At 33.3% G+C, this 57,671-nt stretch carries 62 protein-coding genes and 2 riboswitches (2 of these 64 only partly in view); of the genes, 36 read left to right on the top strand and 26 right to left on the bottom strand.

Annotated elements, in window-relative coordinates:
* The 7 genes from P3U32_RS12625 to P3U32_RS12595 form a co-directional block, all read left to right on the top strand.
* Positions 1-864, top strand: partial view of an ATP-binding protein gene (locus tag P3U32_RS12625; protein ID WP_323703512.1) — the 3' portion only. 3 nt of this gene lie to the left of the window's left edge; only the last 864 of its 867 coding nucleotides appear in the window; its start codon lies beyond the left edge, outside the window; its stop codon occupies positions 862-864.
* Positions 865-1,009: 145 nt separating this feature from the next.
* Entirely contained in the window at positions 1,010-1,210 is a 201-nt protein-coding gene (locus P3U32_RS12620; protein ID WP_323703510.1) for a hypothetical protein, read from the top strand.
* 743 nt (positions 1,211-1,953) lie between these two features.
* A complete protein-coding gene (locus P3U32_RS12615; RefSeq protein WP_323703509.1) occupies positions 1,954-2,517 on the top strand; it encodes a hypothetical protein in 564 nt (187 codons plus the stop codon).
* Between the two features lie 48 nt (positions 2,518-2,565).
* Positions 2,566-3,027, top strand: coding sequence for a hypothetical protein (locus tag P3U32_RS12610; protein ID WP_323703508.1), 462 nt, complete (start codon positions 2,566-2,568; stop codon positions 3,025-3,027).
* 10 nt (positions 3,028-3,037) lie between these two features.
* A complete protein-coding gene (locus P3U32_RS12605; protein ID WP_323703507.1) occupies positions 3,038-3,616 on the top strand; it encodes a hypothetical protein in 579 nt (192 codons plus the stop codon).
* Positions 3,616-4,071 carry a hypothetical protein gene (locus tag P3U32_RS12600; RefSeq protein WP_323703506.1) on the top strand — a complete coding sequence of 152 codons (456 nt, stop codon included), beginning with the start codon at positions 3,616-3,618 and terminating at the stop codon, positions 4,069-4,071. Before P3U32_RS12605 ends, P3U32_RS12600 begins: the two co-directional genes overlap by 1 nt.
* Before the next feature lie 10 nt (positions 4,072-4,081).
* Positions 4,082-4,516 (top strand): phage scaffolding protein, encoded by a 435-nt coding sequence (locus P3U32_RS12595; RefSeq protein ID WP_323703505.1) that lies wholly within the window; start codon positions 4,082-4,084, stop codon positions 4,514-4,516.
* Between the two features lie 229 nt (positions 4,517-4,745).
* Here P3U32_RS12595 and P3U32_RS12590 read toward each other — a convergent pair whose 3' ends face one another.
* The gene (locus tag P3U32_RS12590) at positions 4,746-5,762 is read right to left on the bottom strand and encodes a hemolysin family protein (RefSeq protein WP_323703504.1); all 1,017 of its coding nucleotides are present in this window, start codon (positions 5,760-5,762) and stop codon (positions 4,746-4,748) included.
* Between the two features lie 548 nt (positions 5,763-6,310).
* Here P3U32_RS12590 and P3U32_RS12585 point away from each other — a divergent pair.
* The 5 genes from P3U32_RS12585 to P3U32_RS12565 all read left to right on the top strand — a co-directional run bounded on the left by P3U32_RS12585 (position 6,311) and on the right by P3U32_RS12565 (position 9,310).
* Entirely contained in the window at positions 6,311-6,760 is a 450-nt protein-coding gene (locus P3U32_RS12585; protein WP_323703503.1) for a hypothetical protein, read from the top strand.
* A 100-nt stretch (positions 6,761-6,860) separates the two neighbouring features.
* On the top strand, positions 6,861-7,214 hold the full coding sequence (locus P3U32_RS12580; protein WP_323703502.1) for a hypothetical protein: 354 nt from the start codon (positions 6,861-6,863) through the stop codon (positions 7,212-7,214).
* A 372-nt stretch (positions 7,215-7,586) separates the two neighbouring features.
* Entirely contained in the window at positions 7,587-8,219 is a 633-nt protein-coding gene (locus P3U32_RS12575) for a YydI family epipeptide exporter ATP-binding subunit (RefSeq protein WP_323704896.1), read from the top strand.
* A gap of 18 nt (positions 8,220-8,237) precedes the next feature.
* A complete protein-coding gene (locus P3U32_RS12570; protein ID WP_323703501.1) occupies positions 8,238-8,960 on the top strand; it encodes a YydJ family epipeptide exporter permease subunit in 723 nt (240 codons plus the stop codon).
* Positions 8,961-9,043: 83 nt separating this feature from the next.
* On the top strand, positions 9,044-9,310 hold the full coding sequence (locus tag P3U32_RS12565; RefSeq protein ID WP_323703500.1) for a hypothetical protein: 267 nt from the start codon (positions 9,044-9,046) through the stop codon (positions 9,308-9,310).
* 149 nt (positions 9,311-9,459) lie between these two features.
* On the opposite strand, the gene P3U32_RS12560 is transcribed toward P3U32_RS12565, so the two are convergent.
* From P3U32_RS12560 to P3U32_RS12535, 6 genes are read right to left on the bottom strand one after another with little or no spacing between them, the layout of a single operon-like run.
* Positions 9,460-10,482, bottom strand: a complete 1,023-nt coding sequence (locus P3U32_RS12560) for an SMI1/KNR4 family protein (RefSeq protein WP_323703499.1) — start codon at positions 10,480-10,482, stop codon at positions 9,460-9,462.
* Positions 10,483-10,507: 25 nt separating this feature from the next.
* On the bottom strand, positions 10,508-11,530 hold the full coding sequence (locus tag P3U32_RS12555) for an SMI1/KNR4 family protein (RefSeq protein ID WP_323703498.1): 1,023 nt from the start codon (positions 11,528-11,530) through the stop codon (positions 10,508-10,510).
* Complete coding sequence (locus P3U32_RS12550) at positions 11,509-14,082, bottom strand: polymorphic toxin-type HINT domain-containing protein (RefSeq protein ID WP_323703497.1); 2,574 nt, start codon at positions 14,080-14,082, stop codon at positions 11,509-11,511. Before P3U32_RS12550 ends, P3U32_RS12555 begins: the two co-directional genes overlap by 22 nt.
* Positions 14,083-14,093: 11 nt before the next feature.
* On the bottom strand, positions 14,094-14,324 hold the full coding sequence (locus P3U32_RS12545) for a hypothetical protein (RefSeq protein WP_323703496.1): 231 nt from the start codon (positions 14,322-14,324) through the stop codon (positions 14,094-14,096).
* Positions 14,325-14,327: 3 nt separating this feature from the next.
* Entirely contained in the window at positions 14,328-14,621 is a 294-nt protein-coding gene (locus P3U32_RS12540) for a hypothetical protein (protein WP_323703495.1), read from the bottom strand.
* Positions 14,611-15,261, bottom strand: a complete 651-nt coding sequence (locus P3U32_RS12535) for a DUF4176 domain-containing protein (RefSeq protein ID WP_323703494.1) — start codon at positions 15,259-15,261, stop codon at positions 14,611-14,613. Before P3U32_RS12535 ends, P3U32_RS12540 begins: the two co-directional genes overlap by 11 nt.
* A gap of 205 nt (positions 15,262-15,466) precedes the next feature.
* On the opposite strand from P3U32_RS12535, the gene P3U32_RS12530 reads away from it, so the two are divergent.
* On the top strand, positions 15,467-15,859 hold the full coding sequence (locus P3U32_RS12530) for a hypothetical protein (protein ID WP_323703493.1): 393 nt from the start codon (positions 15,467-15,469) through the stop codon (positions 15,857-15,859).
* A gap of 19 nt (positions 15,860-15,878) precedes the next feature.
* Positions 15,879-16,169, top strand: a complete 291-nt coding sequence (locus P3U32_RS12525) for a hypothetical protein (protein WP_323703492.1) — start codon at positions 15,879-15,881, stop codon at positions 16,167-16,169.
* A gap of 103 nt (positions 16,170-16,272) precedes the next feature.
* On the opposite strand, the gene P3U32_RS12520 is transcribed toward P3U32_RS12525, so the two are convergent.
* The 4 genes from P3U32_RS12520 to P3U32_RS12505 form a co-directional block, all read right to left on the bottom strand.
* A complete protein-coding gene (locus P3U32_RS12520; RefSeq protein WP_323703491.1) occupies positions 16,273-17,064 on the bottom strand; it encodes a hypothetical protein in 792 nt (263 codons plus the stop codon).
* A gap of 23 nt (positions 17,065-17,087) precedes the next feature.
* Entirely contained in the window at positions 17,088-17,990 is a 903-nt protein-coding gene (coaA, locus tag P3U32_RS12515) for a type I pantothenate kinase (protein WP_323703490.1), read from the bottom strand.
* Positions 17,991-18,532: 542 nt separating this feature from the next.
* On the bottom strand, positions 18,533-19,354 hold the full coding sequence (locus P3U32_RS12510) for a glycosyl transferase (RefSeq protein ID WP_323703489.1): 822 nt from the start codon (positions 19,352-19,354) through the stop codon (positions 18,533-18,535).
* 160 nt (positions 19,355-19,514) lie between these two features.
* Positions 19,515-20,447, bottom strand: a complete 933-nt coding sequence (locus P3U32_RS12505) for a hypothetical protein (RefSeq protein WP_323703488.1) — start codon at positions 20,445-20,447, stop codon at positions 19,515-19,517.
* A gap of 210 nt (positions 20,448-20,657) precedes the next feature.
* On the opposite strand from P3U32_RS12505, the gene P3U32_RS12500 reads away from it, so the two are divergent.
* Positions 20,658-22,175, top strand: coding sequence for a DASS family sodium-coupled anion symporter (locus P3U32_RS12500; RefSeq protein WP_323703487.1), 1,518 nt, complete (start codon positions 20,658-20,660; stop codon positions 22,173-22,175).
* A 57-nt stretch (positions 22,176-22,232) separates the two neighbouring features.
* Here P3U32_RS12500 and P3U32_RS12495 read toward each other — a convergent pair whose 3' ends face one another.
* Together P3U32_RS12495 and P3U32_RS12490 are read right to left on the bottom strand one after the other, a co-directional pair.
* On the bottom strand, positions 22,233-23,573 hold the full coding sequence (locus tag P3U32_RS12495; protein WP_323703486.1) for a sodium-dependent transporter: 1,341 nt from the start codon (positions 23,571-23,573) through the stop codon (positions 22,233-22,235).
* A gap of 179 nt (positions 23,574-23,752) precedes the next feature.
* On the bottom strand, positions 23,753-24,412 hold the full coding sequence (locus tag P3U32_RS12490; protein ID WP_323703485.1) for a nitroreductase family protein: 660 nt from the start codon (positions 24,410-24,412) through the stop codon (positions 23,753-23,755).
* 101 nt (positions 24,413-24,513) lie between these two features.
* On the opposite strand from P3U32_RS12490, the gene P3U32_RS12485 reads away from it, so the two are divergent.
* Positions 24,514-25,542, top strand: coding sequence for an NAD(P)H-dependent flavin oxidoreductase (locus P3U32_RS12485; protein WP_323703484.1), 1,029 nt, complete (start codon positions 24,514-24,516; stop codon positions 25,540-25,542).
* 86 nt (positions 25,543-25,628) lie between these two features.
* Here the strand turns inward: P3U32_RS12485 and P3U32_RS12480 are convergent, their stop codons facing one another.
* Positions 25,629-26,285 carry a GNAT family N-acetyltransferase gene (locus tag P3U32_RS12480; RefSeq protein ID WP_323703483.1) on the bottom strand — a complete coding sequence of 219 codons (657 nt, stop codon included), beginning with the start codon at positions 26,283-26,285 and terminating at the stop codon, positions 25,629-25,631.
* 286 nt (positions 26,286-26,571) lie between these two features.
* Positions 26,572-29,439: a general stress protein gene (locus tag P3U32_RS12475; RefSeq protein ID WP_323703482.1), complete on the bottom strand. Its 2,868-nt coding sequence runs from the start codon at positions 29,437-29,439 to the stop codon at positions 26,572-26,574.
* 256 nt (positions 29,440-29,695) lie between these two features.
* Positions 29,696-29,798, top strand: a riboswitch (purine riboswitch).
* Between the two features lie 107 nt (positions 29,799-29,905).
* On the opposite strand from P3U32_RS12475, the gene xpt reads away from it, so the two are divergent.
* The 11 genes from xpt to P3U32_RS12420 all read left to right on the top strand — a co-directional run bounded on the left by xpt (position 29,906) and on the right by P3U32_RS12420 (position 41,172).
* Positions 29,906-30,481, top strand: coding sequence for a xanthine phosphoribosyltransferase (gene xpt, locus P3U32_RS12470; protein ID WP_323703481.1), 576 nt, complete (start codon positions 29,906-29,908; stop codon positions 30,479-30,481).
* A 1-nt stretch (position 30,482) separates the two neighbouring features.
* The gene (locus tag P3U32_RS12465) at positions 30,483-31,751 is read left to right on the top strand and encodes a nucleobase:cation symporter-2 family protein (protein WP_323703480.1); all 1,269 of its coding nucleotides are present in this window, start codon (positions 30,483-30,485) and stop codon (positions 31,749-31,751) included.
* A gap of 34 nt (positions 31,752-31,785) precedes the next feature.
* A complete protein-coding gene (gene guaB / locus P3U32_RS12460; protein ID WP_323703479.1) occupies positions 31,786-33,255 on the top strand; it encodes an IMP dehydrogenase in 1,470 nt (489 codons plus the stop codon).
* Between the two features lie 19 nt (positions 33,256-33,274).
* Positions 33,275-34,819, top strand: a complete 1,545-nt coding sequence (gene guaA / locus P3U32_RS12455) for a glutamine-hydrolyzing GMP synthase (protein ID WP_323703478.1) — start codon at positions 33,275-33,277, stop codon at positions 34,817-34,819.
* A 185-nt stretch (positions 34,820-35,004) separates the two neighbouring features.
* Positions 35,005-35,892, top strand: coding sequence for a LysR family transcriptional regulator (locus P3U32_RS12450; protein ID WP_323703477.1), 888 nt, complete (start codon positions 35,005-35,007; stop codon positions 35,890-35,892).
* A 112-nt stretch (positions 35,893-36,004) separates the two neighbouring features.
* Entirely contained in the window at positions 36,005-36,544 is a 540-nt protein-coding gene (locus P3U32_RS12445; protein WP_323703476.1) for an acyl-CoA thioesterase, read from the top strand.
* A 2-nt stretch (positions 36,545-36,546) separates the two neighbouring features.
* Entirely contained in the window at positions 36,547-36,912 is a 366-nt protein-coding gene (locus P3U32_RS12440) for a hypothetical protein (RefSeq protein ID WP_323703475.1), read from the top strand.
* 234 nt (positions 36,913-37,146) lie between these two features.
* Positions 37,147-37,863: a hypothetical protein gene (locus P3U32_RS12435; protein ID WP_323704895.1), complete on the top strand. Its 717-nt coding sequence runs from the start codon at positions 37,147-37,149 to the stop codon at positions 37,861-37,863.
* A 158-nt stretch (positions 37,864-38,021) separates the two neighbouring features.
* Positions 38,022-38,792 (top strand): zinc ribbon domain-containing protein, encoded by a 771-nt coding sequence (locus P3U32_RS12430; RefSeq protein WP_323703474.1) that lies wholly within the window; start codon positions 38,022-38,024, stop codon positions 38,790-38,792.
* 10 nt (positions 38,793-38,802) lie between these two features.
* The gene (locus P3U32_RS12425; RefSeq protein ID WP_323703473.1) at positions 38,803-40,149 is read left to right on the top strand and encodes a TcaA NTF2-like domain-containing protein; all 1,347 of its coding nucleotides are present in this window, start codon (positions 38,803-38,805) and stop codon (positions 40,147-40,149) included.
* Between the two features lie 231 nt (positions 40,150-40,380).
* Positions 40,381-41,172, top strand: a complete 792-nt coding sequence (locus P3U32_RS12420; protein ID WP_323703472.1) for a glucose 1-dehydrogenase — start codon at positions 40,381-40,383, stop codon at positions 41,170-41,172.
* A gap of 58 nt (positions 41,173-41,230) precedes the next feature.
* Here the strand turns inward: P3U32_RS12420 and P3U32_RS12415 are convergent, their stop codons facing one another.
* A complete protein-coding gene (locus P3U32_RS12415) occupies positions 41,231-41,821 on the bottom strand; it encodes an alpha/beta hydrolase (RefSeq protein ID WP_323703471.1) in 591 nt (196 codons plus the stop codon).
* Between the two features lie 38 nt (positions 41,822-41,859).
* Here P3U32_RS12415 and P3U32_RS12410 point away from each other — a divergent pair, with 38 nt between their 5' ends.
* The 3 genes from P3U32_RS12410 (at position 41,860) to P3U32_RS12400 (ending at position 43,991) form a co-directional block, all read left to right on the top strand.
* The gene (locus P3U32_RS12410; RefSeq protein WP_323703470.1) at positions 41,860-42,828 is read left to right on the top strand and encodes a VOC family protein; all 969 of its coding nucleotides are present in this window, start codon (positions 41,860-41,862) and stop codon (positions 42,826-42,828) included.
* A gap of 68 nt (positions 42,829-42,896) precedes the next feature.
* The gene (locus P3U32_RS12405; RefSeq protein ID WP_323703469.1) at positions 42,897-43,262 is read left to right on the top strand and encodes a hypothetical protein; all 366 of its coding nucleotides are present in this window, start codon (positions 42,897-42,899) and stop codon (positions 43,260-43,262) included.
* Positions 43,263-43,418: 156 nt separating this feature from the next.
* On the top strand, positions 43,419-43,991 hold the full coding sequence (locus tag P3U32_RS12400; protein ID WP_323703468.1) for a helix-turn-helix domain-containing protein: 573 nt from the start codon (positions 43,419-43,421) through the stop codon (positions 43,989-43,991).
* 337 nt (positions 43,992-44,328) lie between these two features.
* On the opposite strand, the gene P3U32_RS12395 is transcribed toward P3U32_RS12400, so the two are convergent.
* The 5 genes from P3U32_RS12395 to P3U32_RS12375 form a co-directional block, all read right to left on the bottom strand.
* Positions 44,329-44,679, bottom strand: coding sequence for a MerR family transcriptional regulator (locus P3U32_RS12395; protein WP_323703467.1), 351 nt, complete (start codon positions 44,677-44,679; stop codon positions 44,329-44,331).
* Between the two features lie 9 nt (positions 44,680-44,688).
* The gene (locus P3U32_RS12390; protein ID WP_323703466.1) at positions 44,689-45,012 is read right to left on the bottom strand and encodes a hypothetical protein; all 324 of its coding nucleotides are present in this window, start codon (positions 45,010-45,012) and stop codon (positions 44,689-44,691) included.
* 40 nt (positions 45,013-45,052) lie between these two features.
* Entirely contained in the window at positions 45,053-45,811 is a 759-nt protein-coding gene (locus P3U32_RS12385) for an SDR family oxidoreductase (protein ID WP_323703465.1), read from the bottom strand.
* 82 nt (positions 45,812-45,893) lie between these two features.
* Positions 45,894-46,367, bottom strand: a complete 474-nt coding sequence (locus tag P3U32_RS12380; protein ID WP_323703464.1) for an SRPBCC domain-containing protein — start codon at positions 46,365-46,367, stop codon at positions 45,894-45,896.
* A 26-nt stretch (positions 46,368-46,393) separates the two neighbouring features.
* Positions 46,394-46,735 carry a helix-turn-helix domain-containing protein gene (locus tag P3U32_RS12375; protein WP_323703463.1) on the bottom strand — a complete coding sequence of 114 codons (342 nt, stop codon included), beginning with the start codon at positions 46,733-46,735 and terminating at the stop codon, positions 46,394-46,396.
* A 128-nt stretch (positions 46,736-46,863) separates the two neighbouring features.
* A riboswitch (guanidine-I (ykkC/yxkD leader) is annotated at positions 46,864-46,962 on the top strand.
* Between the two features lie 49 nt (positions 46,963-47,011).
* Here P3U32_RS12375 and P3U32_RS12370 point away from each other — a divergent pair.
* The 4 genes from P3U32_RS12370 to rocD all read left to right on the top strand — a co-directional run bounded on the left by P3U32_RS12370 (position 47,012) and on the right by rocD (position 49,931).
* The gene (locus P3U32_RS12370) at positions 47,012-47,335 is read left to right on the top strand and encodes a DMT family transporter (RefSeq protein ID WP_323703462.1); all 324 of its coding nucleotides are present in this window, start codon (positions 47,012-47,014) and stop codon (positions 47,333-47,335) included.
* 1 nt (position 47,336) lies between these two features.
* Complete coding sequence (locus P3U32_RS12365) at positions 47,337-47,651, top strand: DMT family transporter (protein WP_323703461.1); 315 nt, start codon at positions 47,337-47,339, stop codon at positions 47,649-47,651.
* Between the two features lie 59 nt (positions 47,652-47,710).
* Positions 47,711-48,607, top strand: a complete 897-nt coding sequence (locus P3U32_RS12360; protein WP_323703460.1) for a TIGR01777 family oxidoreductase — start codon at positions 47,711-47,713, stop codon at positions 48,605-48,607.
* 121 nt (positions 48,608-48,728) lie between these two features.
* On the top strand, positions 48,729-49,931 hold the full coding sequence (rocD, locus tag P3U32_RS12355) for an ornithine--oxo-acid transaminase (RefSeq protein ID WP_323703459.1): 1,203 nt from the start codon (positions 48,729-48,731) through the stop codon (positions 49,929-49,931).
* A 1,487-nt stretch (positions 49,932-51,418) separates the two neighbouring features.
* Here the strand turns inward: rocD and P3U32_RS12350 are convergent.
* The gene (locus tag P3U32_RS12350; RefSeq protein WP_323703458.1) at positions 51,419-52,588 is read right to left on the bottom strand and encodes an MFS transporter; all 1,170 of its coding nucleotides are present in this window, start codon (positions 52,586-52,588) and stop codon (positions 51,419-51,421) included.
* 129 nt (positions 52,589-52,717) lie between these two features.
* Between P3U32_RS12350 and P3U32_RS12345 the strand changes: the two genes are divergently transcribed.
* Together P3U32_RS12345 and P3U32_RS12340 are read left to right on the top strand one after the other, a co-directional pair.
* The gene (locus P3U32_RS12345; RefSeq protein WP_323703457.1) at positions 52,718-53,476 is read left to right on the top strand and encodes a nucleotidyltransferase domain-containing protein; all 759 of its coding nucleotides are present in this window, start codon (positions 52,718-52,720) and stop codon (positions 53,474-53,476) included.
* A gap of 115 nt (positions 53,477-53,591) precedes the next feature.
* Positions 53,592-54,521: a VOC family protein gene (locus P3U32_RS12340; RefSeq protein WP_323703456.1), complete on the top strand. Its 930-nt coding sequence runs from the start codon at positions 53,592-53,594 to the stop codon at positions 54,519-54,521.
* A gap of 55 nt (positions 54,522-54,576) precedes the next feature.
* Here P3U32_RS12340 and P3U32_RS12335 read toward each other — a convergent pair whose 3' ends face one another.
* From P3U32_RS12335 to gltC, 4 genes are all read right to left on the bottom strand, one after another.
* Positions 54,577-55,365, bottom strand: coding sequence for a YibE/F family protein (locus P3U32_RS12335; protein WP_323703455.1), 789 nt, complete (start codon positions 55,363-55,365; stop codon positions 54,577-54,579).
* Entirely contained in the window at positions 55,362-56,468 is a 1,107-nt protein-coding gene (locus tag P3U32_RS12330; RefSeq protein ID WP_323703454.1) for a YibE/F family protein, read from the bottom strand. Before P3U32_RS12330 ends, P3U32_RS12335 begins: the two co-directional genes overlap by 4 nt.
* A 71-nt stretch (positions 56,469-56,539) precedes the next feature.
* Complete coding sequence (locus P3U32_RS12325) at positions 56,540-57,151, bottom strand: DNA-3-methyladenine glycosylase (protein WP_323703453.1); 612 nt, start codon at positions 57,149-57,151, stop codon at positions 56,540-56,542.
* Between the two features lie 16 nt (positions 57,152-57,167).
* Positions 57,168-57,671, bottom strand: partial view of a glutamate biosynthesis transcriptional regulator GltC gene (gene gltC, locus P3U32_RS12320; RefSeq protein ID WP_323703452.1) — the 3' portion only. The gene runs 384 nt beyond the window's last position; only the last 504 of its 888 coding nucleotides appear in the window; the start codon falls outside the window, past its right edge; its stop codon occupies positions 57,168-57,170.

Genomic DNA, 57,671 nt, shown 5'->3' with positions numbered 1-57,671 from the left:
ATACAAATGAAGTATAGAGAAGCAGAAAAAGGATCACCAGTGACATATGAATCCGAATCGTATATATGTTCTGGTTGTGGACGGATAGTGAGTGACTTGGAACATGAGAATGGGTATGAGTGGCGATATAACTGTCATTGTAATTTAAACGAATTAGCTAAAAGCAATATTAAACAATCTGAAAAAATCAATAGAGATAGATACTTTAATAAATCACTCTCTTTTATTCCTAAGAAATTCCAGAATGTTCATTTTGATGAATATGAAGCAGAAAATGAAATGAACAATAGGGCAATGAGGATATGTAAAAGGTATTCAGATAACTTTGATTTATATAATCCTCAATCATTATTTATCTATGGTGATTATGGAACAGGGAAGTCAATGTTAGCAGCTTCAATAATGAATGACACTAGAAAGAGTTTCAGAGTAATGTATCTAGATATTAATTTACTCTTAAACAATATAACCATGAGTTGGAACTCTAATACAGTATTAGCAAAGCAAAATTACCAAGAAACAATGTTAAAGCTAATTAGAACGGCAGATTTAGTTATCTTCGATGATGTTGGTGCTTCTGCTAACTACAAAGCGCAAATGTCAATACTACTAACAATCATTCAATCGAGATTAGGTAAGCACAATATTTATACGACCAATCTTACTCAAAAAGAGCTATCAAGCGATAAAGATTGGGAACGCATATTTTCAAGAATGATGGAGAATACCACACCAATCGAAATGCGAGGCACTGATAGAAGAAGAAAAGGTAAATTTAATAACACATCAAATGAAGAAAAAAAGATGGCTGAAAAAAAGAGTGATAATAATTTGCCCTATGATATTAGTAACCCACCATTTTAGGAGTAATAGTATCGAATTTGTTTAAAATTATAGGCTATTTGGAATGATTACATACTAAGTAATACAAATAACTCATAAAAGGTTAATCGTTCCAAATATAGCCTTTAAAATGCAAATAATAATATTCGCAATTGGAGGTTAATTAATGAGCTATTACGAAGAGAAATTCAAAAAGCTTAACAAAGAGTTACAGGAACTTCAAAGATATTTAAATGAAAAGATAGATCATGCAAAACATGCTGATGCTGATCCAAATTATATAAGAGAACTTGAAGCGGAAAGTTACGCATTAAAGGTCATTTGGGTACGAACTAATGAATCAATTTTGTATGAGCCTAGAAAGTGATTATTGGGAAAGCTGGGGTAACGATTCGTTCCGTCAGCTAAAAAGGGATAACAATTTGTTCAGTCCTTTCGAAGTGAGTGGGTAAATTAATCAGTTCTTTCAAAAGGGGGTCGTGAAACGCGAGGTCATTGATTAGGATTACGGCACAGGTTGAAATAAGTACTTGATGCACCAACTTGCCGTATCAAGTCAAAACGCAAAATTGCGTTCTCAAAACCCAAAATTGGTTTCTGCTATTAGAAAGTCCAGATGTGGATTCTCTAATAATAATTTTACTGTCCAGATTTGGACACATTGATTTAACCGAGCCAAATGTGGATTCGTTAATTATTTTAGCCAACGGAAATCTCCGTTCTCTGATTCAACCAACGCAAAATTGCGTTCGCTAAAGGGTAACCCTAATTTGGGACAACCATAACCAGTACCCTAATTTAAGGGGGGGTATTAACCAACTCAAAATTGAGTTCGTTAATACGCTCAAATTCGAGCCGATTAGAAGCCGCTTCATTATAAATTGACAAAATTGACACATTAAAAAGTATATAGTCAGAAATGACTATGAATACGCTCAAATTTGAGCGCATTGAAAAAGTACACGCCCAAAAATAATCGCATACTATTACTCAAAAAAGAGTAACAGCAAACTATAAATAAAATACAGATGGACTAAATTGTACAAGTGTACTTACAAGTATGGTTGTAGACAAAAAAGTCCATCACTAAACCTAAAGGAGAAATTAAAAATGAAAACAGATAAATTATACAAAGAATACTTAGAGGCAAACAAAAAGCAAGACAAAGAACTAAAGACGTTAGAACAAAAAAGAAATGAATTAGTCGCTGAATTAACAGAAGTAGAACAAGTGTATGGCTTGGCTACTAATAACGGTGAATTTGAAAAGGCACAAGAGGCATATAAAGAAGTTTTAAAAGCTAAAGAAAAATTAAAAGAACATGATGACCTAATAAAAATCAAGCAAGATACTGTACCAGCAATCAAGAGAAAGAACCTATTCAAATTATTAAGTAGTGTAAATGATTTAAGATCGTTTTATATCGATGAAGCGGAAGATATACAGGCAAGATTGAATAATGCTATAGAAGAGTATAACGGCATTATTGAAGAGTTAAGTGATTTGAATATGCTCTATAACGATGACTTATCAAAATATGATAACTTACATTACTTTTTATCCGTTCAAGATAAACATTTATTCAAAAATCAACATGGGGAATGGAAAGCCAAAACAAGAAATATGATTAATCATAAAGGCGAGCTAGATAAAGTTGAAATCAGTAAATATTAATAAAGTGGGGTCGTGCTTTACGACCTCATAACTTTAAAGGAGGTAACTATGGCAAGTATCATCAGCAATTTTAAAGAGCAATATAAAGATATGGTATTAGGATTTAGTGATGAAGCGTTACGTTGGGAATTACACCGACATGAGTGTTTTAATACTGATCCTAACGAGTGGTATAAAAATACTATGTTAGAAATGTTACTCGAAGTGTTTGAAGAACGCGGACTATCACGTGTAACACAAGATGAAGTGATTCATCAATATTATACGAAACTAAGGTTTTGCGAATACCAAATCGCTACAAAACTTAAAGGATATAAATTCTTAATTAATGTATTAGAAGATATGAAAAATCATCCTCAAATACCTGACGATTATTTGAAGTGGATAGATGAATTAATAAATGTAATTGTAGAAGAAACTAAAAAAGAGCAAAGTGAAAAGATTGATAAGACACCAGACATAGAAACGGAAAAAGAACGTGAAGCAATAGATTTTACTAACTTTCTGTGAGGTGTTTTAAGTGGCTTATTCGATTACTGATAGGGCGTTATTAACTAAATACAACAGACTATATCAACAAGCGTATATTAAACATAGACAAGAGGAAATAGAAGAACTGTATCATATGAATTGCTCGACAATGGGTATTGATGAAGCAATGGGTTTATCTACTAAAGTGTTTAATATATGCGATTTATCAATTCATATCATTGAGTGTAAGGAACGATTGCAACGGAAAATAGACGTGTTTAATCAAGCTAACGATGATGTTGAAGAAGCACTGTTATTGATAGATGACATTAAAGTATACGAAGCTATATCCTATTTCCAAAAGTATGGCGTAAGAAGAAATCGGAATAGCCAACATCCTATAAATAAGTTTAAAAAGACGTTAGCAAAGATACACGATGAAAGAATACATGATGATCCAATTGAACAAGAAGCGGTCAACGTATTGAGTGATGAGATACAAAGTTATATTGATTATGAATTTAAAGTTGAACCAGTTGTAATTAATTGGGTAGAAATCTTTAATCATTTGAAAGGTAAGCATTTAGCTGAACAGAACGATTTTAAACGACGAAAGGAGGTTATGTAATGGCTAGAGTTAATTATAAAGACTGGATAACTAAAGAGGGACTAACTAAGATAGAAGGTTGGGCTAGAGACGGTTTAATAGATGAACAGATAGCCCATAACATCGGTTGTAGTGTAAAAACATTATACAACTGGAAGAAAGCTCATTTACCTATTTTACAAGCCTTAAAAAGAGGTAAGGAAGTTGTAGATAGAGAAGTCGAAAGTTCGCTACACAAACGAGCATTAGGCTACTATGTTGAAGAAGTAACATACGAACAAGGTATTGAAGTGAAAAGAGTTAGAAAACATGTTGCACCAGATACAACGGCGATTATATTTTGGCTTAAAAATAGAAAGGTTGAATGGAGTGATAAGCACTCTATCGAACATACAGGGGATATTACGTTTATTGATGACATCATGACTGATATGACAGAAGAAGAACTACGTAATGTAGCCAAATTAGGTGATTAGGAGGTATAGAATGAACAGGGAACAGTTAAGAGATATAAAGTTATCGGCTGAACAAATAAAGCGTGTAATGGCTTTATATGGTCAATCTATTAACCAACAGTCTAACAAGATTAAAGAATTAGAAGCGGATAACGAAATGCTAACTAATAAAATTAATAATATAGATAATCAATCATCAAATGATGATAAAAGAGTATTGGAATTAGAAAGTGAACGTGACTATTTAAAACAAGAATTAGAACGTCATAAAGATTTAATCGATGAGTGTGAGTTAGATAAAGCGATATTAAAGAACGTTGCACGTGATATGCACGATCCAGAAGATATATTCAAAGTGTTGGATAAAGACCGCTTCCAAATCAATAATGATACAGGCGAAGTCATTAATCTTGATAAGGTGCTGGAAGAAGTAAGAGAACAAAAGAATTATTTATTTAAAGCATAAAAAGAAGCCTTGTACAATTAAGTACAGGGCTTACTTTTCGCATAAGAAAGTGAGATCGATGATTGATAACCAAACCGAAAATAGAATAAAAACCAAGCATTAGTATTTCATCAATAAATATGTGGATTTATATTTTGTAATTTTATTATACCACATATTAATACCTGATACTATTACTAGATGCTAAAAATATTTACAAATTCAAATTCCACCTTTTGTTATTAAAACTTTAATTATATTCATCTTCGATGTCTCCAACTATTTCTTCAAGTATGTTTTCTAAAGTAATAATACCTTTGAAATCATTGTCTTCATAAATAGCGGCAATGTGAATTTTTTTTCTTTTCATCATTTCTAATATCTTCTTTAAAGGGGTATCTATATGGACTGATATAATTGGTTTAATATGATCTATTAAATTAGTAGAATTTTGATCATTAAATAAGCGTTTAGAATGTAAAAAACCAATTATTTTATTATTGTTTATAGCTGGGTATCTTGTATAGTTTTCGATTTTTATTTTATTAATCGCTTCATCAATAGTGTTATTAACGTCAATTGTTTCTACTTCACTAGTATGAATCATGATATCTTTTGCGACTAAATTATCGAATTTAAACGCCTTATTGATATGATTTAGTTCACTTTCATTAATTTCTCCACCTTCATGACTATCATGCAATAATTGTTTTAATTCTTCTTCAGAGTGGAAAATATCACTTTCTTTAGCAGGTTTCATACCAAACATTTTTAGTATAATTCTTGATGATCCATTCAGTATAAAAATAAAAGGATACATAAGTTTATAGAAAAAGATTATAGGTCTTGAAAATAAAAGTGTGACATATTCTGCTTTTTGAATAGCAATAGTTTTAGGTGCCATTTCTCCTATAACCACATGTAAATAAGTAGCGATTACAAAAGCACCACCTATTGTAAAGGGATGTATCCATGTTTCGGGTATGCCGATAGTTGAAAATAGTGGGTGTAAAATAAATTCGAATGTAGATTCTCCGACCATTCCAATACCTAATGCAGTTATAGTAATACCTAACTGACAAGCTGCTAAATATTCATCTAAATAATCAATAACTTTTTTTGCAGACGCAGCTTTTTTATGGCCTTCATTTAAAAGTTGATTAATTCTGGTTTCTCTAACTTTTACAATCGCAAATTCTGTAGCAACAAAAAAGCCAGTTAATACAAGTAAAATTAAAAAAATAATAAGACTAAGTGTGGTTCCCAATGATTTTCCTCCAAATTATATTATAGCGAAAGCTAATATAATAATTATATCAAAAAAATATTTCGAATTAAAATAAAACCATTCTACATAATTAGAGATATTAAAGATGGTTAATTATTTTTAAGGGTTTTAAACATCTATATATTAGTATGTTTTTGTGTGTCTGAAAACATAGCACACATGGTATAATACACCCTAAAGAAGGTGTTTATATGTACATGCTATTTGAACATATTTGGGACTATGAAAATTCAAAAACCAACGTAATATGTATTAGTGAAAATAAAATCTTATAACAAGCATATTATTAAATTATAAATTTGGTAGAATATTAGAATTAGAAAATAGAGTTATATACGAATTAGAAGACCGAGAATTTATACTAATTCATACCATTAAAGATAATTACCTAAAAAAAGAGGTGATTATACTGAAGATGAACTAAACCTATTAACTAAACAACTAGCAAATACATTCAAAATCTCGGCTCCTTTTGCATGGAGACAACTTAATAAATTAAAGATTTTAGAAAATAACAGGTCACTATCATGACAGAAAAGACTCAATTAAATGAAGATACAATAAAGTTGTTAAAAGAGAATTTGAATTTTGATAGTGATGAAAAAGAGAATATTGATAATGATGCAGAAACTGCTGTTGATGATATACAAGATTTTTATAAATATAAAAAGCATTTGAGAGAGTCTGCAAAAACTCAAATTGACTTTAAAGATAGTATTAGAAAAAAGGCGTTGATTACTTTTTTAGTATTAACTACCCTTTTGTTGGTTAATTTATTAATAATGCTTTATCTCCCAAATGTAGAAATAAAGATAAAAGGTTTTTATTATAAATTTCCAAGGTTTGATATAAAATTAGTTATGTTTTTTGCTTCTGTAACTTTTATTAATATATTTGGTCTAATTATGTTTATATTTAGATATATATTTAGTCCAACTACTGATCTTTTAAATCATAATAAAGATTTGTCAAAGTAAATGAAGTCCACAAAAATAGCCGCAACTCTTAGAGTTGCGGCTATTTTTATATAAAATTGAACATACCATGCTATAATACTTTTAAAAAAGGGGTAATAATATGAGGGATATATTATTCAAAGTACCAAATGAAGTAGCTAATGACGAAGTAATCGAAAAAATGACTTATTATTACGATAAATCTAATGAAATTAGCAAGATATTTGAAAACGATAGATTAACAGGAAAAGAATTAGCAAGAGAATTACGGGAAGAATTAAAGAAGGAATATAAAAATAATGATACAATTCGAACTTCAAAATTTTATAAAGAACACAGTTTATTTAAAATATATAAATATGCAGTAAGAGATTCATATGTTAATACAACAGGTCAATTAGATAATGGTCAAAATACAAGAAGTTTCTTATATAACGTTACTGACTATATGAGTTATTACGAAAACGATGTTTAATAAATATGTTTAAGGGCAAAAAAAGGGCAAGTAAATGATAAAAAGGGCAAAGGTCTGAAACTAATTAGACTGTAGGGACTCTTGAAAAGCTGATATTAAAGCAGTTTGAAAAAGTGTGAACATAGTAAAAATAGTCGTATATCAAAGAAGAACAATAATATTTAATGTATATAGAACCCTCTAGCAATCAGGCTAGAGGGTTTTTTGTGTTTTTAAATTTATGGAAAAAGGGCGACAGTCAATAATAATAACCTTAAGCTGCATAACGCCACAATAATTGGAATTTTAGATGATTAATTTAATTAAATATTTATGAATAACATTTTATCATGATATAATGAGTGGGTATTAGATGAATGGGAGATGAGTATGTTGCAAATAAATAATTATTCATTAGAAGTTAAAGGGAAACGATTAATTGAAAATTGTGATCTTCAGTTTTATCAAGGGAAATTCAATCATATTGTAGGTAAAAATGGTGTAGGGAAATCACAAGTGGCAAAGGATTTTATTTTAAATAATAGTGGAAAAATTGATCAATCTATTTATTCAAATGCGACATTAATATCAAGTTCATCAAATGTACCAGTTGATATTACTAAAAAATACTTGTTAAAAGTTTTGAAAAGTAAATTTAAATCGGAAAGTAAGTTAAACGATTTAGCAGGGATGTTACAAATATCATCAATTCCAGATAATGTTTTGATAAAAAATTTAAGTGATGGTCAAAAACAAAAATTAAAATTGCTAAGTTTCTTTTTACAAGATAAATCTATAATTATATTAGATGAAATAACAAATGCCTTAGACAAAAAAACAATCAATGATATATATGACTTTTTAAATCGCTATTTAGAGCAGCATCCAGATAAAACAATCATTAATATAACGCATAATTTGTCTGATTTAAGTAACCTCGTAGGTAAATATTTTATTTTCAAAGATTTATACATAGAAGAATATGATTCAAAAGAACAAGTTATAAATGACTATATAAACTTATAAATGTACAGAGGTGTATCTATGAACTTAGAATTTAAGAAAAGTATTTCGAATCACATTATTTTGACTTTAGGCGTATTATTTTTGTTTTTATTTTTACTAGGGTATTTCTTACCAGTCGGGATTGATAAAGTCAGTCATTTAACTTATGGAGAATACTTCTTTAGTGCATATACAGTAGCAACTGAGTTTGGTTTTCTACTATTTTCATTTATCATTGCATATTTTATAAATAAGGAATATTCAAGCAAACAGTTATTGTTTTACAAGTTACTAGGAGATAATGTGTTCACGTTTTTTTATAAAAAAATCGCAATATTATTTATTGAATGCTTCATGTTTCTAATAATAGGGTTAACTGTTATTTCAATGATATTCTCGAACTTTACACATTATTTTCTGTTGCTAGTATTGTTTTCTTTAGTGATATTACAATACATCATCATTGTTGGAACGATTAGTATAGTTTCTCCTAATGTACTCATCAGCATAGGGATTAGTATTGTTTATTGGATTTCTACAATTATATTAGTAGCAATCGATAAAACTAAATTTGGAATAGTTGCTCCATTTGAAGCAAGTAACATACATTATGATTTGGTGGGTAAATTATTAAATGGGCAAATGGAACACTTACCCTCAGCAAGTATTATAACTATCGCCCTGTATTTTCTTTTGTTATTTGTAATTAATATTTTAGTGTTATGCTTATGTAGAAAAAGATGGATCAAGTTAGGGTTGTAATCATTAAAAAGAAAAGGATGATTCAATATGATTGAACATGAGTGGTCGCATTTAAAAGGAGAAAATAGAAAGATAACGAGAAGTTGTTAGAGATATTACATAAGGATTTTAAAGAGTTTGGTAAGTCCGGTAAAACTTTTTATAAAGATGATATACAGAATGCTCAATTAGATACAGATGAATACGAGATATATGATTTTGAGGAATACACTTTAGCAGAAGATGTAAAATTATGTACATATACTTTGGTCAATAAAACGCAAAATCAAAGTACAAATAGAAGCTCGATTTGGAAGTTTGAAGAAAGTTGGAAATTAATATTCCATCAAGGTACAGAAAAAGATAAATAATTAGACAGACCTCTATAAATGCTGTTAAATAAACTTTTTTTATCATCCTGGGAAGTCTAAAAAGAACACCCCATTTTGTATTTGATATACAAAATGGGGTGTTTGAATATATGTTATAGACCAACTTAAAATGAAAAATAACGCTATATTTAATCAACAGTAGGTGGGTATTTCATTTTGTTACAGAATTCCTCGAAATTGTTAGCATGTTTGATATAAGTGTCATATTTTTCCATAATGGAGTTTTTGCAAAATAAAGATTGTTTAATGGGCATACTTATAATAGTTGGTTCAACTTGATTTTTAGAATAATCAAAGGCATATGTTCCACCCTTGCCAAAACCAAAAGGAATAATTTTTCCCCAGAATCCTTTGTTTTTTCTCTCAATTTGTCTTTGTAAATTCAATGTAGAATTTTTTTCTAGTGTATAAAAAGTTAAAAATTGAAATTCATCATTGTTTGAAATGGGATTGTATTCTATTCTTTTTCCATGATATTGAATGATTAAGTTTTTATAAGATTGAGGGAAATGAAAATCGTATTCCTTTTCAATACCATCAATAATAGATTTGTTTATATTATTGATGGTATCGTCACGATCTACGTACCATTCGCCGTCTTCAGGAGGATCTTCGCCTTCTAATCCATTTAGGAAATCTAAGAAGCTATCAGCGACAGGGAATATTGCCCAAGGGAAGTCTTTTAAGCGTTCAGATGTTTCCATCGCTTCGATTTCTTCATCCGAATATTCTCTGTCTTCTTCTAAGAAAATCATACCTAATAACTCGTGATCAACAAAGACAACACTAGGTTCTGTTTCAGATTTGGAGTAATCAAGCGCGATAAGATTTCCAGCAATATCTTGCGCTATGACAACATAGGGATCAAATTCAGTTAAACCATAAAAAGGTATGCCCCATATATTATTTGCTTTGTTTTCTTTGTTGAAAGACAACATATACGATAATGTTGGACTCATGTCTTCGTTTACATAAAAACGTGCTTTTTTAGTTTCCCCATGGTGAAACATTTTACTTAATTCAATGAAATTTTCTGGTAATTTATGTCCTATTTTTGCTTCGAACTCATAAATTAATTTTTCATCTGCAATCTTCTCAGTTTCAGACCAAAATTCTTTATTATTAAAATCTAACGTTTGCCTTCTCCCCATATTGCGACGCCTCCAGATTTAAAAATTAATCAAGGGTAGGTGGGTATTTCATTTTGTGACAAAATTCTTCGAAACTATCAGCATGTTTGATATAAGTGTCATATTTTTCCATAATGGAGTTTTCACAAAAAGCAGCTTGTTTATAAGGCATACTTATAATAGCTGGTTCAACTTGATTTTTAGAATAATCAAAGGCGTATGTTCCACCCAATCCTATACCAAAAGGAATGATATCTTCCCAATACCCATCAACTTTTTTATCAAATAATTTTGGGATATTAAATCTGTATTTTTTATCTAAAGAATAAAATCTTAAAAATTGAAATTCTTCATTGTTTGAAATGGGATTATGTTCTATTCTTTTTCCGTTGTATTGAATGATTAAGTTTTTATAAGTTTGAGGGAATTGTATACTGTATTCTCTTTCAACATTATCTATAATAGATTTGTTTATTTCATTAATATTTTCGTCACTATCCACAAACCATTCTCCTTCCTCAGGAGGATTTTCACCATCTAACCCATTTAGGAAGTCTAAGAAACTGTCAGCGACAGGGAATATTGCCCAAGGGAAGTCTTTTAAGCGTTCAGATGCCTCCATCGCTTCGATTTCTTCATCCGAATATTCTCTGTCTTCTTCTAAGAAAATCAGCCCTAATAATTCGTGATCAACGAATACGACACTAGGTTCTGTTTCAGATTTGGAGTAATCAAGCGCGATAAGATTTCCAGCAATATCTTCTGCTATGACAACATATGGATCGAAGTCAATCAGACCATAATAACTACCTTTCCAAATATTAAAGTATTCCGTTTCTTTGTTGAACGAAAGCATAAATCTTATTTCTGGACTCATGTCTTCGTTCACATAGAACTCAGCTTTTTTAGTACTACCATTATGAAATTCTTTTGTGAATTGAATAAATGATTCAGGAAATCGATGACCTATTTTTTTTTCAAATTCATGTATTAACTGTTCATCATTTAACTTTTCTTCTTCAGACCAAAATTCTTTATTATTAAAATCTAACGTTTGTTTTCTCCCCATATTGCGACGCCTCCTGTGTGTTTATTTTCTTTATGGAATTTATAGTCAACTAATTCCATTCGACCAGATACTTCGTGATGATGCCAACTAAATCTATTTGGCCATATGCCTTCTGATAAATTTGAAATTTCCGTATCTGAAAAGAGCTTATATATTTCGGGATTTGCATCCAAATTTTCAAATAACTCCATACTCGCTTCTCTCATCTGTTTTCCACCTGTTGCCACATACAACGATGGATCTAATTGCACAGTTGCTACTTTATGTGGTGGTTCGAAGACTGGAAAGCCTATTGCATTGAATCTTGCACCGTTTGGATGTACTTGTCCTGCATAGCGTTGATTGATGAGCCTTGGTTTTGGTTTTACTTCAAAGTAGCGATGTAGATTTTTTGTAACTTGTTCGACTTCTTTATATGACTGATAACCTTGTGTTTTTAAGAAGTCTGAGTCTACTTTTGATCGTTCTAAGTATTCATCTAAGTTGTTGAATCCAAATGGTTTAATTTGAATACCATCTTTACTTTTTGTAACAACACGATAACCACAGTCGTTATGAACGAGTATACCGTATTGTCCAACGTAGTAGGTATGTGCATCTCTTACTTCAAAGTTATAGACATATTGCTGTTCTTTATAGTGTGTTACGGATTGCACTGTTAACGTTGTTGTCGGTGTTACTAAGATGTCATCATGCTTCAGTGACTGTGCTTCTATCCAACCTTGCTGTTCTACATAGTACAAATGCTCTGGTGTACTGCTGAGTGTTTCTGTATGACCTTCTGCGTCTGTTACTATAACAGAAGTGAGTGTGTCTGTCTCTTTCTGATGTAACGTAACAACAGGTTCATAACTTACTCGACCTGTCTCCATATTTCGTGATAATACTTCATCGCCAATTTGTATATGTTCGATTCTTTTTAATCCATTTTTAGTATGTACAGTTGTACCAGCAACAAAACAATTCGTAATGAAATTATTTATACATAATTTCGCTTGTGCATCATTGAGTTTAGTCTTTAGTCGTTGATATAGCCTTGATTCTTTAATTCTAAAGACAGGTGAATTTACAAGTTTCACGTGAATCCATTGGCCAATTTTTTTAGTGAATTCAACGCCTTTAAACATTTTATTATTACCTAATGACATATTATCAATCAGGTTGTTAAGGTGTGTTGGATGTTGTGATGCAAATTTACGTTCACTGATTGCCATTGTTTTAACACGGCTATGGTCTAATGGTGTTGTTGGTTTACCCGCTGATTTATATTGCACAGGACGTTGTCCATCGACGAGTGTAGGCTTACTACCAAAGTTACTCACCGGCGTGTTGCGATTGAAATGTGGTTGCTGTTGCGTTTGTTTCAACGTTGAATGACCCGTATATGTCGGTTTAGTATTCTTTGATGGTGTATGAACTTTATTTGGACCCTTATGATTAACGTGTGCATCTTTATGAGCAGTTACATGTTTTGATTGATGTTTAATAGGTGCTGACGTGCCTTTTTTGATGCTTACCTTATCAACCTTGGATAAAGATATAGTACCTTTTCCTACTTTACTTGCACCACCTGCGCCGCCGGAAACGGCAGTTAAAGCTACATCTGGCACAAGGGTACCTAATGAATAAGACCATCCATTTTTATCTGCGCGTTGATAACTTTGTTCTACTAAGCCGGTAATCGCGCCTTCAGGATCATCAGATAATATTTTGAAGGTTTTACCTACCGTTTTAAATCGATCTTCCATTCGCTTAGTAGCATCTTTACCCGATGCTGTAAGATTTAATAGCGGTAGCGTCAAGTATAAATCATAAGCAAAGGAGCCAACTGAAAGTGCTGTATCTTTCGTGGCGTCCCATGCACCCTTACCAAAGGATTTTAAAGCGTTTAAATAATATTCATCATATCTAGCTTCTGTTTCTCTCGGAGTTTCAAACGATGTTAAGATTATTTCTCCGTTACTATGATGCGTATCATCTTCTTGTTCAAATGCTTTCACATTGTTGGTATATATTTCATCTAACTCATCGTATAAACTATTGATACTTCTCAAGCCACTTTCAATCGTACTATGTAAATCTCGATATCGTGATTGATTTCTTAATGATGCGGCTTTTTTACGCGTTTTTTCTGATTTTTTATCGAAAATACATACTTCCATAGGTGGATCGGAATCTATAGATATTGGTGATTTAGTGCTTATGATGCAAGTTTGTATTTGATCTAAATTCCAATAAATATCTGCTCTATCTACAAGTGTGTCAGAAGCATCGCTATTTGCTTGTATGTATTGTTGCATGCCTTCGATATAATTTTTGAGTGTCGTTTCTGCTTTATCAAGCTCATCGATGAGTGTGTCTAATTGTTTTGAACTTCGACTAATGCTATTTAGTAATGCAGTGGATGCTTTTCCTGATGAATGTGTTTCAATAGCTGATCTAAATTGTTTATTTTCATTTTTTAAATTGATTGCGGCTTTTTTATAAGCATGAATCGCGTTGCTTTTTTCTTTTAAGTCGTTGTAATTGATTATCAATCGCCATGTAGCCATTTCACGCCTCCTTAATCCAATACTTCAAAATGAGTTTGATTTATTTCATCAATTAAATGATCAATCTTTCCTGTCATTTTTAAAATGATAGACTTCATTTCGTCGCGTTGTTTTGCATTCTCAAAATCCATTTGATTAAAGTTTTTAGTAATATCTTCTTTCAATTGTTCTAAACTCTCTTTCCAAGTGTTCACATGGGTATCACAAACTGTTTTAGTACTTAAGCTATCAGGTAATGGCATGTCTTAATTGCCTCCTTTAATGGACTCGCCTAATTTAATGTCTAATTCAGTTGATTTAGAAACATAGGTTTGTCCTTTCTCAATCATGGTTTTCACTTTTTTATTAGCATCTACTTCAGATTTTTCATTTATACGCTGAATGACTTCTTTATATTTATTGATAAAATCCGTTTTCTGATTTCCAAAAGATTCAAAAGCATCAGCGAATTGTTTTTGTTCAGATATAAATTGCTCATGTGCATCATTAAATTGAGTAACCGCATCCTGTACACGAGCGGTTTCTATTTTAATTTCCATTTGTCATCATCCTTTCAATACGAGGAATAGCATCGAAGCTTTTCAAACCTAGTTCTTGAATGCAATGTGCTTTGAGTTCGGCTACTTTTAATCGGTCTTGTTCATTTTCATAACCACGATGAACCACTTGCTCAATCATGATGTCATTTAATAAAAATAGTTCAGACGACACAGTAAAGTTCTCTGGGTAAATCGTTGCAATATAAGGTGCATAGTAATCTGTGTCAGGGATCGGTCTTAATCTCTGCATAATCATTAAAAGCGTGTCGTGAGGAAGTTCATACATATCAATAAGCTCATCAGGTATTTTAATCACTGTACCGATTGGAAAGTAATCGATAAAAATGTCGATAAGCATACTAATCCATCGAAGCCCTTGCTCACGTTGTAAAGAAACTTCTACGTCCCGTAATTTGAGTTCTGATTGTTCATATTGTATTAATGTTTCACCTAAGCCATACATCACTTCGAAAGATTCATCTTTCAAGATGGCTACCTTCAACATAAGAAGCTGTTCAACGTCTACTGTATATGTATGTAAGAATTGTAGTAATTGTTCTTCTAAAGCATGTAACATTTCGTCATTTTTTATTGAAGATTTTAATGTGTTGTATAATATATCTGTAACTTTTTCTTCCACTAAAATAGTCACTCCTTTGATGGTATTGAATGATTTAAATAAGATATGTATATGTGAAAGCGATTTCTAAAAATTATCTTATATGTAAATTATACACAATTATTCTGAGTTCGCATACTTGTTAAAGTAGTTTTTTGTATACAAATAAAAAACAGCACAAAATCTATGTTACCATAGGGACAACTTGAATGCGTAGGAGGATTGTATGACTAATAAAAATCACGACACAAAATTAAGTATTGATCGCATTATATTTATCGGACGGACATATGAAGAATACTTGAGTATGTTTAATTTAAGAGTAGAAGAATTAAAGAATAAGAAAATTTTAGATTGTCCAGCCGGTGCATGTTCATTTGCTGCAACAGCGAAACAAAAAGGAATAGAAGTAGAAGCATGTGATATCGCATATTACTTTGAACAAGAAGCATTGTATGAAAAAGGAAAAGACGATGTGACGCACATGGTTGAAAAAATGAAAAACGCAGCATCGAATTATCAGTGGAATTACTTTAAAGATATAGAAAACTTAAAACAATACCGTTTAGAAGCATTAAATACATGTGTAGCAGATATGGAGAGAACCAGACAAATATGAAGCGGTAGAATTACCGAAATTGCCATATGAAGATGATAGATTTGATATATTATTATCAGCACACTTTTTATTTTTATATTCAGATACATTTGACTATGACTTCCATATAGAAACAATAGAAGAAATGTTAAGAGTAACTAAAGAAGAGTTACGGATATTCCCACTTGTAGATATGGAAGGGAAACGATATAAAGCATTAGATAAAGTAATCGCATATTTAAACGAACGCGGATGTACTACAGAAGAAATAGAAGTAGATTATGAATTTCAAAAGAATGCGAATACGTATTTGAAAGTTAAGGTGAAGTAATAGATAGTGCTTGCTGTATATGTGCAGGAAATAAACATAGACGTGTGATTATTTAGACTACCAGACTACTAAAACCCTCTTTAGCACAAGGCTAAAGAGGGTTTTAGGTTTGACGATAAATATGTTTTTTAAATGATCCCCAACTATTTTCAAGTTCCTTATGAGTTATTAATTTATAAGGGTTGAAGATGGTTTGTCCATTTTTGTTTATAAATAAATGAGTATCAATTTGATAAGTAGCATGTACTATCGAATCATTATGTGTGAAGAATATAATATCTCCTTTACGACTTGGTCCAGGGGATTCAGTATAGCCTAAACCCATAATAGTATTTAAAAATGACTCACCTTTAATCCATTGATTCAACATATCTTTATCTCTTGTTAATGAAAAAATAACTAGTGAGAGACAGTTGGCTCCTTGATGATAGGGGAACTCATTGATAACAGATTGTAAGTAATCCGGTAGTGTTGCTTTATTGTGTTGAGAAGTAATGTTGTCTTGATATTCATCAATACGTTCTTTAAAGAATTGTATTTTTTGCTCTCTACTTAACGTTTGCCAAGCATTTAAGGTAATCAGTTTATCGTTCTTGTATAGTGGATTATTGGTTCTGCGTTGTTCTTTTAATATATATGTTTGAACTTCATTATTTTGATTTTCTAACCACCCTGGTGGTGATTGTATTACATAATGATATTCGTCTAAATTCCAAAATTCATAAAGGTTATTTATGTTTATATTAAATGCCTCGGACGTCTTGAATATATTTTTAGAAATAATACTAACAGTTTTATCTACAAATAATATTTCATTAACAAAGAATAAATCGAAGTCCCTAAAATAGTTATTAATCCAATATTCATATATTGATTGAGAAGGATAGATTTTCAACAAATCACCTCAAATAATTATATTTAAAATTTATTAAATTTCAGCTGCTCTATAACATGGTTGTGATTTTTATAAAGGACCAAATCAGCTCTGTTTTTAGTAGGCAGGATGTTCTTAATTAAGTTTACTTCATTGATATTATCCCAGAGGTCTTTGGCGATAGTGATGGCTTCTTCTTTAGGAATATCACGATATTTGTAGAAGTGTGAGTCAGGCTTCTGGAAGGCTTCTTCTTGTAAAAGTAAGAAGCGGTTAAGATACCATTTTTTCATATTTTCTATTGTTGAATCTAAATAAATTTTATAGTCGATGTAGTCACTTACTAATTCTTCTTCGTGCGGGCTTACTTGGAATATATTCACACCTTCTATGATAAGAATATCCGGACTGTCGATGTTGTGGAACTGATCTTTGAGTCTATCATATGTAATGTGTGAGTATGTGTAAGTTTGTATATTAGGTTCATTGTTTTTAATTTGTTTTAAATGATGGAGAAGTGTTTTAGTATCATAACTTTCTGGGAAGCCTTTTTTAGATAATAAATCTTTATCAATGAGCTCCTGCTTTGGCATGATATAACCATCAGTAGTGATTAAATCAACTTTCCATTGAGCGTTGTATTCCTGTAGTAATTGTAAGAGGAGTCTTGAAACAGTACTCTTACCGACAGAAACGCCACCTGAAATACCTATAATAAACGGTGGGGTGTTATTTTTATTGAGTAGTTGATTATTAATATTTTTAGAGTATTCTTTATGGAATTTAACTTTAGTTGTTAAAAAGTTAATAAGCGGTAAGTATATTTCGTGAATTTCAGAATTTGTTAAGTTATCATTTAAACTAATAATTTCATCTAAGTTTAAATGACTAATATCCATATCTAATTTAAAATTTGTGTTACGCCATTCTTCTTTTGTAAATTTCATAATGTGATCCTTTACTGTAAAAGTTTTATCGATTTTTAGAACTACTCGTATAGGTTAACACAAAAGTTAATGAAAGTGCTTTATTTATTTTGATGAAATTGATATTAATAGGTTTGAAGAGAGAATTATGGCTAACGAGATAGTTCTAAGAAACAATCCCGTTAAAAAACCTAACGAGATAGAAAGTAAAAACAATCACGTTAGCGGGTAAATGGAGCACACAAAATCCCGGATTTACTACAAAAAGTGAGAAAACGAGGCGCTAACGAGATAGTTCTGAGAAACAATCCTGTTAGAAAATCTAACGAGATAGAAAGTAAAAACAATCTCGTTAGCGGATAAATGGAGCACACAAAATCCCAGATTTACTACAAAAAGTGAGAAAACGAGGCGCTAACGAGATAGTTCTGAGAAACAATCCCGTTAGAAAACCTAACGAGATAGAAAGTAAAAACAATCTCGTTAGCGAGGCTTTCCTATTAAAAATAGTTTGGCTAACGAAAAAGCGACATGAACATTTGGTGATGTTCATGTCGCTTTTTTTAAAATTGAGATAATGTGAATTCGTTAGCCAATACTTGATTAGTAATTGATATGGTTGCTTCTTTTGATATTGGATTATGTCCACCTTCTTTATTGTTATAAAGTATGAACGTAATATTAGAACTGTTGATATTATATTTATCAAGGAAACTACAGAATGGATTATAATGTCTGTCCATATCATTGTGACATAATCTGTTCTGTATATAATAAATTTTTGGAACATGTTTTTGAATTCTAAACAAACTTGTAATAGATAATCTGACAGCAAACTTTTTCTTGATTTCATCTCGTGTATATTCAGGAAAAATCTTATTGTATAGCTTTTCTACATTTATCTTATCATAACGATCTACATAACATTGTGGATTATTTACGATAGCAGTTGTACCTTTATGCAGTGTTGCAAGATACATAGACATATAGCCGCCTGCTGATGAGCCGAGGTATACAGTATTGTTTGATTCTATACTCAATTGATTGGCAATGCTTTGTATAATTTCTGAATAATCTTTAAGGAAATGACGCTCTTTTGTACCAACGCCCCAACCTAGTCTTAAGTTTTTATGATGAATGGTTCTATCATCAATGTAAATGCAGTTTGCATTGAATTCTTCATGCCATTTACTTCTCATAAAGACAGGTGGTTTGCTTTTTGAAAGATTAACGGCGCCATTTGAACAAACTACGAGCTTATCATTGTCTGGCTTAAGATTTAATTTAATGTAAATATCTAAGTCATCTTTGATGATTTTGACGACTTCGTGATTATATTTCCATATCGTTTTTTTATTAATATTTTCATAATTTAATGTTTCCATATTGATGAAACACTCCTAATTGTTTATGTATATACGGTCTACTGAATATAGAATTCAATATAGCAAAGTATAGAACCATTTAACAATTATAAAGTGGAAATTTACAAAATCTTAACAAAACACGCACTCAAATTGATATTTGAGTGCGTGTTCCTATAAATTAAATATTAAACAATCTTTGGAAGAATCCTTTTTTCTTTGGTTCTTCTTCAGATGATTCAGTTGTTTCTGATTGAGCATCTGTAGAAGTTGTATCAACTGTTTCTTCTTTCGTGATGCTATCTGCTGTTTCTTTGTCTTCTGTTGTCGTAGTAGTCGTCTCAGTAGTAGAAGCAGGTGTTTCAGTAGTTGCTGTATCTACTGTTGATTGATCAGTAGTTGTTTCTTCAGCTTTCTCTTCAGTTTTTTCCTCAACTGCTGTTTCAGGTTTAATTTCTGAAGTTGTATCTTCTTTAGCTGTAACAGATTTCTCTTCTGCTGGCTTCTCTTCAGTTACTTTAGTTTCAGATGCTGTATTTGTTGCATCTTCTTTTTCTACTTCTGTAGTAGTAGCAGTAGCTGTTGTCGCTTGTGCTTTAGACGTATTGTCTGGTTGACTGTTTACTGCTGTTACATCTTCTTTGTTATCAGTAGATGTTGCTGATGTATCTGTGGATTGAACGTTTGCTTCTTGTTGTTGAGGTGCTTGTAATGCTAGTGTTTGTTCTAATTTCTGTTGTTGAATATGTACTTGTTGTAGCATTTCGCCTAACATTTGTCTTTCTCTACGCATATGTTGAACTTCTAATCTTAGTTCTTCGATTAATTGTTGAAGTTCAGGTGATTGATGTGAAGCTTCGTCTTTAACGAGTACTTGTAAGAAGTCTTTTTCTTGTTCAAGTGTTTCAAATGCTTGATCATAACTATTTGTTTCTTTAACTTTTTCAGCGATTTCTTGGAACAATTCGATATCTTCATCTTGGAAATCAGTTGCTTCGCGACCGCGGTATTCTGTCTTAGAAAGTTGATAACCTCTATCTTCTAAGTGTTGAACGATTTTTCTGACTTGCTTTTCACTAAGACCGACCTTAGCTGAGAATTCTTTAGTTAACATACGATTCATCATCCTTTATTTGACAGTAATTTAATAGGTAGGGTTGTCTATCGGCAGACAACCGTCACACTTCCCTTAATACTTTACATGTATTTATATGAAAGTTCAAGGAATTAATGAATTAATTGTGAAAAGTATTATATCCAAAAAAGAAATATGTTATTATTTAGGAAATTAGAATAATAAATAATAAAATTGGGGTTGTTCTAAATGGCAAATGACAAAGAGATGAAAGCGTTTAAACCAATTTGGATTTTAGTTAGTTTTGTGGTGTTAATCGGTATATTATTATTACCTACACCAAATGATTTACCAGTAATGGCGAAATGTGCTTTAGCAATACTAGCTTTTGCAGTTGTTATGTGGGTGACAGAAGCAGTCAGTTATCCTATATCGGCAGTGATGATTGTCGGATTGATTGTGTTACTCATTGGCTTTAGTCCAGTTCAAAATTTAGGTGAAGCTCTAGGTAATCCAGTATTAAATGGTAAGCCAATCGAAGGTGATGCGATACTCGGTACGTCTAACGCATTGAAAATGGCGTTGAGTGGATTTTCTGGATCGGCAGTTGCACTTGTAGCAGCGGCGTTATTCCTAGCAACTGCAATGCAAGTGACGAATTTACATAAGCGTTTAGCTTTGCAAGTACTTTCTATTGTTGGAAATAAAACAAACAGAATTGTTATTGGGGCAATTATTGTTTCGATTATATTAGCATTCTTTGTTCCTTCAGCGACTGCAAGAGCAGGTGCAGTTGTACCTATTTTGTTAGGGATGATTGCAGCATTTAATACTTCTAAAAATAGTAAATTAGCAGCTTTACTTATTATTACTGCTGTTCACGCTGTTTCAATATGGAATATCGGTTTAAAGACGGCCGCCGCTCAAAACGTGGTTGCGATTGGCTTTATAAACAAGTCAATGGGTCAAGATATTTCCTGGGGTGAATGGTTCATTTATGCAGCACCCTGGTCTATTATTATGTCGGTTGTATTGTATTTCATCATGGTTAATATTATTAAACCTGAAGAGAAAGAAATTGAAGGTGGTACGGAATTAGTTAAAGCTCAGTTGAAAGAGTTAGGACCGATTTCTGCTAGAGAGTGGAGATTGATCGTAATATCTGTCACGTTATTATTATTCTGGTCAACTGAAAAAGTATTACATCCAATCGACTCTTCATCAATTACGATTATCGCTTTAGCAATTATGTTAACGCCTAAAATTGGTGTGTTCAGTTGGGAAGATGTTGAAAAGAAAATACCATGGGGTACAGTTATTGTATTTGGTATTGGTATCTCATTAGGGACTGTATTACTAGAAACATCTGCCGCACAATGGTTAAGTGATAAGACATTTGGATTAATGGGATTAAATCATATGCCATTAATCGCAACGATTGCTTTGATTTCGATATTCAATATTCTTATACATTTGGGATTTGCGAGTGCGACAAGCTTATCTTCAGCACTTATACCTGTATTTATTGCATTAACACAAACATTAAATTTAGGCGATCAAGCAATTGGGTTTGTATTAATTCAACAGTTTGTTATTAGTTTTGGTTTTATGTTGCCAGTCAGTTCACCACAGAATATGTTGGCATACGGTACAGAAACATTTACAGTTAAGGACTTCCTTAAAACAGGGGTTCCAATCACAATTATTGGTTATTTGTTACTCATTTTAATGAGCATGACTTATTGGAAATGGATAGGTCTCATATAAATAAAAAAACAGGTCACATTATTAGGAGGATTTCCTAACGATGTGACCTGTTTGCTTTTATAAAAGCTGACCGATAAATACAGCGATAATAATGATAGGTAATACAAATTTAACTAAGAAATACCAAACATTCACGAAGGTACGACCCGCTTTAGTATCGCCCATATTGAGCTCATTCATAATTGTTTCTTTATTGAATATATGTCCGACAAAGATGGTTACACCTAATGCACCAATAGGCATTAAGATATTTGCGACTAAGTAATCCATATTATCAAAGAACGTTCCTACACCAAACGTGAAGTGTTGAAGTACGCCATTAGATAAAGCTGAAGGGATACCAAATACAAATACTAAACCACCGATGATATACGACCATTTTTTTCTGTTATCGTTATTATTCTTTGTAATGTTAGAGATATTTAATTCCAACAATGAGATTGAAGATGTAATGGCTGCAAATAAGAATAATATCAAGAACAGTAAATAGAATAATTGGCCAAGAAACATTTGATCAAATACTTGAGGCAGGATAATGAATAATAGTCCTGGACCTTGGTTTGGTTCTAAATGGAATGCAAAGATAGCTGGGAAAATTGCAAGACCTGCAGCTACTGAAACAGCGATGTTCATCCAAACGATTGCATTAGCACTTTTAACAACATTTGTGTCACGATTTAAGTAAGAAGCATATGTCATCATGCCACATGTACCTAACGATAAAGCGAAGAAGGATTGTCCCAATGCGTAGAGAATACCTTCAGAACTTAAATCAGATACTTTAGGTTGTAGAAAGTATTGTATACCTTCAAATGCACCATCTAAAGTGACAGAACGAATAATAATGATAACAAACGAAATAAATAATAACGGCATCATTACTTTTGATGCTTTTTCGATTCCTTTTTCAACGCCTTTACTTACAATGACAACAGTAAAGAGAATAAATGCAAATTGACCTGCTAAAGAATAGAACGGGTTTGAAATATAGTCTGTAAAGATATTTCCATATTCATGTGAGTGCGTTAATCCAAACGTGTCTAATATTGTACGAATAATGTATAGGATAATCCATCCGCCAATCACACTATAGAATGAAAATAATACGAACACGGTAATATTTCCTAACCAACCTATTAAGTTAAATGATGAGCGACCAGATACTTTCTTGAAAATATTTGTTGAATAAGTTCTTCCGTATCGCCCTAGAATAAATTCACTTAACAGTAGCGGTAAGCCAACGAGCAGTGTAAAAATTATAAATATTAATAAAAATGCGCCACCACCATAAGTGCCTGCCATATATGGAAATTTCCATACTGCGCCAAGACCAATTGCTGATCCTGCACTTGCTAGTACAAAGCCTATATTTGATGACCATTGTGAAAAATTCTTCATTGTTAATTCCTTCTCTCAATAAATAAATACTTTAAAGCGGTAAAGCTTTCAAGCAAAAAAATATACGTGCAGAATTGAATTTTACACGATTTTGATGATGATTGCAATATAAAAAATATGCTGAGACATTACATTATGTCCCAGCATATTCTTGCACATCTTAGATTAAAGTGGCTTAATTATTCGCCGATAGTGCCTTCACTTTCGTCATTCCATGCGACGATTCTTTCAACAGGTAGTCTACTTGAATCATGAGGTGGTTTAACCCCTTTACCAATGGCAAGTAAGTGTGCCGGTACGTATCTAGAAGTATCTATATTTAAAGCTTCTAATAAAGCTGTTTTGTCGAAACCACCAATTGGGTTTGAATCATATCCACGGTCAGTGGCAATAAGCATTAATTGCATAGATGCAAGGTTAACGTCCATTAATCCTTGAGTAGCAAAGTAAGAATCATCTGCACTACTAATTAAGTTAGAGATAGATTCAACGAAGTAATTTTTAGAGTTTTCATCCATATATCCAAGTTCAACGTTTTTCTCATAAATATCACTTACGTAATCAGCGTGTTTTAAGTCAGCAAGTAAAAGAATCATTGCACTAGATGAGTGTAATTGTCTTTGGTTGAATTGAACAAGGCCGTCTAATTTTTGTTTTGTTTCTTCTGAATCAATAACAACGAAACGCCAAGGTTGCAAGTTGATTGAAGAAGGTGCTTTAGTAGCTAGTTCTATCATTTCTGTTATTTCTTCTCTAGGTATTTTAAAGTTAGGATCGAATTCTTTAACTGATTTTCTTTTATTAATAAGTTCTGTTAAAGATAAGTTAGATTGTGTCATTTTATTTCTCCTTTTAGTATGATGATATTATAATGCACCGATAAGTAAAAAAAATAAAACAATTAGCTCACGCAATTAAAAATTTTATGGGGGTTTTATCAATGGAAGCGAATACGTTGTTGTCACAACTACAATTGAAGAAACCAATCTTTTTAGCAGGTATGGCTGGTGGTGTTACAACACCTCAATTAGTTGCATCTGTGTGTAATGAAGGTGGGTTTGGACAAATTGGTGCAGGATATATGACGCCTGAATCACTTGCTAGAGATATAGATGAAATTAGAACGTTGACTGAGAAACCATTTGGCGTCAATTTGTTTATTCCCGAGCATCCTGAAGTTAAACAAGAAGAGATAGATCAAATGAATCAGATTCTGGAACCCATTAATGAGAAATTAGATTGTAATTCAGTTAATGAAGTGCGCATTGATGATATATTTGATCAAATGATAGAAGTTGTTATTAACAAAGATGTCGAAGTAGTGAGTTTTACATTTGGAAAGCCGACTCAAGAACTCGTTCAACGATTGCATAAGCATCATATTACAGTTGTCGGTACTGGAACAAATATAGATGAAGTACGTGAACTTGAATCCGTGGGCGTCGATGCAATTGTATTACAAGGGTGTGAAGCGGGTGGTCATAGTGGTTCTTTTGAACAATCACTACCTAAGGAAAGACTGACTTTAGATGAGTTATTTAAGGAAGTATATAGTAAGGTAAGTGTGCCGCTGATAGTTGCAGGAGGCATTACGACACCTGAACAAGCTAAAGATTACATTGAACAAGGGGCAACAGCCGTACAACTTGGGACTGCATTTTTAACGACAGTTGAAAGTGGTACGCCGGATGTTCATAAATCGTTGATATTAAAAGCGAAGTCTGATGATATCATTTTCACAAATACATTTAGTGGTCGATATGCAAATGGAATAAAAAATGAATTTATAGATTATGTAGGTCAGTTTAAAGATAAGGTTTGTGCGTATCCAATTCAAAATATATTAACTCAACCATTAAGAGGTAAGGCTAAAAAAGCACAGAATCCAGATTTTATGAGTTTATGGTGTGGTACACATCCAGAAGGTGCGAGAGATGAAACAGTAGCTGAATTGATGCAACGTTATTAAAAAAGATTATAAATGATAAAAAAAGAGTCGCACGTCATGTTGAAAATGACGTGCGACTCTTTTCTTGTTTATATGTTAGTTCTAGTCTATAAGTCCATTGAATCTAATAATTCATATACAAATTCTCTATCGTTCTCATTGCCATGTATATATTTATTTATATAACATGAACGGATGCTTGGAGAGATGACATCTTTTTGAAGCGGTAAGTATTGTTTTATATATAAATCAATTGGTGTTGGCGGTAATGACTTTTGAGGATTTGGTTGAATATAAGGAATGTTTTGTTGTTTTTCATAACCATATCTATTAAAGAAATGATGACGAACATTCGCTTCTTCCTTTTGCTTTTCATTATCATAAGTATCTTCACCAAAAGATTCCAACATGATCATATTAGCATCTCTACCATGAACCTCTTGAGCATGTTTGTGTAACTCTTGCTCAATGCTTTCCAATGTTTGACTACCTACACGTTGATTACGATAGTCTGGGTGAGTCATAAGGTAAATAATAAACGCTGAATTTGTAGTAGGTTCATAATGTCCGGTAGATAAACTCACAACTGTATCATCGATTAAACCGACTATAAAAATATAATGTTTTTTAATGTATTCAGATGTTAATGAGTGAATAAAGACATGACGATCTTCTCTTATTTCAGCTTTGAAAATATCTTCATACATTTCTAATGCTTTTTTAAATAATGGATCGTCTATAGATGTTACTACTTCAAACTTCATATTATTGAACCCCTCAAATCAATATTTTCTCATATTATAACATAAGATATTAGTTGTAACAGAATAATCGTGTGTCGTTCAATATAAATAGATGAAGAGAAAATATTAGTAATTGTTGAATCAGATGAAGCGTTGGTATTTTGGTGTATTTGGTCGAGATATAGTGCGATTAGGTATGAAACGCACGAAGAGTTGGGGATAGAGCTGAGATATCGTGCGATTAAGTATGGAACGCACGAAGAGCCCGAAACATATTAGATATGTCTCGGGCTCTTGTTTGTTTACTTTATTTATCGTTGTTTGAATCTTTACCAAGTAATTTGTCGATAAATGATCTTTGCTTATTACTTTGACCATTTTGTTCATTTGAAGAATTGAAGTCTTGGTTTTCATCGCTATTACGACTACCAAATTCATTATCTTCAGATTGGCTAGAGCGGTTGAAGCCACCTTGTTTATCAGAAGAATTAAAGCCATCATCTTCATTACGAACGTTGTCGCCAAACTCATTATCTTCAGATTGGTTAGAGCGGTTGAAACCACCTTGTTTATCGGAAGAGTTAAAGCCATCATCTTCGTTTCGAGTGCTGCCACCGAACTCATTATCTTCAGATTGACTAGAGCGGTTGAAGCCACCTTGCTGTTCAGAAGAGCTAAAGGCATCATCTTCATTTCTAGTGCTGCCACCGAACTCATTATCTTCAGATTGACTAGAGCGGTTAAAACCACCTTGTTTATCGGAAGAATTGAAGCCATCGTCTTCGTTTCGAGCATTACCACCGAATTCATTATCTTCAGATTGGCTAGAGCGGTTGAAACCACCTTGTTTGTCAGAAGAGTTAAAATCTTGCTCTTCGTTTCGAGCGTTACCACCAAACTCGTTATCTTCAGATTGATTAGAGCGGTTGAAACCACTTTGTTGTTCAGAAGAGCTAAAGGCATCATCTTCATTTCTAGTGCTGCCACCAAACTCATTATCTTCAGATTGATTAGAGCGGTTGAAGCCACCTTGTTTGTCAGAAGAGTTAAAATCTTGCTCTTCGTTTCGAGCGTTACCACCAAACTCGTTATCTTCAGATTGATTAGAGCGGTTGAAACCACTTTGTTGTTCAGAAGAGCTAAAGGCATCATCTTCATTTCTAGTGCTGCCACCAAACTCATTATCTTCAGATTGATTAGAGCGGTTGAAGCCACCTTGTTTGTCAGAAGAGTTAAAGTCTTGCTCTTCGTTTCGAGCGTTACCACCAAACTCGTTATCTTCAGATTGATTAGAGCGGTTGAAACCACTTTGTTGTTCAGAAGAGCTAAAGGCATCATCTTCATTTCTAGTGCTGCCACCAAACTCATTATCTTCAGATTGGTTAGAGCGATTGAAACCATCTTGTTTGTCAGAAGAGTTAAAGTCTTGTTCTTCGTCTAAGTTACTTCCTTTAAATGTTGTATCATCAGGTTGATCTGTACGATTGAAGCCGCCTTGTTGATCGGAAGAAACTGCGCCTTGCTCGTCATCTAAATTACTTCCTTTAAATGTAGCTTCGTTATTTGGATTAACTTCTTCATTATTCGTTACACGATCTTCATTACCAAATTGATTTGACTCTGTATCGTTTGTTTGTTCATTATCTTGCGCAGTACTATCAAATGTTTGTTTTGTTTCTGAGCGTTGTGGATTATCGTTATATGTTTTATTAATATTTGTATCTTGCTCTTGTTGGCTTGATGAGAAATTAGATTCTCGTTGTTCGGACACATCAGACTCTGGTGCATCAACACTTTCATTAGGTTGATTATAGTTTGATGTTGAACGTTCGGATTCTACATTGTCATCTTGAACGCGATTAAATGATGACTCATCATTTCTTGTTAGCTCTTCGCCATCTTTAATATTGTCTGTATCACGATATTGTGGGCTAGTATTTGTTGATTCTCGATTATTTAAATCTTCCAAGTCTTTCTCATTATCACTTGAATATTCGCGACGGTTATCTTCTGTCGGTTCTTGTTCATTTGCTTGTGAGAATTCTGATGACGATGAATCAGAATCAAGTCCGTCTTTTTGATTACGTGGTTCTTCTTCATCGCGACGGTTAGACTGTTGTGCAGCGAAACCTGCAGCACCAAGTCCAGAAGCGCCTGCTAAATTGGCTGCATTAGATGGTGGGTTATCATCTTGTTCATTGTTATATGAAGCGGATTGTTGATCCTCTCTAGAGGATGGTTTATCAGTAAGATTACTGTCATCAACATCATCGTGAGGAGCAGTTTCTTCATCAAACTGATTACTTGAACGTTCTGTTTCATCTGTTACACCAGATGGTTGATCGCCACGCTCATTGGAATATGAACCAACTTGATCTTCATCGTTATTTGAAGCGGATTGTTGTTCGTTGTTATCGAAGTTAGATTCATCAACATCATCGTGTGCTGCTGTTTCATTATCTAAATTGTTGCCATATCGATTTGAATCAGGTGATTCATTGTCTTGATATGAAGATGCTCCCTGATCTTCTTGTGTTAGATCGTCTTTAGATACGTCTTCATCCCGGTCAAATGAACGATTTGTTTCATCTTGTACAGATTCGTTAGTTGAATCTTTTTGATCAAATTCATCTTTGTCTACATTATCTTCGTTATTATCTTTAGAAGATCCAGATAACGCTGCACCGCCTGCAACACCTGCAGCTCCTACGCCAGCACCCGCTGCTGCGCCTTTTGAAATACCATTATTTTCACTATTTTCACTTTCGTCGTTAGATAATGGTTTCGTATTATCGTAATGTTCGTTACCTGATTGAGAACCTTTAGGATGATCTGAATCATAGTTACTTGTATCATCTAAGTTGTCGTTATCAATATATAATAGTATGTCGCCGTTATTTAAAGCTGTTTTATAACCATCTAATTGTTCTTCTGGTACTCTTAAACCTGTCAGTACTCTTTCTTCGGCACTTTCGCCTGAGAATAGTGAAGTAATCTTGTCGCTAAATGAACCTCTAGAGGTCTTCACTTTTACGTCAGTATAGTCTAACGAGTTATCATCAAGCTTATCTTTCGATACAACTTGCATATCACTTTCGCCAGCACCTTCTTGCTTTAATTGATCGATGCGTTGTAATAAATCACTTTCGTTATTAAACTTTTCTATTTTACCCATACTAAAAACCTCCATAAATTTGTAATGTGTAAAAATCTGTTGATGAGTGATTAACATGTTGCATTTTAAAATTAAAATCAATGTTACTTATCTCAATTCATATAATTGTCAAATACCCTTGTATGAACGAGTCAAACAATTTTCTATTTAACTTTCTAATTATTTGGATAATTCCGTTTATTTAAAAGGCGTGTAAATAGCGAGATAATGAGGTTTTGCCTATTGTAAAAAGACAGATATTTTGTTATTATCAATGAATAATTTATTACTAAAAACTCATATAATCTGAAGAATATGGCTTTAGAAGTTTCTACCGCGTTGCCTTAAACGACGCGACTATGAGTAAATGAATAACACTGGAATCAGACTATCTAAAATGGTGTGGTTTTATATTATTTTTTACTCATCTTACCTATTTCTAGGATTAAGGTGTGTTTTTTTTAATCTAATTGAGGAGGCGAGTAGTGTGAGGACACTACAAGATAGGGTTAAAGAAGACGGTAAGGTTATCGATGAGCAAATTTTAAAAGTGGATTCATTTTTAAATCATCAAATTGATGCAAAGTTAATGCACGAAGTTGGACAAGTTATTACAGAACATTTTAAAGAGAAAGCAATCACTAAGGTGCTTACAATTGAAGCATCAGGTATTGCACCAGCCATTATGGCAGCATTACAATTAGATGTTCCTTGCTTATTTGCTAAAAAAGCAAAACCATCAACGATGACTTCAGAATTCTATCAAACTGATATTCATTCATTTACTAAAAATACAACAAGTACAGTTGTTATTTCTAAGCAATTCTTGGATGAAGATGATCATGTACTCATTATTGATGATTTCTTAGCGAATGGTGAAGCTTCACTAGGATTACATCGTTTAGTACAAGCGGCACAAGCAACAACTTCTGGCGTAGCAATTGTGGTAGAGAAGAGCTTTCAACCTGGAAGAGATAAGCTAGAAGCTGAAGGGCTTGAAGTACTTTCATTATGTCAAGTTGCTTCATTAGCTGGTAATAAAGTGAAGTTGGTGGATGAGTAGAATGAGAAATTTCATCTTAAGTATTCAACATTTACTAGCAATGTATGCTGGCGCAATTATGGTACCAATTATTGTAGGATCTGCACTTAAATTTTCACCTGAAGAAGTCGCGTACTTAGTTTCTATTGATATATTTATGTGTGGTGTAGCAACGTTCTTACAAGTGTATAAGGGTATAGGTATTGGACTGCCGGTAGTCTTAGGATGTACATTTACTGCGGTTGCACCGATGATATTAGTTGGTCATACGCATGGTATTGGCGTCTTATATGGATCAATATTCCTATCGGGTATTATTGTCGTATTAATTTCTCCATTTTTCTCATATTTAGTTAAGTTATTCCCGCCAGTTGTAACAGGAAGTGTTGTTACGATCATTGGTATTACTTTAATGCCAGTCGCTATGAATTATTTAGCGGGTGGTGAAGGTGAGAAGAATTATGGAGATAGTAAGAATATATTTTTAGGTGTTTTTACTTTAGTTGTCATACTCGTGATACAAAGATTATCTAAAGGCTTTATCAAATCTATAGCTATCTTATTAGGATTATTAATAGGAACAGCAGTCGCTTCCTTCTATGGATTATTAGATACATCAAGTTTAAAAAGTTCAAATTGGTTAGAGCTACCTCGACCATTTAGATTCAGTGGTTTTGAGTTTGAATTTGGAACGACCATTGTATTTGTTATTGTAGCTATTGTGAGTCTAATAGAATCAACAGGTGTGTATCATGCACTGAGTGAAATAACGAAAAAACCGATAACGAGAAAAGACTTATCCAAAGGTTATCGTGCAGAAGGTATTGCGATTATAATAGGTGCAATATTTAATGCCTTTCCTTATACGGCATATTCTCAAAATGTCGGACTCGTTTCATTATCAGGTGCAAAGAAGAATCAAATTATGTATATGATGGTTGCACTTTTAATTGTATGTGGATCGATTCCTAAATTAGGTGCTTTAGCAAGTATGATTCCATTCCCAGTACTTGGGGGTGCAATGATCGCAATGTTTGGAATGGTCATGGCATATGGTGTTAAAATGTTAGGTGGAATTGATTTTAATAAACAGAATAATTTACTCGTTATAGCAGTATCGGTAGGTATCGGTGCTGGTATTACTGCAGTACCACAAGCATTGGCAACATTTGGTGAGAACTATGCATGGCTTACGCAAAACGGTATTGTGTTAGGTACTTTTTCAGCGATTATATTAAATTTATGTTTTAATGGATTAAACAATCAACAATCAAGTGAAAATATGAAATAATAGAGAAGCAAATAAATTAGTGGAGGTTATATTCATGTGGGAAAACAAATTTCAAAAAGAAGGATTAACGTTTGATGATGTATTACTAGTACCAGCAAAATCCGAGGTGTTACCAAGTGATGTAGATTTAAGTGTGACATTATCTGAGAATGTCAAATTAAATATCCCTATCATATCAGCAGGAATGGATACTGTTACTGAAGCTAAAATGGCAATCGCTATGGCTAGACAAGGTGGCTTAGGTGTTATTCATAAGAATATGTCAATTGAACATCAAGCAGACGAAGTACAAAAGGTAAAACGTTCAGAGAATGGTGTCATTACAAATCCTTTCTACTTAACGCCTGAAGAGCAAGTGTATGCGGCAGAAGCATTAATGAGCAAATATCGTATTTCTGGTGTACCTATTGTTAATAACGATGAAGATATGGAACTTGTAGGTATTATTACTAACCGTGACTTAAGATTCATTGAGAATTTCTCAATCAAAATCTCAGACGTTATGACTAAAGAAGATTTAGTTACAGCTCCAGTCGGTACAACGTTAGAACAAGCAGAAGAAATCTTACAAAGTTATAAAATTGAAAAACTTCCATTAATTTCTGATGAAGGTAAATTAAAAGGATTAATTACAATCAAAGATATTGAGAAAGTAATTGAATTCCCATATGCTGCTAAAGATAGTGAAGGACGTCTACTTGTAGCTGCAGCACTAGGTATCGCTAAAGATACTCAAATTCGTGCAGAAAAATTAGTAGAAGCAGGCGCTGATGCACTTGTTATTGATACTGCACATGGTCACTCTAAAGGTGTACTTAATGTTGTTGAACAAATCAGTAAAGCTTACCCAGAAGTTACTATTATTGCAGGTAATGTTGCGACTAAAGAAGGTACTAAAGCATTATTTGAAGCGGGGGCAGATGTTGTTAAAGTCGGTATCGGACCTGGTTCAATTTGTACAACTCGTGTCGTTGCTGGTGTAGGTGTACCTCAAATCACAGCAATTTATGACTGTGCAACAGAAGCGCGTAAACATGGTAAAGCAATTATTGCAGATGGCGGAATTAAGTTCTCTGGAGACATTGCGAAAGCATTAGCTGCAGGTGGTCATGCTGTAATGTTAGGTAGCTTACTTGCTGGTACAGAAGAAAGTCCAGGTCAAACTGAAATCTTCCAAGGCCGTCAATATAAAGTATATCGTGGTATGGGTTCACTTGGAGCAATGGAACAAGGTTCTAAAGACCGTTACTTCCAAGAAGATACAACTGCTAAGAAATTCGTTCCTGAAGGTATTGAAGGAAGAATTGACTTTAAAGGACCTTTACAAGACACAATTTATCAATTAACTGGCGGAATTAAGAGTGGTATGGGTTATACAGGCTCAGCTAACTTAGAAGCGTTAAGAGAAGAGGCTCAGTTTATTAGAATGACTGGCGCAGGTCTTAAAGAATCTCATCCACATGATGTTCAAATTACTAAAGAAGCACCAAACTACTCATTTTAATTAAAGGAGATCAACAATTATGGAAATGGCTTTTGAACAAGAGTTAATTCTTGTATTGGACTTTGGTAGTCAATATAACCAATTGATTACACGTCGTATAAGAGAAATGGGCGTATATAGTGAATTGCACGACCATGAAATCTCAATTGAAGAAATTAAAAAAATGAACCCTAAAGGAATAATCCTTTCAGGTGGACCAAATTCAGTATATGAAGAAGGTTCATTCACTATAGATCCAGAAATCTTTGAGTTAGGCATTCCTGTATTAGGTATTTGTTACGGTATGCAATTAATGACGAAACTATTAGGTGGTTCTGTAGAAAGAGCGAACGAACGTGAATATGGTAAAGCGACATTAAATGTTAAATCGGATGATGATTTATTCTTTAGCTTACCTAATAGCCAAACGGTTTGGATGAGTCATAGTGATAAAGTCATCGACATCCCTGAGAACTTTGAAATTATTGCAGATAGCCCAAGTTGTCAAAATGCAGCTATCGAAGATAAATCAAGAAAATTATACGGCGTACAATTCCACCCAGAAGTACGTCACACTGAATACGGTAACGACTTATTAAGAAACTTTATACGTCGTGTGTGTGACTGTACAGGTGACTGGACAATGGAAAACTTTGTCGATATCGAAGTAGAGAAGATTAGAAACCAAGTTGGCGATCGTAAAGTATTATGTGCAATGAGTGGCGGCGTGGATTCATCAGTCGTAGCAGTATTATTGCATAAAGCAATCGGTGATCAATTAACATGTATCTTCGTAGACCACGGTCTGCTTAGAAAAGGTGAAGGCGACATGGTAATGGAGAACTTTGGTGAAGGATTCAATATGAACATCATCAGAGTAGATGCTAAAGACCGCTTTATGAGTAAATTAGCAGGTGTTTCTGATCCAGAGAAAAAACGTAAAATCATCGGTAATGAATTTGTGTATGTATTCGATGACGAAGCATCTAAATTAGAAGGTGTAGACTTCCTTGCACAAGGAACACTTTACACAGACATTATTGAATCAGGTACAAAAACAGCACAAACAATTAAATCACACCACAATGTAGGTGGATTACCAGAAGATATGCAATTCTCACTTATCGAACCAATTAATACATTATTTAAAGACGAAGTACGTGCTTTAGGTATTGAATTAGGAATTCCAGAACACTTAGTATGGCGTCAACCATTCCCAGGTCCTGGATTAGGTATTCGTGTATTAGGCGAAATCACTGAAGATAAATTAGAGATCGTAAGAGAATCTGATGCAATCCTTAGAGAAGTTGTACGTGAAGAAGGTCTAGAAAGAGATATATGGCAATACTTCACAGTATTACCTGACATTCGCTCTGTAGGTGTTATGGGAGACTATCGCACTTACGATTATACAATCGGTGTACGAGCAGTAACATCAATAGACGGTATGACAAGTGACTTTGCAAGAATCGATTGGGAAGTCTTACAAAAAGTATCAAGCCGTATCGTAAATGAAGTAGATCACGTTAACAGAGTAGTCTATGACATTACTTCTAAGCCACCAAGTACAATTGAGTGGGAATAATAATAAAGAATGATGAAACCCCTTAGGCATAAGCTTAAGGGGTGTTTTATGTGGATTTTTACTATGCGCGCAGTCTAATTATAGCGTCAGAATTATAATTTGATGTGTAATATATACAATTGTGACTTTCTTGATAGGAATGTTATTGTATGATTAAAGTTAATGATTATTACAGGGGGTTCATCGTGGAAATAAAGCAAATGCAATATTTCATAGAAGTAGCTAGGTTTAAAAGTATGACGAAGGCTTCAGAACATTTATATATTACTCAACCGACAATTAGTAATGCTATAAAGTTATTAGAAGAAGAGTTAAAGGTGGAATTGATTGATCGTTCTAAACGTCAAATTGTATTAACGGATGCTGGCAAAGTGTTTCAAAAGATTTGTAAGGATTTCTTGAAAATGTATGATAATATCCCGGTTGAATTAAATCACTTATTAGAGATTGAAGAAGGCCATGTAAGAATTGGTATTCCTACTATTATGAATGTAAATCGTTTTACGAGATTGATTTCGGAGTTCCATAATTTATATCCTAATGTGACGTTTCATATTTTGGAAGATGGCAGTAAGCGTATTGAGAATGAGATTCTTAAAGATGATTTAGACATCGGTATCACGGTTCTTCCGACAAATAATGAATTGTTTAATTCGTTCTTCTTCTTTAGTGAAGAGTTGAAGGTTGTAGTGAATAAGAATCACTATTTAGCAAATGCATCTTCTATTAATCTGAGAGACCTTTCAAGTGAGAGCTTCATCTTGTTTAATTCTGACTATTATTTAAATGATCGTATTAAAGAGTGTTGTAAGATGTCAGGATTTAATCCGAATATTATTTCCGAAAGTACGCAATGGACATTTATTGAACAGATGATTCTATCTGAATTAGGTATTTGTATCTTGCCGTCTAGTATTACAGATTTATTGAATGAGGACCTAAAAAGTGTGAGTATCAATAATTTAGATATCGGTTGGGAACTTGCGATTATTTGGAAAAAAGAAGGCTATCAAAACAATATTACTAAAAAATTATTAGAATTTTTACAGGACAGAATGTTGTTAAACGAATAAAGTATGCGATTACATAGATTTATTTTATGGTTCATATAAAATTTAACGATTTTTATAAATGCTTCAATGGGAATAGTATTGTACATATACAAGAGAGAGAAAGGAAATATATATGACACAATATAAATACCCAAATGACAGTAGAGTAGTGAGTACGGACCAAGTATTAGTAAATGACTTAAATAATTACAATACACTTTTTGGTGGTGTATTGATGAAAAAATTAGACAACAACGCGACTTTATCAGCAAGAAGACATGCAAGGGTGAAAGAATGTGTAACTGCATCAACGGATTCTATTGATTTCTTAGTACCTATTAGACAAACAGATTCAGTTTGCATTGAATCATTCGTTTCTTATACAGGAAACAGATCTATGGAGATCTTCTGTAAAGTAATCGCTGAAGATATGTTAACAGGAGAAAGAAAAGTTGCAGCGACTGCATTTTTAACTTTCGTAGCCTTAGACGTAGACAAGAGACCGATTCAAGTACCTGCTATTGTTCCAGTAACAAAAGAGGAACAATTCTTATATGAATCTGGTAGTAAGCGTGCAAATATTAGAAGACAAAGAAGAGAACATAGTAAAGAATTAACGAATATTATAGGCTTACAAAAACCATGGGAAACGATTAAAGAAGGGAGCTATTAATTATGTTTGCAAGTACGAATGAAATCTATGAAGTACAAAACGACATACAATTATTAGAAAAAAACTATCCAACTTTCTTTGAGAAATTAGACCATGTCGTTAGTTTGACGCGTCAATTACAAATTCGTTATCAATATTTAGGTGAACTGATTACAGGAATGAATAAAGTTGAATCACAACCACCGTTTATAAAAGATTCTGTATTGCAAATTTATACAGATGAAGTGAAAAAAATTACTGAAGATCAACATGTAAATATATTAAAAGATATTTTCAAGAACCATCAAGATGTGAAATATGCACAAATATTTTTACTTATATTAGGTGCGAAACCTAAGCTTGTATTTGAAAATACTATTATTAAATAGTCACTTCATGAAGAGTTGGAAACATGATTCATTTCATGTATCTAGCTCTTTTTATTAAATGAAATAAACAAACATAAAAATGGATAATATTGGGTGTCTTTATAATATAATCGTAGTATAAAGTGCATGCCAATTATAGATAAATATTTCCTGGGGCATATCGTAAAGGAGGAAATAACAATCAAGAAGTTCATGTGTTTGCTTATTTTATTTTTTGTTGTCATTTTAATTTTGGTGGTTTATTTGAGGGGGAACGAGCGTGAAGGGGGTCATTATTTCACTGCATCAGACGGAACGAAGGGTGAATATTTAATTTATCCTGTGAAGCATGCGAAAGGTGTGCTGGTCTGGCTGCACGGTGACGGTGCTTATGAGTATTATCATCCGGATTCTGAAATGTATTTGAATGGTAAAGATGGCATTCGCGCTGTGGCAAAGGAAAATGGATTAACCCTTATAGTGCCTAAAGCAATTAGTAAAGATGAGAAATGGTGGACGAATGGTAAGAACAGTACAGCGTATCTATCAGAACTGATTGCATCACAACCGCAGCATGAACACCTTTGGGTAGGTAGTTTTTCTGGAGGAGCTGAGACGACAGCTTATTGGCTGTTGGCTAAATTACCAGAGATGAATGTTAAAACTGGTGGTGCTGTCTTATTTGGAGGTGGGGGTTCACCTAAGAAAGCAGGAATTACATCCCAATTAGAGAAGCAGAAGCATGTGAGTGGCACGTTTCCGTTAACTTGGATTGTTGGTGAAAATGATCATGTAGGCGGTCATAGCGAAGAAGATCCATTTGATGCTTTCATCACTAGTAAAGAAGGCGAGTCATTCTATGCGGGTCAAGGCTGGGACACGAAAAGAATTGTCGTAGAGAATTATGGGCATCTTTTTGTAAAGAATGGGGTTGGACAGTACGGAACACATTTAAGGAAACATATTAAATAGTTTATATTTTTAATTTATAAATTTATTGTTTTTGTTTATCTGTTTTAGGACATTACTTTAAAAAATATTATAAAATTTAAAAATACTGAAATTTATTGTAATATTTAGGATATCTTTATGATAAGATTGTATATAAATATCTATAAGGAGTGGTTGAAGTGAATTGTCCAAAGTGTCACGCACCAATTACGCAAGACGATCGTTTTTGTGGTGAGTGTGGAGAGAAATTAGAACAAGCAGAACATAGTAACAACACGGAATCTTCAGGAAGTCAGAATGAAAAGGTGGAAAAATTCAAAAGTTCATTAAATACATATAAAAATGATACTTTAAATGAAGGCCAAGGCTTCTTTAAAAATATTTTCACGAGATTAGATCAAGAAGTAAGTAGTTACCATGCATATAGTTATAAATTTATTGCTTCTTTAGTTGGTGCTGGATTACTGTTATTATTAATATTTTCTTTGATTGCTGTACCGAAAGAATTAGAATTCTTTGGGGTTTCGAAAGTAAGTGTTGTATTTAAAATAATCATTTTTACAATTTTAGCGTTAGGAATTTTATTTGGCGTGACATTTGGCGTTATAAAAATATTGATGCAAAATGTTCGTGTCCAAAAAGTACTATCTGACTTTGTATCGTTTAATTTATTTGGAACTCTAAGTTTCTTTGTAGGCGTATTGTTCGCATTAATGAGCGTACCAAGTTTTGCGATAATCTTTATTGCATTTAGCCTATTACTATTTGTCATTTCACCGATATACTTAATGACGAAATATAGTAATCAATATCAGTTGCGTATGCCAGTGATATACGGCATTATTATTTATTTTGTCGTACTAGGTATTATTGTGCGTATATTGGTTGAAAGTACGTTCACAAGCAACTTATTAGATATTGGGGAATCGATATTCGATTCTGGTTACTAGGAGGATAGGTATGAAATTTTGTAAACAATGTGGAAATAAATTAGCTGAAGGTCAAAAGGTATGTACAAATTGTGGTACACCAGTAAATGAGCATCATACAAATCAGAACACACAACATAAAGAACCGAAAAAAATGAGCAAAAAAACAATCATTATTATTGGTGTTGTTGCGTTATTGCTTTTATTATTGTTCGCTGTATATAAAATGATTGACTCTAAACTTTCACCTGTGAATGAAGCGAATGAAATTGCGAATGACATCAAAAAGGGTAATACAAAAGATTTAAAATCACATTTGAAATTTAATGACAGAGAATTAACGTTAACTGAAAGTAGAGCGGTTTATGATTATATCGTCTTATCTGATAGTTCAGATCAGTTTGCGAGTGAAGTGAAAAGCCAGGTTAAATATATGAAAGATCATGGAGAAGACAGTGCTAATATAACTGCTGGAGATCATAATGTCATTCATATAAAGAAAAATGGTAAGAAGTATGGTATTTTTGATAATTATGATTTTGAAGTAATGAAAGAAAAAGTGACGATTAATCCAGATTCGGATAGCACAATCACATATAAATATAATGGGAAAAAACATAAAATTAAACTCATAGAAGAAAATGAAAAAGTATTCGCAACATTGCCGATAGGTGTTTATAAATTAGACGCTACTAAAGCGCAGAATGGTAAGACGTTTGATGGTAATATCGAAGTTAACATGGTAGAGTCACATGAAGTTACGCCTGACTTTAAACAGAAAGACATCGCGGTGACTATTGACAGTGCTTATGCGTATGGAGATAACGATGTAGATGTTTATGCTAATGGTAAGAAACTGGGCACATATGATTCATTTGATGAAACAACGTATGGTCCATTCTTACCTGAAGAAAAAGTTGCAGTCTATGCAGAAATGACAGTAAACGGTAAAAAATTCAAAACCAATACGGTTAACGTGGACAAGAAAGAAGAAGGCGACGTAGAAGTAGACTTATCATTTGATGATGATGCGATTGAAGATCATAAAGAGAATGAAGATACGAAAGATGAAGTCCAAACATTTATGGAAGATTATACAGATGCATTAAATGATGCATATGAAGAAGAAGACTATAGTTTAGTATCTAGCTATATTAAGAGTGATACTGATGCAGCTGATCATATTGAAGAGGTTGTAGAAGATGGTGGTGGCGTAACGTTTAAAGATCCTAAAGTTACTAAATATGATAAAAAAGGCGATAACATTCATATTGAACTTGAGAAAAAGGGTAAAGATGGAAAAGTCATCAAATCTAAATATGTTTTAGAAAAAACAATGTTCTCTGATTTTGAAATCAAAGAATACACTGATATCTAGTGTTGGAAGACCGTCGGCAATATAAAATTTGCCGGCGGTTTGTATATTGTTTTAAAGTTTGAGTTTTTAAAATTGACTTTTGAGTAAAATGGTATTAATTTTGTATCTAGTATAATAATTATATCTTGCGAATGAGATAGGGAATTATTATTCATATACTTCCTACTTTGTTTTGTGCCATTGATTTATTAGACCAACACAAAGTATAAAATAATTAGGAGATGACAGGATATGTTTAAAGATTTAGAAGGTAAAGTAGTAGTTATTACTGGTGCTGGTGGCGGTATTGGTAAATCATTTGCAGAAAATTTTGGTCAAGCTAAAGCGAAAGTTGTCTTGAGCTACAGATCAGCTAAACATAAAGAAAATTTAGAGGCACTTAAAGCAGAAATCATAAAAGCAGGCGGAGATGCGATTGCTGTTCAAGGAGATGTATCTAATGAATCAGATATCATTGATTTGATTCAAACAGCAGTTAATCATTTCGGAACATTAGATATTATGATTAATAATGCTGGTTTTGAAAGACCAGTACCTTCTCATGAAATGACGACTGAAGAATGGAAAAATGTTATTGATATTAACTTAACAGGTGCATTTATTGGATCACGTGAAGCGGTTAAACAATTTCTTAAAGAAGATAAAAAAGGCGTTATCCTTAATACATCAAGTGTGCATGACACAATTCCATGGCCAAACTATGTGAACTATGCTGCAAGTAAAGGCGGTATGAAATTGATGATGGAAACAATGTCTATGGAGTATGCGCAATACGGTATTCGTATTAACAACATTTCTCCAGGAGCGATTGTGACTGAACATACAAGAGAAAAATTCTCAAACCCTGAGACACGTGCAGAAACAATCGATATGATTCCTTCAAGAAAAATTGGTGAAGTACAAGAGGTGTCTAACGTAGCACTCTTCTTAGCATCTGATTTAGCAAGCTATGTCCACGGTACAACAATTTATGTTGATGGTGGTATGACAAACTATCCAGCATTCTTAGGTGGAAAAGGCTAAAAATAAATACAAAAAAGCGTACATTATTTGGATTGAGTTCCTCATAATGTGCGCTTTTTTATTGAGCTGTTAAGATTGTCTTTAACTTTTTCACTTCATCTTCATTTAATTCATGACCACCGTCTAGTAACTCGAAGCGAACATTTTTGAAGTAAGGATTGAGTTGTTCGGATAGTGTTTTAACTTTTCCGGGAATAGACAAATGATCATTAGCACCGCTCGTTATAATGATATCGGTGTGATCATGGTGTTTATTGAAATGATAATCTAAATTTGAAGGATGAAGCAGTAAAATACGATCAACATGGTTTAATTCTTGTTCAAGTAAACCTAGAATAAAGTTTGCGCCGTTTGAATAGCCTAAGAATATGACTTGTTCGAAATCATGCGCTTCAATAAATGTATCCCAAAATGTAATAAACGATTGCGTTTGTTCATTAAAATCTTCTCTATTTAACTGTTGATTTACTAAAGGTGCAAAGAAACGGCGGTCTTTACCGTCTCCAACATTACCTTGAAGACTCAGCACATTTGCGTCAGGAAATAATTCCCCTGAAAAAGGCAACAATTGGTATTGATTGCCACCTGTACCATGAAAAAGTACAATTAAACTATGTGAGTTTGGATTTTCTTGAAAAAAGTAGTGCATAATCATAACCTCCATAAAATTTGAAAGGATGCTGTTTGATGAATAATAACTCAATTATACACCATGTATCAATTATAAATCATGACGCAGAAGAATCATTTAATTTTTACCGTAATATATTAGGTTTAGATTTATTGATGAAAACTGTTAACCAAGAAAATTATAAAATGTATCATGTCTTTTTTGCAGATAAATACGGAAGACCTGGTACTGAAGTAACGTTGTTTGAAATGAAAGAAGGGAAGGATAATCAATTTGGTGCGAATGCATTTGATCGATTGCTCTTTAAAGTGCCTTCTGAAGCGTCATTGAAATATTGGGAATCACGTTTTGATGAATTGGAAGTATGTCATTATGGGATTGAATCTTACGCTGACCGCAGTCTTATTCGATTCGAAGGACCAGACCAAACGCCGCTTGGACTAGTTGTGAAGCATAGCCATGAAGACATCGAATCTTTCAATCGAGACAATGCGAGCGTGATACCGTATGATCACCAAATACTCGCTTTAGATTCTGTACACGCAAGAGTTAGATATCCAGAAGCGAGCAAACAACATTTTCAAGATATGTATGATTGGGCGTCAGCCGGACAGACAAAATTCTTTGATACAGGTTTAAATGCAACGATATTACATAATAACAATAGCAAGATGGCACATGAAATACATTTCATTTATGACACGATTAATCCAGTAGAAGAACAAGGATTTGGAGGTATACATCACGTAGCAATTTCCGCAGAAACAGAACAGACACTACTTGAAATCGAAGACGCACTAGATCAATTAAATATGGTACACTCACCTATTAAAAATCGAGGATTCTTTAAATCAATTTACTATCAAGATCCGAATCAGTTATTGTTTGAAGTTGCGACATTAAAGCTGAAAATGGAAGAAATAACATTCGAGCAACAAAGATTTCAAGACATCCCGCTATACTTACCAGAACATTTGGAAGAGAAAAGAAGTGACATAGAAAGACAATTGCAGCAAGGAAGGTGAAAAATCGCACTATGAGTCTCGTAAAACGAAATAGACACTTCCGCTGATTATTATTGAGAGAGGTGAATATGTTGAATGGAATGTTAGAAAATATAAAATATCGACCAAAGCGTTTTGTTGTGGCATTTATATTGCCGTGTTTAATAATGTGGATAGGTCTATTGATATTTGGAACGAGTATGGGACAATTTCTCATTTATGGAATTGGGGTTGTAATCGTAGTATTTATAAATTTCAATCTGTATATTTCGAATGAAGTAGTAGATGAAAAGCTTAATAATGAAATTCGAAAGAAAAATATTTCAAAAGAAGAATTATTTGAAATCACTGGTTTAACACAATATGAAGTGAGTCAAAAAGAAAATCACTTTGAATTTTATTGTTCACCAACACGGAAGAAGAAATATTTAAAAATGATAGAAGAATATGAGTAAGTAGTAGGGCTGGCACATACGTGCCAGTTTTTTGTTTAAATACCGTTATATCAAGGATGTAAAAGAAGTTTGGCATTGTAAATGGATGCATTGTAAGCTTTATTTGGTACACTATTTCTAAGGTATTTACTAAATTTAGTTTAAGGAGTCATCGAAATGAATTTAAGTAAACAAATTATTCATTTAAGAAGAGAGTTTCATTTATCTCAAGAAGATTTAGCTGAAAAGATATATGTAAGCAGACAAACAATTTCAAACTGGGAGAGGGGAAAGACTTACCCGGATATTGAATCTCTATTATTACTGAGTGATACTTTCGATGTTTCCTTAGACTATTTAGTAAAGGGTGATATAAAAGCTATGGAAAGAAAAATTTCAAATGCAAGTATGAACAAATATGCTAATATAATGGTGATTTTTAGTATTTTGTCTGCGATTTCGCTTGGTCCTTCAATTGCTTATTTGCCAGGTTATTGGTGTGTTATACCCCCTCTGTTATTGTGGGCAATTGGAATGTATGCAGTAAATAGAGTTGACCGAATCAAGAAGAATGAAAATATAAAAACATATAAAGAGATTGTTGCATATATGGAAAATGGAGATTTGGAAGAGGTACGGATGCAGAGGAATAAAGTTAAAGATGCTTTATCATTAATATTTACTGTCGCAGTTTATGTTGGTATTTTTATTTTAATCGCGTTGGGATCGATGTATTTATTTCAAAGATAATGATAAAGATGAGAATACCGGCTCAGTACTGAGAAAAACTGAGCCGAAAACGTGAATACCGGCTCAGTACTGAAAAAAACTGAGCCGAAAACGTGAATACCGGCTCAGTACTGAAAAAAACTGAGCCGAAAACGTGAATACCGGCTCAGTACTGAAAAAAACTGAGCCGAAAACGCAAATACCGGCTCAGTACTGAAAAAAACTGAGCCGAAAAACGGAATACCGGCTCAGTACTGAAAAAAACTGAGTCGAAAATCCTAAATACAACTCAATACCTCAAATTACACAAAACAAGAAAAGGCTGAGACGCACGTGTCTCAGCCTTTTCTTAACCAGTTTATACTTCGTTATCTAGTATTTTAAATTTTTCTTCTAATTTAATTAATCCATTTTCTATTAATCTCTTTTGTTCGAGTAAATCTTGTTTATGATCTAAGAATATTTGACGTCTTTCTTCTATCGTAGAAGTGCCTTGGTTAAATAATGTAGCGATCTCACGTAATTTTGAGAGGGGCATGTGTGTATCTCTCATGCATTTAATAAATTCTAACCAATACATATCTTCTTCGTTAAAGTTTCGATAACCATGCTCGTCTCTCGCTATAAAGGGAAAGAGTCCTTCTTTATCATAATATCGTATTGTATGTGCACTGAGTCCTGAGCTTTTGGAAGCTTCGTTGACATTCATTTTATCACCTTATTTTGTAAGTGTTGAAATAAGACTTTCAGAGTCTGAATCTACCACTGCTTTAAATCCGAATGTTGATTCTAAATCTGAAATGAGTGAAGCTTCAGACGTATAATGGATATCTTTGAAATCTTTGATTACTAATCCAATCCCATTTAAATCATTATGGTATAAATCGTATTCGTGAGAAAGTTCGATAATTTCTTTAGCTAATTGTTTCACGTAATCTTTATCGGATAATTCAACTTCTTTCGAAGCGATTGTATTGCCTGTATCTGTAATAATGTTAAGTTCAGTTTTTGATTGTTGATAATTTGCTAAAAAATAATTCATGAACTGACACTCCTTTTATCGGGATTTGATGATTCGTTATCTATCTTGTTGTATAACCACCGTTTGCATACAATGTTTGGCCATTGATCCACCAGCCGTCTAAACTTAAAAATTTGATAATAGGTGCAATGTCTTTAATATCTGTAAGTTGATTATGCAGTGCTTGGGATTTATGGAAAGCGACAGCATCTTCTCCTTCTTGTGGATAGAAAAATGGCGTATCCATTGGACCTGGTGCGACAGCGTTAACTGATATACCTCTTTCCATGAATTCTTTAGAAGCGGCACGTGTATAGTGTTCGATTGGTGCTTTCTCACCAGCATAAGTAGAGTAGAAACCTGTATATGCTGATAGTAATGATGTAGACAGTGTAATGATTTTACCATCGTTATTCATATATTTTTCAGCATATTGTATGAAGAAGTACGCTGATTTATTATTCACTTCTTGCATGTTATCAAATTCTGCTTCAGTAATATCGGCGATTGGTTTTTTTAATACTTTACCAACAGTGTTTATTGCTATATCTACTTTTCCGAATGTTTGTTGAGCATGTTCGAATAGTGCTTTGATGTTATCAACTTGTGTCAAATCACCTTTGAAAAGGGTCGCTTTGGCACCATTGGATTCAATATTTTCTAATAATGTTTGCGCTTGTTTTTCTGAAGAATCATTATGGTAATGTATAACAATGTTTGCACCGTCTTCAGCAAATTGTTGACTGAGCAAGCCACCTAGATTTTTTGCGCCCCCTGTTATAACAACGACTTTATCTTGCAAGTTATTTAATTTAGCCATAATTTAACCTCCTTGAATTGATAAGGTTACTGTAAACGTTAGAGTGCACTATCAAGCAAGGAAAAACCAATGGCTGACTTCTTTATATGTTTAATATGTCTTCTATTTCTTTTGTTTTTGAAGCGAAATCGAAGTCTGATTGCGAAAGTGGTTGTCCGGTTTCGGCAAGTTTCTTAACGCTTTGTATTTGGAAATACCAACCTGTAAAGTCGTTGCCAATCGTCTTAAATGTGTAAGGGAGTGCTTCTTTGAATGTTAATTGCACGTTCTCATTTGTTTCTTCAAGTGTGAAATCTACGTGTCCGTTATCCCAAGTATAGGCAATGTGATGCTTTGGTTCATAATCAGTAATATTGAAATATTCATATTGATCATTGCCTAAATCAAATAATAATCGACTGCCTGCTTTCTCTTCTTCAAATGACAGTTGTGGGAACCATTGTTGGATACCATCTGTCGTAGCTAATAATTTAAAAATATGTGCTTGAGGTGCTTGAATATTAATTGTAATCGTTTGATAAGCGTGTGTCGTATCTGTTTGATAATTTACATTCATTTTAAAAATCCTCCTTAAATTTAAAACTATTCTGAAGCAACATCTTGTATTAATTGATATACCCGACGTTTTTTATCTTTATTCATTGTTCTTAATAGTTGTATAGCATCGTTGATGATTTGAGAATCTTCTTCATCTTCAAAAGCTTCTGGTACATTTACCCACCCTAATATATAAGCAGGTGTTGTATGTAGTGCGATAGATAACTTCTCTACAACGGATGGGGGTAATTTAGCTGTTTGACCTGTTTCATATCTTGAGATGGTTGATTGATTGACGTTGATGCTTTTAGCTAGTTGGTGTGTGCTTAAGCCGAGTTCTTCTCGTCTTTGCTTAATACGAAAACCTGTTTGATTCAATGTTGTCACCTCGATTTAGTAGATTTATTATGATTATTTCTATTATATCTGATTTATGTTGTGATTTGTAACTAAGCGATGCGAAGTATCTTTTATTGAAGGTTCATGAGCGGTTTGCTATAATTCAAATTAATCGAATAAAAGCTTTCTAGGGTTCCGTAACTGAAATGTTAGCCTGGTCCGAGAGAAAGCCACAAGTATGACTTGTGACACGGAAGGATAAAAGCCTGGGAGACTTATTGAATAAGTTTCCTAGGCTTTTTTTAAATTTAAGGAGGAATATTGATGAATTGGTTGAAAATTGTGATTGGTGCTTTATTTGAAGTAGGATGGGTTGTTGGTTTAACACATGCGAATAATACGTTTGAGTGGATATTAACGATTATTGCGATTGTAGTAAGTTTTTATTTATTAATTCATGCATCGAAACAATTACCTGTTGGCACGGCATATGCAGTATACGTTGGATTGGGTGCATCAGGTGTAACAATCGCTGACTTTGTATTCTTCGGTGAACCTGTTATCGTCGGAAAAGTATTGTTAATTGTAATATTAATTATTGGTGTTGTCGGATTGAAACTTGTGACAAATGAAAAGGAAGGTGCATAAAATGGCGTGGTTCATTCTTGTATTAGCAGGCATATTTGAAATGTTAGGTGTTTTATTTATCAATATCTATGCACAGCGTAATAATAAATTGTCGTTATTGGGCTTGGCGTTATTTTTCTCATTGAGCTTTATTAGTTTATCTATTGCGATGCAAACCATATCTATGAGTACGAGCTACGCAGTTTGGACGGGCATTGGTGCAGTTGGTGGTGCTATTTTAGGTATTGTCTTTTACGGAGAGTCTAAATCATTGAAACGGCTCGTATTTATAGGTGTTATTCTCGCTAGTACGATTGGCTTGAAATTAATCAGTTAATAATAGGGTATATAGAATATTAATTGTAAAATGACGAATGGATTCAAAGGAGGGATGACGTGGATAACATATTAATAACGGGTGGCACAGGATTAGTTGGAACTGAACTTGTACAGCATTATTTAAATTCAAATAGTGAGATATATGTTTTAACTAGAAGTGATTTGAAAACTTCGGAATCACGTGTGCATTACATTAATTGGTCAAAAGAAAACTGGGAAGAACATATACCCAGAATTAATATTGTCATCAATTTGGCTGGTGCGAATCTTAATCAAAGATGGACTGCTGAACATAAGGCAGCGATTATGAATAGTCGCGTTGAATCGACACAACGGTTGTATGATTACTTTGCGAAGCAGGGGTATGGACCTGAAGTATTGTTTAATGCAAGTGCTGTTGGATACTACCCGCCGTCTAAAATCGTTTCGTATGACGAATATGATCAATTTGTCGCACATGATTACTTGTCGACGGTTGCATCGAGATGGGAACAAACAGCACGATTGTTTGAAAATATAGGCACGAGGGTTGTTGTTGGTCGATTTGGTGTTGTGTTATCTAATAAAGGTGGCGCATTACCAACGATGGCTAAACCGTATCAGTTTTTTGTCGGTGGATCGCTTGGATCGGGAGAACAGTGGATGAGCTGGATTCATATTGCAGACTTAATTAAAGGTATTACCACGTTAATCGATACTCAAGATTCAAAAGGTGTTTACAATATGTGCAGTCCTAACCCTGTTCGTCAGAAAGATTTAGGTAAAGCGATTGGTAAAGTTATGCATAGACCACATTGGCTACCAGCACCAGCTATCGCATTAAAAATACTATTGGGAGAGCAGTCTACAATTATATTAGATGTTCAAAAAGTAAACCCAAAAAGATTGGGAGAACAGCACTTTGAATTTGATTTTCCTGAAATTGAAAGCGCAATGCGAGATTTATTAACATAATATTCCTTTTGAAAATAGAATGAAAAAATACCCGAATTACTTTGACTTATATACAAATAAACTGTATGATAATGAATATTAATACGAATTTAAGTATATTTATTATAAAGGTGGGTATTAAATGAATCAGTTCATTGAATTAACAGAGAAATATAGCCCGAATAATTATAGTCCGTTAGATATCGTTTTAACTGAAGGTAAAGGGGCACACGTCAAAGACTCAGAAGGAAATACGTATATTGATTGTGTAGCAGGATTCTCAGTACTAAACCAAGGACATTGTCATCCAGCAATTATCAAAGCTTTTCTAGATCAAAGTCAAAAGATTACAATGACTTCTAGGGCATTGTATAGTGATAATTTAGGTAAATGGGAAGAAAAAATTTGTAAATTAGCAAATAAAAACAAAGTATTACCAATGAATACAGGTACAGAAGCGGTAGAAACAGCAATTAAAGTAGCTACTAAATGGGCACAAGATGTTAAAGGCATTAATGCGAAAGAGGCAGAAATTATTGCGATGGAAGGAAACTTTCACGGTAGAACAATCGGTTCGTTATCTTTATCATCAAACGATAGTTACAAAGAAGGATTCGGAGTACTTGCAGGTAATGTGAAATATAGTGAATTTGGTAATGTAGAACATATTAAATCACTCATTACGCCACAAACAACTGCAATTATAATGGAACCTATTCAAGGTGAAGGTGGCGTGAATATTCCACCTAAACATTTCATTAAAGAAGTTAAAGCATTGTGTGAAGCGAATAACATCTTATTAATCGCAGATGAAATCCAAGTAGGTTTAGGACGAACAGGAAAAATGTTTGCGATGGAATGGGAAGACGTTGAACCAGATATGTATTTATTAGGTAAAGCATTAGGTGGCGGATTATATCCGATTTCAGCAATTGTTGCTAATGATGATGTTATGCAAGTACTTACACCAGGTACACATGGATCTACATTTGGAGGAAATCCATTAGCTTGTGCGGTTTCAATCGCAGCATTGGATGTACTCATAGATGAAGATTTAGCAGAACGTTCTCGTCAATTAGGAGAAAAATTATTATCTGGATTACAAAGTATCGATAGTTCGATGATTAAGGAAGTGAGGGGACGCGGATTGTTTATTGGTCTTGAATTAAATGAACCAGCACAGTCAATTGTATCAAGCATTAATCAACAAGGTGTGTTATGTAAAGAAACACAAGGTAACATTATACGATTAGCCCCTCCATTAGTCATAGATGAAGGGGACATTGATACTATCATCAGTGTGATTACACAAACGATAGAAGAAAAATCAAAACAAACAACATAAGTTGAAATGATTGATTGTTCTTATAAGCCGACAAAGTTAAATACTTTGTCGGCTTTTTTGCCAGGTAGCTGTAAAATATGCTGAACATTGCAAGTGAAGGCTGACAAGCAACATTGAGGCGTCGAACATTGCAAGTGGAGGTCGACAAGCAACATTGGAGCGTTGAACATTGCAAGTAGAGGTCGACAAGCAACATTGAGGCGTCGAACATTGCAAGTGGAGGTCGACAAGCAACATTGGAGCGTTGAACATTGCAAGTAGAGGTCGACAAGCAACATTGAGGCGTCGAACATTAAAAGTCATTGTAGATAAGGTATAAAACATGTGATTATTACAGTCTAACGAGATAGTTTAGAGAAACAATCCTGTTAGAAATTTTAACGAGATAGTTCGGAAAAACAATCACGTTAGAGCATAAAAAGACGCTCAAAAAGCCTAAAAGAGGAATAAAACATGTGATTATTACAGTCTAACGAGATAGTTTAGAGAAACAATCCTGTTAGAAATTTTAACGAGATAGTTCGGAAAAACAATCACGTTAGAGCATAAAAAGACGCTCAAAAAGCCTAAAAGAGGAATAAAATATGTGATTATTGTAGGCTAACGAGATAGTTTAGAGAAACAATCCTGTTAGAAATTTTAATGAGATAGTTCGGGAAAACAATCTCGTTAGAGCATAAAAAGACGCTCAAAAAGCCTAAAAGAGGAATAAAACATGTGATTATTACAGTCTAACGAGATAGTTTAGAGAAACAATCCTGTTAGAAATTTTAACGAGATAGTTCGGAAAAACAATCACGTTAGAGCATAAAAAGACGCTCAAAAAGCCTAAAAGAGGAATAAAACATGTGATTATTACAGTCTAACGAGATAGTTTAGAGAAACAATCCTGTTAGAAATTTTAACGAGATAGTTCGGAAAAACAATCACGTTAGAGCATAAAAAGACGCTCAAAAAGCCTAAAAGAGGAATAAAATATGTGATTATTGTAGGCTAACGAGATAGTTTAGAGAAACAATCCTGTTAGAAATTTTAATGAGATAGTTCGGGAAAACAATCTCGTTAGAGCATAAAAAGACGCTCAAAAAGCCTAAAAGAGGAATAAAACATGTGATTATTACAGTCTAACGAGATAGTTTAGAGAAACAATCCTGTTAGAAATTTTAACGAGATAGTTCGGAAAAACAATCACGTTAGAGCATAAAAAGACGCTCAAAAAGCCTAAAAGAGGAATAAAACATGTGATTATTACAGTCTAACGAGATAGTTTAGAGAAACAATCCTGTTAGAAATTTTAACGAGATAGTTCGGAAAAACAATCACGTTAGAGCATAAAAAGACGCTCAAAAAGCCTAAAAGAGGAATAAAACATGTTATTATTGTAGGCTAACGAGATAGTTTAGAGAAACAATCTCGTTAGAAAATCTAACAAGAAACTTCTCTTTAAAATACATTGCCTACATCCATAGAACTTCACTTTATATATTTCATCCTTCAACAGTCGTTTGTTTGAATAATGAATAACTGATGAATGTTGCAGTCAGTGTTAATAATAAAGTGAGCACCACGATACCTTGCCATTCAAAATGTACAAAGACATATCCGCCAAGCAATGTTAAAAAGCTTGATCCTACATAATAACCTAATAAATATAAAGTAGAAGCATGCGACTTACTTGATTCTGTTAAAGTTGCGATGTAACTACTTTGTATAGAATGTGCACCAAAGAATCCGAAAGTCAGTGCGGAGAGACCGAGAATATCAATTGGTAAATAAGTGAAGAAAGTAAGTAATATACCAGTAATCATAATTGTTATAGCGAGTGCATAAGCTCGTTTAATACCAAGTTTATAACTTAATTTACCAAAGTGAATAGAACTATATGTACCTATTAAATATAAAAGAAAAATAAAAGCAATTGTTGATTCGGACAAGGAAAATGGAGCGCGTTCAAATCGAACAGTGATGTAGCTATAAATCGTTACGAAAGTACCCATTAATAGAAACGCAAGGGACATCGTTTTTAATACAGCAGGTATTTTTAAGAGTTGAACATATTGTTTTAAATGTTGTTTCGGTGATGTCCAACGTGGTGTTTGTACTGTAGAAGCGGGTAGTAATAGCACCATCAATATCGCAAGAATTAAATTAATAATACTTAATGTTGCAATGGCTACTTGCCAATGTGCTAAATCTGTTAGAATGCCTACAACAACACGACCTGACATACCACCGAAAGTCGTACCAGCGACATATATGCCCATCACTTTTCGAACACGATCTTTTTGAACTTCATCAGCAATATAAGCCATCGCAATAGAAGGAACGCCACTTAAAGCAAGTCCCATAAGTCCACGTATAATAAGAAAAATATGAAAGTTAGTTACAAACGCACTAATTATCGAAAGTAAACTGACAAGAAGTACCGAAATCGACATCATACGTTTCTTCTCAATATTGTTGAACATTGGAACGATGATTAAACCAATACCTAGCATAAATGTTGTGACTGATAATGTTAAACTAACGTCTGATAATGAAACATTGAAATAATGGCTCAGGCCGTTAAATATAGGTTGTGTGACATATAAGCTTGAAAAAATAATGAAACCAGCAAGTAATAATGAAATAGATCTTTTCTTCTGTTCAACCGTCATTTCTAATCGCTCCTTAATTAATACAATCATAACGCTAAAAAATATGAATTTCGAAAAATACGCATTTAAATACAAAGTGTAATTATGCTATATTAAAATAATCTAAAAAATTAATAAAGGAGGGATAATATGAGATATGAAAATGCGTTAGAAAGTATTTTGCCAAAAATGAAAAATGTAAATGGAGTTGTGGCAATATTTTTAAAGGGATCAATTGCAAGAGGAGAAAACGATGCATATTCTGATTTAGATTTATATGTAATGCTCAAACATGATGTTATGGTCGAAACCGTATACGGTGATATTGTAAAAGCATTAGAGGCATACCGTAAACTTTTGTATAAAGATTTAATAGAAATCATTTGTCCGCAAATCATTGGCGTGTATACAGACATGTTACATATTGATTGCTATATTGTTTATGAAAATGATTATCCTCAAACAGATGTGATAAAGGTCCTATACGATCCAGGGCATAGATTAAATCATTACAAAGAACAAGATTTAAGATTAACAACTGAAATGTTCAATGATTCCGCAATAGATAGTTGCTGGTTTATATATCAATATGATCATATCGCTGAGAGAGGTCAGCATTTGTGGACGACACAAATGATAGATAATGCGCTTAATCATGTAACGAAAGTACTCTTATATAAATATTATCCTGAAAAATCGTTACTTGGGAAGAAAGCTGCACACCATTTGCCATCTGAAATATACGAGACGTTAGTAAAGGTTAATGATCTAAATAACTCTCGAAGTCATCGCGAAACCGTTTCTGTGTTCATGAATTTGTACAAAAATGAAATTAAAAGCATAGTGGAAATGGAATGGGACCAAGGGTTTGAAGACATCTTTAATTACTTATACGAAAAATACGCTTAACTAGACACCAGTCATAGAGCGGTCACTATGACTGGTGTCTTTATATTGGAGTTTAATTTTTGTAATGTGTGTTCTTGAACGCGTATAATGTAGATAAATCATAGGAGGTACTGTAATGGTAAAAATTTTAGGGCATCATCATATTTCAATGTTAACGAAAGATGCAAAGTTGAATAAAGATTTTTATGTTAATCAATTAGGTTTACGTATGTACTTAAAGTCAGTGAATCAAGATGATCCTTCAATGTACCACTTGTTTTATGGAGATGAAGTGGGAACACCGGGTACGTCTTTAACATTTTTTGAAATTAAGCCGATGGGTCAGACTTATAAAGGTACGAATACAATATCGAGAATTGGATTATTAGTGCCATCTGAGGAGAGTTTGTCATATTGGAAAGAACGTTTTGAAAAATTAGATGTCGATCATGATGCAGTTGGTATTTATAACGGCATGATGGCATTGCATTTTAGAGACCATGAAGGTTTAGAAATGGTGTTATTACCAAACGAAGATAGAAAAACACCACAAGATTGGCGAAATAATAGATACACTGATGTGCCGAATGAACACCAAATCATGGGTATGGGGCCAATCGAATTTAAAATAGATGACGTTTCTGAAATGAAAGATTTCCTAGAAAATGATTTGAATTTCGAGTTGGTTGATTCGGAAAGTGAATTGATTTATACAATTGATCAAGCAGGATTGTATAGTGATATTGTGTTGAAAGAAGAAAAAGGTACTAAAGAAAGACCAGGAAAAGGCAGTGTTCATCATTTAGCTTTATCAGTAGCTGATGAAGATGAACTTAATAAAGTGAAATCATTATTAGATGATAAAGAAGTGGTACACTCAGGAATCGTAGATAGAGACTTCTTTAAGAGTCTGTATTACAGACATTCGCATATATTAATCGAATTCGCGACAGAAGGACCAGGATTACCGTATGATGATGTTGAACAAATAGGGCAAAACCTAGATTTACCAGAATTTCTTGAAGACCGAAGAGAAGAAATTGAAAATAATTTAGAACCTATATAATAGAAGTAAAGTAAACGCAATTCCATCCAAATAACGACGAAAGCCCGGGACAAAATTAATTGTCCTGGGCTTTTTCATTATTATCATGTTTAAGTTGAGATTTTTTGATCAGCTGTACAGTGATGGCTGATGTGATTGGTATAGCGATACTGACTGCGATGCCTCCTAATAGGATGGATATAATTTCTGCAGCGAATATTTTAGCATTAATAATTTCTCCAAATGTATAATTCAATTTTCCGAACCAGAAGAACAACGTGATTTGTCCGCCTATGTAGGCGAAGTAAATGGTATTTGTTGTTGTTGAGAGTATATCTCGTCCTATCGTTAATCCTGATTTGAATAGTTGGTTCAGGGATATATTTGGATGTGCTTCATATAATTCATACATAGGTGAACTGATGGATATGCTTAAGTCTATGACTGCTGCTATGACGGCTAGCACTATGGTGAATACCATTAGTTGTGCGTAGTTGATACCAACGTTCATTGAAAAGATATATGTCTCATCTTGTTCTTCTTCTGTAAATCCTTGCAACATTGAAATGTCGACGATGTAGTATATGAGTCCTATTAATATTAACGTTGATAGGATTGTTGCGATAAAGGCGGCAATGGTCTTTGTATTATATTCGTTAATATAGAACAAGTTAATACACGCGATTAACAGGCAGAAGATAATCAATACAATAAATATAGGTGTTTTATATACGATGAGTATCAATGCTATAAATAATGTTATTAAATTTAAGAACAATGTGATAAAAGAGCGGAAGCCTTTTTTACCACCGAATATAATCATAAGTGCCAACAATACGAGAGCTAATACGAATGTTGTGTTCATCGGTTAGCCTCCTCTCTCTTTAAAAATATCATCGCTACGAAAATGGTAATAGGTATGGTGATGACTATACCGATACCACCCATGAGTGCTCTTGTTATTTCTAAAGACCAGTTCATAGATAATGTATATGTAACGGTGTTGCTATTTTTGAAATAGAGGATAATCATTGGAATACTACCTGATAAATAAGCGAAGAATAAAATGTTTGTCATTGTTCCCATTATATCTTTACCAATATTTATACCGGACTGTCTTAATTGTTTTAAAGAAATATTTGGCTGTTGTGCTTTAATTTCATATAAAGAACTTGTTAATGTAATAGCGACATCCATAACCGCTCCAAGAGAGCCGATGAGTACGGATGCTAGAAAAATCTGTGTCGGTTGTATCGTTAAGAAACTCATAGTTTCATATTTTATACCATTGCTATTTGTCAGTGTCATAACCAATTGTGAAATCCCGATACTTAAAAATGTACCAAGTAATGTAGAGATAATGGCGACATAGGTCTTTCGTTTAAAGCCGCTTACTAACAATAAAGATACAATTGTTGAAAAGATAACCGTCACTGACATTAGTGAGAAGAAGTGTTGGTTACCATGTTTCATGAAATAATCAATAACCATGAGTAATACCGTGATATTGATTGTCAGTGAAATGATGGAATTCAAACCTGACTTTCTTCCAACGATGAGTAGTGTTAATAGGAAGATACCAATCATTAATACAACGGATGAATCACGTTTTAATCCTTTAATAATGGCGGTGTCTTCTTTTCCTTTATACGATAGTAGCAATTTATCATTTTTATTATATTTTTCAGAGTCTGACAAAGAATCGGTATATTTATGGGAGAGTGTCAGCGTGTCTCCTTTATATTTGCCGTTTAATACTTTGATATGGATATGTTCTTTGTGCAATGTGTCTTTGTTTTTATTTTGATCAATAGTCGTTTCACTTTGCTTGTTGGTAATTTGTGTGATTTGTCCAATGGGCGTTTTGTAAAACTGAGTATTATGTTGCGTGAAGATAACTGCGCCTATCACGAGAATGATGAAACTAATGATGGCCAAGTTAAAGGGTTGTTTGAGTTGTATATTCATGTCGTTTACACCGTCGATTTTCTTTTAATTTGAATCAAACATAGTATACGCATTTTGTTTTATGACTTCAATTATTTCCATGTTTCATGACTTGGTATTGAGTCGCGTTTTCTAGCTTTTGAAATGTATGGATGGCCGGAAACGGTGAATCGTAAAGGTTTATCTGTCCATTCTCCCTTGTTAGGAACGCCTATTCTTGGCGATGTATCGATGTTCTTAGGGAACTTTCGATGTTGTGTGTCAATTTTAAGACAACCTGCATTGATTTTCGTACCATCTAATGATTTAGAAATATTCAGTGCCTGTGTAAGTTTTCCTGGACCGTTTGTTAGTTCAATACCTAATCTACCATTTCGATTCATTATCATTTGTTCAATACCGAATTCTGGTTCGATGGCTCTAATCAATATGCCTTGAGGTTCACCTTCTTCTTGCGCAACAAAATTAATCAATAATTGTTTGTGCATAGAGTGGGCATAAATAGTGCCACCTTCGCAATAAAGTGACTGAACACTGTTCGTTTGTCTTCCATTAAATGAATGAGATGCTTGGTCTATTTTTCCAATGTAAGCTTCTGTTTCAACGATAAAGCCTGTGTATGTGATGTCTTTCGTTTCATGTATCATTCTCACACCAAGCAAGTCAGCAGCTATTTGCTCTGTTGTTCTATTAATAAAATCCATATTAAGACGGACCTCCTTAATGATATGTTGCTTGTCTTTGTAATAAAGAACGCGCGTGTTGGATGAATGAGTTTAATTGATTGTTTTGATTGTTTTCTTGAAAAACGATATAAATGGTTCTTTTTAATTCGGTATGTGTGAGTGGTATTTTAACGAGGTGCTCGTTGTCTATACCGTTACTTAAATAATCGGGTATGATGAGTACGCCTTTTTGAGATAGAAGCGTTTGTTTAAGTAAAGCTACGTTTGATATTGGATAAGTCTTCTGTGATGCATGTTTTTTGATAAGTTGAGAAATCTGTTCAGGTAACGTGTTGAAATGATAAATATATTGATGACTAAGTTGTGATAAAGGCGGTTTCGGATTCATCGATAAATCATTTTGGTTATGCACATAGAGATTGTACGTTTCCTCAAATAATGTGTGTTTGATTGTATATTTATTGTTAAGTAATTTAGGCGTTAATTCGCAGAGTGCGACATCGATTTGATGAGAGATGAGCGCTTCTTCAATTTCGAC

It is taken from the genome of Mammaliicoccus sp. Dog046 (genome assembly GCF_034039665.1).
Lineage (GTDB): Bacteria > Bacillota > Bacilli > Staphylococcales > Staphylococcaceae > Mammaliicoccus.
This window is presented reverse-complemented; position numbering and strand designations above follow the sequence as displayed.

What these genes read in the sequence shown, in the direction of transcription:
- P3U32_RS12440 (WP_323703475.1), top strand. Translation starts at nt 36,547, where the DNA reads ATGTTTGCAAGTACGAATGAAATCTATGAAGTACAAAACGACATACAA.
- P3U32_RS12570 (WP_323703501.1), top strand. Translation starts at nt 8,238, where the DNA reads ATGAACTTAGAATTTAAGAAAAGTATTTCGAATCACATTATTTTGACT.
- P3U32_RS12480 (WP_323703483.1), bottom strand. Translation starts at nt 26,285, where the DNA reads ATGAAGTTTGAAGTAGTAACATCTATAGACGATCCATTATTTAAAAAA.
- P3U32_RS12555 (WP_323703498.1), bottom strand. Translation starts at nt 11,530, where the DNA reads ATGGGGAGAAAACAAACGTTAGATTTTAATAATAAAGAATTTTGGTCT.
- P3U32_RS12345 (WP_323703457.1), top strand. Translation starts at nt 52,718, where the DNA reads ATGAGATATGAAAATGCGTTAGAAAGTATTTTGCCAAAAATGAAAAAT.
- P3U32_RS12400 (WP_323703468.1), top strand. Translation starts at nt 43,419, where the DNA reads ATGAATTTAAGTAAACAAATTATTCATTTAAGAAGAGAGTTTCATTTA.
- P3U32_RS12620 (WP_323703510.1), top strand. Translation starts at nt 1,010, where the DNA reads ATGAGCTATTACGAAGAGAAATTCAAAAAGCTTAACAAAGAGTTACAG.
- P3U32_RS12385 (WP_323703465.1), bottom strand. Translation starts at nt 45,811, where the DNA reads ATGGCTAAATTAAATAACTTGCAAGATAAAGTCGTTGTTATAACAGGG.
- P3U32_RS12550 (WP_323703497.1), bottom strand. Translation starts at nt 14,082, where the DNA reads ATGGCTACATGGCGATTGATAATCAATTACAACGACTTAAAAGAAAAA.
- P3U32_RS12380 (WP_323703464.1), bottom strand. Translation starts at nt 46,367, where the DNA reads ATGAATGTAAATTATCAAACAGATACGACACACGCTTATCAAACGATT.
- rocD (WP_323703459.1), top strand. Translation starts at nt 48,729, where the DNA reads ATGAATCAGTTCATTGAATTAACAGAGAAATATAGCCCGAATAATTAT.
- P3U32_RS12560 (WP_323703499.1), bottom strand. Translation starts at nt 10,482, where the DNA reads ATGGGGAGAAGGCAAACGTTAGATTTTAATAATAAAGAATTTTGGTCT.
- P3U32_RS12530 (WP_323703493.1), top strand. Translation starts at nt 15,467, where the DNA reads ATGACTAATAAAAATCACGACACAAAATTAAGTATTGATCGCATTATA.
- P3U32_RS12425 (WP_323703473.1), top strand. Translation starts at nt 38,803, where the DNA reads ATGAAATTTTGTAAACAATGTGGAAATAAATTAGCTGAAGGTCAAAAG.
- P3U32_RS12420 (WP_323703472.1), top strand. Translation starts at nt 40,381, where the DNA reads ATGTTTAAAGATTTAGAAGGTAAAGTAGTAGTTATTACTGGTGCTGGT.
- P3U32_RS12465 (WP_323703480.1), top strand. Translation starts at nt 30,483, where the DNA reads ATGAGAAATTTCATCTTAAGTATTCAACATTTACTAGCAATGTATGCT.
- guaB (WP_323703479.1), top strand. Translation starts at nt 31,786, where the DNA reads ATGTGGGAAAACAAATTTCAAAAAGAAGGATTAACGTTTGATGATGTA.
- P3U32_RS12610 (WP_323703508.1), top strand. Translation starts at nt 2,566, where the DNA reads ATGGCAAGTATCATCAGCAATTTTAAAGAGCAATATAAAGATATGGTA.
- P3U32_RS12615 (WP_323703509.1), top strand. Translation starts at nt 1,954, where the DNA reads ATGAAAACAGATAAATTATACAAAGAATACTTAGAGGCAAACAAAAAG.
- guaA (WP_323703478.1), top strand. Translation starts at nt 33,275, where the DNA reads ATGGAAATGGCTTTTGAACAAGAGTTAATTCTTGTATTGGACTTTGGT.
- P3U32_RS12545 (WP_323703496.1), bottom strand. Translation starts at nt 14,324, where the DNA reads ATGCCATTACCTGATAGCTTAAGTACTAAAACAGTTTGTGATACCCAT.
- P3U32_RS12510 (WP_323703489.1), bottom strand. Translation starts at nt 19,354, where the DNA reads ATGGAAACATTAAATTATGAAAATATTAATAAAAAAACGATATGGAAA.
- coaA (WP_323703490.1), bottom strand. Translation starts at nt 17,990, where the DNA reads ATGAAATTTACAAAAGAAGAATGGCGTAACACAAATTTTAAATTAGAT.
- P3U32_RS12475 (WP_323703482.1), bottom strand. Translation starts at nt 29,439, where the DNA reads ATGGGTAAAATAGAAAAGTTTAATAACGAAAGTGATTTATTACAACGC.
- P3U32_RS12350 (WP_323703458.1), bottom strand. Translation starts at nt 52,588, where the DNA reads ATGACGGTTGAACAGAAGAAAAGATCTATTTCATTATTACTTGCTGGT.
- P3U32_RS12580 (WP_323703502.1), top strand. Translation starts at nt 6,861, where the DNA reads ATGAGGGATATATTATTCAAAGTACCAAATGAAGTAGCTAATGACGAA.
- P3U32_RS12415 (WP_323703471.1), bottom strand. Translation starts at nt 41,821, where the DNA reads ATGCACTACTTTTTTCAAGAAAATCCAAACTCACATAGTTTAATTGTA.
- P3U32_RS12325 (WP_323703453.1), bottom strand. Translation starts at nt 57,151, where the DNA reads ATGGATTTTATTAATAGAACAACAGAGCAAATAGCTGCTGACTTGCTT.
- P3U32_RS12370 (WP_323703462.1), top strand. Translation starts at nt 47,012, where the DNA reads ATGAATTGGTTGAAAATTGTGATTGGTGCTTTATTTGAAGTAGGATGG.
- P3U32_RS12405 (WP_323703469.1), top strand. Translation starts at nt 42,897, where the DNA reads ATGTTGAATGGAATGTTAGAAAATATAAAATATCGACCAAAGCGTTTT.
- P3U32_RS12495 (WP_323703486.1), bottom strand. Translation starts at nt 23,573, where the DNA reads ATGAAGAATTTTTCACAATGGTCATCAAATATAGGCTTTGTACTAGCA.
- P3U32_RS12330 (WP_323703454.1), bottom strand. Translation starts at nt 56,468, where the DNA reads ATGAATATACAACTCAAACAACCCTTTAACTTGGCCATCATTAGTTTC.
- P3U32_RS12445 (WP_323703476.1), top strand. Translation starts at nt 36,005, where the DNA reads ATGACACAATATAAATACCCAAATGACAGTAGAGTAGTGAGTACGGAC.
- P3U32_RS12485 (WP_323703484.1), top strand. Translation starts at nt 24,514, where the DNA reads ATGGAAGCGAATACGTTGTTGTCACAACTACAATTGAAGAAACCAATC.
- P3U32_RS12500 (WP_323703487.1), top strand. Translation starts at nt 20,658, where the DNA reads ATGGCAAATGACAAAGAGATGAAAGCGTTTAAACCAATTTGGATTTTA.
- P3U32_RS12410 (WP_323703470.1), top strand. Translation starts at nt 41,860, where the DNA reads ATGAATAATAACTCAATTATACACCATGTATCAATTATAAATCATGAC.
- P3U32_RS12585 (WP_323703503.1), top strand. Translation starts at nt 6,311, where the DNA reads ATGACAGAAAAGACTCAATTAAATGAAGATACAATAAAGTTGTTAAAA.
- P3U32_RS12340 (WP_323703456.1), top strand. Translation starts at nt 53,592, where the DNA reads ATGGTAAAAATTTTAGGGCATCATCATATTTCAATGTTAACGAAAGAT.
- P3U32_RS12395 (WP_323703467.1), bottom strand. Translation starts at nt 44,679, where the DNA reads ATGAATGTCAACGAAGCTTCCAAAAGCTCAGGACTCAGTGCACATACA.
- P3U32_RS12600 (WP_323703506.1), top strand. Translation starts at nt 3,616, where the DNA reads ATGGCTAGAGTTAATTATAAAGACTGGATAACTAAAGAGGGACTAACT.
- P3U32_RS12490 (WP_323703485.1), bottom strand. Translation starts at nt 24,412, where the DNA reads ATGACACAATCTAACTTATCTTTAACAGAACTTATTAATAAAAGAAAA.
- P3U32_RS12505 (WP_323703488.1), bottom strand. Translation starts at nt 20,447, where the DNA reads ATGTTAACTAAAGAATTCTCAGCTAAGGTCGGTCTTAGTGAAAAGCAA.
- P3U32_RS12540 (WP_323703495.1), bottom strand. Translation starts at nt 14,621, where the DNA reads ATGGAAATTAAAATAGAAACCGCTCGTGTACAGGATGCGGTTACTCAA.
- P3U32_RS12390 (WP_323703466.1), bottom strand. Translation starts at nt 45,012, where the DNA reads ATGAATTATTTTTTAGCAAATTATCAACAATCAAAAACTGAACTTAAC.
- P3U32_RS12335 (WP_323703455.1), bottom strand. Translation starts at nt 55,365, where the DNA reads ATGAACACAACATTCGTATTAGCTCTCGTATTGTTGGCACTTATGATT.
- P3U32_RS12365 (WP_323703461.1), top strand. Translation starts at nt 47,337, where the DNA reads ATGGCGTGGTTCATTCTTGTATTAGCAGGCATATTTGAAATGTTAGGT.
- P3U32_RS12595 (WP_323703505.1), top strand. Translation starts at nt 4,082, where the DNA reads ATGAACAGGGAACAGTTAAGAGATATAAAGTTATCGGCTGAACAAATA.